The organism is Streptomyces sp. NPDC028991 (assembly GCF_055564775.1).
On sequence record NZ_JBVHVP010000010.1, the window covers coordinates 168,971 to 224,864 of the forward strand.

The 55,894-nt window shown below is 70.5% G+C and carries 53 protein-coding genes, 2 tRNA genes, 1 pseudogene and 1 riboswitch (2 of these 57 cut by a window edge); of the genes and pseudogenes, 23 read left to right on the top strand and 33 right to left on the bottom strand.

The genetic code is table 11. The annotated features are described in order from the left end of the window. Positions 1-627: the 3' portion of a glucosamine-6-phosphate deaminase gene (nagB, locus tag ACZ4V1_RS21335; protein WP_468338368.1), read on the top strand. It extends 159 nt beyond the left edge of the window; 627 of the gene's 786 nt are visible here — the last part of the coding sequence; its start codon lies off the left edge, out of view; it ends in the stop codon at positions 625-627. Between the two features lie 329 nt (positions 628-956). On the opposite strand, the gene ACZ4V1_RS21340 is transcribed toward nagB, so the two are convergent. The 4 genes from ACZ4V1_RS21340 to ACZ4V1_RS21355 all read right to left on the bottom strand — a co-directional run bounded on the left by ACZ4V1_RS21340 (position 957) and on the right by ACZ4V1_RS21355 (position 5,658). Then, entirely contained in the window at positions 957-2,447 is a 1,491-nt protein-coding gene (locus ACZ4V1_RS21340) for a glycoside hydrolase family 3 protein (protein ID WP_468338371.1), read from the bottom strand. Positions 2,448-2,455: 8 nt separating this feature from the next. After that, complete coding sequence (locus tag ACZ4V1_RS21345; protein WP_468338374.1) at positions 2,456-3,286, bottom strand: carbohydrate ABC transporter permease; 831 nt, start codon at positions 3,284-3,286, stop codon at positions 2,456-2,458. Further along, positions 3,283-4,269 carry a carbohydrate ABC transporter permease gene (locus tag ACZ4V1_RS21350; protein WP_468338377.1) on the bottom strand — a complete coding sequence of 329 codons (987 nt, stop codon included), beginning with the start codon at positions 4,267-4,269 and terminating at the stop codon, positions 3,283-3,285. The genes ACZ4V1_RS21345 and ACZ4V1_RS21350 overlap by 4 nt, the downstream gene beginning before the upstream one ends. A 108-nt stretch (positions 4,270-4,377) precedes the next feature. Continuing rightward, entirely contained in the window at positions 4,378-5,658 is a 1,281-nt protein-coding gene (locus ACZ4V1_RS21355) for an extracellular solute-binding protein (protein WP_468338380.1), read from the bottom strand. A gap of 453 nt (positions 5,659-6,111) precedes the next feature. Here ACZ4V1_RS21355 and ACZ4V1_RS21360 point away from each other — a divergent pair, with 453 nt between their 5' ends. The 7 genes from ACZ4V1_RS21360 (at position 6,112) to ACZ4V1_RS21390 (ending at position 14,466) form a co-directional block, all read left to right on the top strand. Next, entirely contained in the window at positions 6,112-6,876 is a 765-nt protein-coding gene (locus ACZ4V1_RS21360) for a GntR family transcriptional regulator (protein WP_468338383.1), read from the top strand. Between the two features lie 158 nt (positions 6,877-7,034). Beyond that, a complete protein-coding gene (locus ACZ4V1_RS21365; protein ID WP_468338386.1) occupies positions 7,035-7,292 on the top strand; it encodes a DUF3311 domain-containing protein in 258 nt (85 codons plus the stop codon). Beyond that, the gene (gene mctP / locus ACZ4V1_RS21370) at positions 7,289-8,899 is read left to right on the top strand and encodes a monocarboxylate uptake permease MctP (RefSeq protein WP_468338389.1); all 1,611 of its coding nucleotides are present in this window, start codon (positions 7,289-7,291) and stop codon (positions 8,897-8,899) included. The genes ACZ4V1_RS21365 and mctP overlap by 4 nt, the downstream gene beginning before the upstream one ends. Before the next feature lie 72 nt (positions 8,900-8,971). After that, complete coding sequence (locus ACZ4V1_RS21375) at positions 8,972-9,478, top strand: GNAT family N-acetyltransferase (protein WP_468338392.1); 507 nt, start codon at positions 8,972-8,974, stop codon at positions 9,476-9,478. A gap of 74 nt (positions 9,479-9,552) precedes the next feature. Next, positions 9,553-9,702: riboswitch (cobalamin riboswitch) on the top strand. 122 nt (positions 9,703-9,824) lie between these two features. Then, positions 9,825-12,215, top strand: coding sequence for a ribonucleoside-diphosphate reductase subunit alpha (locus ACZ4V1_RS21380; RefSeq protein WP_468338395.1), 2,391 nt, complete (start codon positions 9,825-9,827; stop codon positions 12,213-12,215). Next, positions 12,215-13,228: a ribonucleotide-diphosphate reductase subunit beta gene (locus ACZ4V1_RS21385; RefSeq protein WP_468338398.1), complete on the top strand. Its 1,014-nt coding sequence runs from the start codon at positions 12,215-12,217 to the stop codon at positions 13,226-13,228. The genes ACZ4V1_RS21380 and ACZ4V1_RS21385 overlap by 1 nt, the downstream gene beginning before the upstream one ends. Positions 13,229-13,497: 269 nt before the next feature. Further along, entirely contained in the window at positions 13,498-14,466 is a 969-nt protein-coding gene (locus ACZ4V1_RS21390) for a GlxA family transcriptional regulator (RefSeq protein WP_468338401.1), read from the top strand. A gap of 18 nt (positions 14,467-14,484) precedes the next feature. Here ACZ4V1_RS21390 and ACZ4V1_RS21395 read toward each other — a convergent pair whose 3' ends face one another. The 10 genes from ACZ4V1_RS21395 to ACZ4V1_RS21440 all read right to left on the bottom strand — a co-directional run bounded on the left by ACZ4V1_RS21395 (position 14,485) and on the right by ACZ4V1_RS21440 (position 24,740). Then, positions 14,485-15,861: a bifunctional albaflavenone monooxygenase/terpene synthase gene (locus tag ACZ4V1_RS21395; RefSeq protein WP_468338404.1), complete on the bottom strand. Its 1,377-nt coding sequence runs from the start codon at positions 15,859-15,861 to the stop codon at positions 14,485-14,487. Continuing rightward, positions 15,858-16,949: an epi-isozizaene synthase gene (gene cyc1 / locus ACZ4V1_RS21400; RefSeq protein ID WP_468338407.1), complete on the bottom strand. Its 1,092-nt coding sequence runs from the start codon at positions 16,947-16,949 to the stop codon at positions 15,858-15,860. Before cyc1 ends, ACZ4V1_RS21395 begins: the two co-directional genes overlap by 4 nt. 250 nt (positions 16,950-17,199) lie before the next feature. Continuing rightward, positions 17,200-17,850, bottom strand: a complete 651-nt coding sequence (gene def / locus ACZ4V1_RS21405) for a peptide deformylase (RefSeq protein ID WP_468338409.1) — start codon at positions 17,848-17,850, stop codon at positions 17,200-17,202. A gap of 103 nt (positions 17,851-17,953) precedes the next feature. Continuing rightward, positions 17,954-18,934: a tetratricopeptide repeat protein gene (locus ACZ4V1_RS21410; protein WP_055417933.1), complete on the bottom strand. Its 981-nt coding sequence runs from the start codon at positions 18,932-18,934 to the stop codon at positions 17,954-17,956. A gap of 114 nt (positions 18,935-19,048) precedes the next feature. Then, on the bottom strand, positions 19,049-20,275 hold the full coding sequence (locus tag ACZ4V1_RS21415) for an HD-GYP domain-containing protein (RefSeq protein WP_468338413.1): 1,227 nt from the start codon (positions 20,273-20,275) through the stop codon (positions 19,049-19,051). Positions 20,276-20,574: 299 nt separating this feature from the next. Beyond that, on the bottom strand, positions 20,575-21,900 hold the full coding sequence (locus ACZ4V1_RS21420) for an HD-GYP domain-containing protein (RefSeq protein ID WP_468338416.1): 1,326 nt from the start codon (positions 21,898-21,900) through the stop codon (positions 20,575-20,577). A gap of 99 nt (positions 21,901-21,999) precedes the next feature. Beyond that, positions 22,000-22,311: a mycothiol system anti-sigma-R factor gene (rsrA, locus tag ACZ4V1_RS21425; RefSeq protein ID WP_468338419.1), complete on the bottom strand. Its 312-nt coding sequence runs from the start codon at positions 22,309-22,311 to the stop codon at positions 22,000-22,002. Further along, on the bottom strand, positions 22,308-22,991 hold the full coding sequence (gene sigR / locus ACZ4V1_RS21430; RefSeq protein ID WP_468338545.1) for an RNA polymerase sigma factor SigR: 684 nt from the start codon (positions 22,989-22,991) through the stop codon (positions 22,308-22,310). Before sigR ends, rsrA begins: the two co-directional genes overlap by 4 nt. Before the next feature lie 275 nt (positions 22,992-23,266). After that, the gene (locus ACZ4V1_RS21435; RefSeq protein ID WP_468338422.1) at positions 23,267-23,902 is read right to left on the bottom strand and encodes an alpha/beta hydrolase family protein; all 636 of its coding nucleotides are present in this window, start codon (positions 23,900-23,902) and stop codon (positions 23,267-23,269) included. A gap of 22 nt (positions 23,903-23,924) precedes the next feature. Continuing rightward, the gene (locus ACZ4V1_RS21440; RefSeq protein ID WP_468338425.1) at positions 23,925-24,740 is read right to left on the bottom strand and encodes an SOS response-associated peptidase; all 816 of its coding nucleotides are present in this window, start codon (positions 24,738-24,740) and stop codon (positions 23,925-23,927) included. Positions 24,741-24,842: 102 nt separating this feature from the next. Between ACZ4V1_RS21440 and ACZ4V1_RS21445 the strand changes: the two genes are divergently transcribed. The 4 genes from ACZ4V1_RS21445 to ACZ4V1_RS21460 all read left to right on the top strand — a co-directional run bounded on the left by ACZ4V1_RS21445 (position 24,843) and on the right by ACZ4V1_RS21460 (position 28,491). Continuing rightward, entirely contained in the window at positions 24,843-25,565 is a 723-nt protein-coding gene (locus ACZ4V1_RS21445) for a M50 family metallopeptidase (protein ID WP_468338428.1), read from the top strand. 138 nt (positions 25,566-25,703) lie between these two features. Then, positions 25,704-27,020 (top strand): 3-phosphoshikimate 1-carboxyvinyltransferase, encoded by a 1,317-nt coding sequence (gene aroA, locus ACZ4V1_RS21450; protein WP_468338431.1) that lies wholly within the window; start codon positions 25,704-25,706, stop codon positions 27,018-27,020. Positions 27,021-27,032: 12 nt separating this feature from the next. After that, positions 27,033-28,046: a ribosome small subunit-dependent GTPase A gene (rsgA, locus tag ACZ4V1_RS21455; RefSeq protein ID WP_468338434.1), complete on the top strand. Its 1,014-nt coding sequence runs from the start codon at positions 27,033-27,035 to the stop codon at positions 28,044-28,046. A gap of 121 nt (positions 28,047-28,167) precedes the next feature. Then, positions 28,168-28,491, top strand: coding sequence for a DMT family transporter (locus ACZ4V1_RS21460; protein WP_055417941.1), 324 nt, complete (start codon positions 28,168-28,170; stop codon positions 28,489-28,491). A gap of 182 nt (positions 28,492-28,673) precedes the next feature. Here the strand turns inward: ACZ4V1_RS21460 and ACZ4V1_RS21465 are convergent, their stop codons facing one another. Further along, the gene (locus ACZ4V1_RS21465) at positions 28,674-29,288 is read right to left on the bottom strand and encodes a TetR/AcrR family transcriptional regulator (protein ID WP_468338438.1); all 615 of its coding nucleotides are present in this window, start codon (positions 29,286-29,288) and stop codon (positions 28,674-28,676) included. Between the two features lie 375 nt (positions 29,289-29,663). On the opposite strand from ACZ4V1_RS21465, the gene hisN reads away from it, so the two are divergent. Continuing rightward, a complete protein-coding gene (hisN, locus tag ACZ4V1_RS21470) occupies positions 29,664-30,464 on the top strand; it encodes a histidinol-phosphatase (RefSeq protein ID WP_468338441.1) in 801 nt (266 codons plus the stop codon). Between the two features lie 142 nt (positions 30,465-30,606). After that, a complete protein-coding gene (locus ACZ4V1_RS21475; protein WP_468338444.1) occupies positions 30,607-31,014 on the top strand; it encodes a CBS domain-containing protein in 408 nt (135 codons plus the stop codon). Between the two features lie 129 nt (positions 31,015-31,143). On the opposite strand, the gene ACZ4V1_RS21480 is transcribed toward ACZ4V1_RS21475, so the two are convergent. Then, complete coding sequence (locus tag ACZ4V1_RS21480; protein ID WP_468338446.1) at positions 31,144-32,595, bottom strand: catalase; 1,452 nt, start codon at positions 32,593-32,595, stop codon at positions 31,144-31,146. 144 nt (positions 32,596-32,739) lie between these two features. On the opposite strand from ACZ4V1_RS21480, the gene ACZ4V1_RS21485 reads away from it, so the two are divergent. From ACZ4V1_RS21485 to ACZ4V1_RS21495, 3 genes and pseudogenes are all read left to right on the top strand, one after another. Then, positions 32,740-33,156, top strand: a complete 417-nt coding sequence (locus ACZ4V1_RS21485) for a Fur family transcriptional regulator (protein ID WP_468338449.1) — start codon at positions 32,740-32,742, stop codon at positions 33,154-33,156. Positions 33,157-33,297: 141 nt separating this feature from the next. Continuing rightward, positions 33,298-33,507 (top strand): annotated as a pseudogene (locus tag ACZ4V1_RS21490) (transposase); the annotation flags it as partial. Next, entirely contained in the window at positions 33,481-34,062 is a 582-nt protein-coding gene (locus ACZ4V1_RS21495; protein ID WP_468338548.1) for a transposase, read from the top strand. The pseudogene ACZ4V1_RS21490 and the gene ACZ4V1_RS21495, both read left to right, overlap by 27 nt. Before the next feature lie 71 nt (positions 34,063-34,133). Here the strand turns inward: ACZ4V1_RS21495 and ACZ4V1_RS21500 are convergent, their stop codons facing one another. Beyond that, positions 34,134-34,622 (bottom strand): anthrone oxygenase family protein, encoded by a 489-nt coding sequence (locus tag ACZ4V1_RS21500; protein WP_468338452.1) that lies wholly within the window; start codon positions 34,620-34,622, stop codon positions 34,134-34,136. Between the two features lie 5 nt (positions 34,623-34,627). Next, positions 34,628-35,041 carry a nuclear transport factor 2 family protein gene (locus ACZ4V1_RS21505; RefSeq protein ID WP_468338455.1) on the bottom strand — a complete coding sequence of 138 codons (414 nt, stop codon included), beginning with the start codon at positions 35,039-35,041 and terminating at the stop codon, positions 34,628-34,630. A gap of 176 nt (positions 35,042-35,217) precedes the next feature. Here ACZ4V1_RS21505 and ACZ4V1_RS21510 point away from each other — a divergent pair, with 176 nt between their 5' ends. Continuing rightward, positions 35,218-35,748 (top strand): TetR/AcrR family transcriptional regulator, encoded by a 531-nt coding sequence (locus ACZ4V1_RS21510; protein ID WP_468338458.1) that lies wholly within the window; start codon positions 35,218-35,220, stop codon positions 35,746-35,748. Positions 35,749-35,942: 194 nt separating this feature from the next. Here ACZ4V1_RS21510 and ACZ4V1_RS21515 read toward each other — a convergent pair. The 4 genes from ACZ4V1_RS21515 to ACZ4V1_RS21530 all read right to left on the bottom strand — a co-directional run bounded on the left by ACZ4V1_RS21515 (position 35,943) and on the right by ACZ4V1_RS21530 (position 41,330). Beyond that, positions 35,943-36,016, bottom strand: a tRNA-Met gene (locus ACZ4V1_RS21515). A gap of 107 nt (positions 36,017-36,123) precedes the next feature. Beyond that, entirely contained in the window at positions 36,124-37,944 is a 1,821-nt protein-coding gene (locus ACZ4V1_RS21520) for a tetratricopeptide repeat protein (RefSeq protein ID WP_468338461.1), read from the bottom strand. Between the two features lie 239 nt (positions 37,945-38,183). After that, a tRNA-Met gene (locus tag ACZ4V1_RS21525) sits at positions 38,184-38,257 on the bottom strand. A gap of 88 nt (positions 38,258-38,345) precedes the next feature. Next, complete coding sequence (locus ACZ4V1_RS21530; RefSeq protein WP_468338551.1) at positions 38,346-41,330, bottom strand: UPF0182 family membrane protein; 2,985 nt, start codon at positions 41,328-41,330, stop codon at positions 38,346-38,348. A 164-nt stretch (positions 41,331-41,494) separates the two neighbouring features. Between ACZ4V1_RS21530 and ACZ4V1_RS21535 the strand changes: the two genes are divergently transcribed. Continuing rightward, positions 41,495-42,037, top strand: a complete 543-nt coding sequence (locus tag ACZ4V1_RS21535; protein ID WP_468338463.1) for a PPA1309 family protein — start codon at positions 41,495-41,497, stop codon at positions 42,035-42,037. A 30-nt stretch (positions 42,038-42,067) separates the two neighbouring features. Here ACZ4V1_RS21535 and ACZ4V1_RS21540 read toward each other — a convergent pair whose 3' ends face one another. The 3 genes from ACZ4V1_RS21540 to ACZ4V1_RS21550 all read right to left on the bottom strand — a co-directional run bounded on the left by ACZ4V1_RS21540 (position 42,068) and on the right by ACZ4V1_RS21550 (position 45,249). Then, on the bottom strand, positions 42,068-43,162 hold the full coding sequence (locus ACZ4V1_RS21540; protein ID WP_468338466.1) for a YlbL family protein: 1,095 nt from the start codon (positions 43,160-43,162) through the stop codon (positions 42,068-42,070). A gap of 362 nt (positions 43,163-43,524) precedes the next feature. Continuing rightward, positions 43,525-43,986: a molybdenum cofactor biosynthesis protein MoaE gene (locus tag ACZ4V1_RS21545; RefSeq protein WP_468338469.1), complete on the bottom strand. Its 462-nt coding sequence runs from the start codon at positions 43,984-43,986 to the stop codon at positions 43,525-43,527. A 141-nt stretch (positions 43,987-44,127) separates the two neighbouring features. Further along, complete coding sequence (locus ACZ4V1_RS21550; protein ID WP_468338472.1) at positions 44,128-45,249, bottom strand: SDR family oxidoreductase; 1,122 nt, start codon at positions 45,247-45,249, stop codon at positions 44,128-44,130. 192 nt (positions 45,250-45,441) lie between these two features. On the opposite strand from ACZ4V1_RS21550, the gene ACZ4V1_RS21555 reads away from it, so the two are divergent. Both ACZ4V1_RS21555 and ACZ4V1_RS21560 read left to right on the top strand, forming a co-directional pair. Continuing rightward, complete coding sequence (locus ACZ4V1_RS21555; protein WP_468338475.1) at positions 45,442-46,884, top strand: zinc-dependent metalloprotease; 1,443 nt, start codon at positions 45,442-45,444, stop codon at positions 46,882-46,884. Then, positions 46,881-47,408: an NUDIX hydrolase gene (locus ACZ4V1_RS21560; RefSeq protein ID WP_468338478.1), complete on the top strand. Its 528-nt coding sequence runs from the start codon at positions 46,881-46,883 to the stop codon at positions 47,406-47,408. The genes ACZ4V1_RS21555 and ACZ4V1_RS21560 overlap by 4 nt, the downstream gene beginning before the upstream one ends. Positions 47,409-47,473: 65 nt before the next feature. On the opposite strand, the gene ACZ4V1_RS21565 is transcribed toward ACZ4V1_RS21560, so the two are convergent. The 4 genes from ACZ4V1_RS21565 to ACZ4V1_RS21580 all read right to left on the bottom strand — a co-directional run bounded on the left by ACZ4V1_RS21565 (position 47,474) and on the right by ACZ4V1_RS21580 (position 51,433). Then, positions 47,474-48,229 carry an AIM24 family protein gene (locus ACZ4V1_RS21565; protein WP_468338481.1) on the bottom strand — a complete coding sequence of 252 codons (756 nt, stop codon included), beginning with the start codon at positions 48,227-48,229 and terminating at the stop codon, positions 47,474-47,476. Positions 48,230-48,246: 17 nt separating this feature from the next. Beyond that, a complete protein-coding gene (locus ACZ4V1_RS21570; RefSeq protein ID WP_468338484.1) occupies positions 48,247-48,927 on the bottom strand; it encodes an AIM24 family protein in 681 nt (226 codons plus the stop codon). 13 nt (positions 48,928-48,940) lie between these two features. Next, positions 48,941-50,665, bottom strand: a complete 1,725-nt coding sequence (locus ACZ4V1_RS21575; RefSeq protein WP_468338486.1) for a TerD family protein — start codon at positions 50,663-50,665, stop codon at positions 48,941-48,943. 171 nt (positions 50,666-50,836) lie between these two features. Next, the gene (locus tag ACZ4V1_RS21580) at positions 50,837-51,433 is read right to left on the bottom strand and encodes a M48 metallopeptidase family protein (protein ID WP_468338488.1); all 597 of its coding nucleotides are present in this window, start codon (positions 51,431-51,433) and stop codon (positions 50,837-50,839) included. 300 nt (positions 51,434-51,733) lie between these two features. Here ACZ4V1_RS21580 and ACZ4V1_RS21585 point away from each other — a divergent pair, with 300 nt between their 5' ends. Both ACZ4V1_RS21585 and ACZ4V1_RS21590 read left to right on the top strand, forming a co-directional pair. Further along, positions 51,734-52,948 carry a TOMM precursor leader peptide-binding protein gene (locus ACZ4V1_RS21585; RefSeq protein WP_468338490.1) on the top strand — a complete coding sequence of 405 codons (1,215 nt, stop codon included), beginning with the start codon at positions 51,734-51,736 and terminating at the stop codon, positions 52,946-52,948. After that, positions 52,941-54,335 carry an ABC1 kinase family protein gene (locus tag ACZ4V1_RS21590; protein ID WP_468338492.1) on the top strand — a complete coding sequence of 465 codons (1,395 nt, stop codon included), beginning with the start codon at positions 52,941-52,943 and terminating at the stop codon, positions 54,333-54,335. The genes ACZ4V1_RS21585 and ACZ4V1_RS21590 overlap by 8 nt, the downstream gene beginning before the upstream one ends. Before the next feature lie 109 nt (positions 54,336-54,444). Here the strand turns inward: ACZ4V1_RS21590 and ACZ4V1_RS21595 are convergent, their stop codons facing one another. The 4 genes from ACZ4V1_RS21595 to ACZ4V1_RS21610 all read right to left on the bottom strand — a co-directional run. Next, entirely contained in the window at positions 54,445-54,768 is a 324-nt protein-coding gene (locus ACZ4V1_RS21595; protein ID WP_468338494.1) for a hypothetical protein, read from the bottom strand. Next, complete coding sequence (locus ACZ4V1_RS21600) at positions 54,765-55,133, bottom strand: WhiB family transcriptional regulator (RefSeq protein WP_055417960.1); 369 nt, start codon at positions 55,131-55,133, stop codon at positions 54,765-54,767. The genes ACZ4V1_RS21595 and ACZ4V1_RS21600 overlap by 4 nt, the downstream gene beginning before the upstream one ends. 174 nt (positions 55,134-55,307) lie before the next feature. Further along, complete coding sequence (locus ACZ4V1_RS21605; protein WP_468338496.1) at positions 55,308-55,628, bottom strand: hypothetical protein; 321 nt, start codon at positions 55,626-55,628, stop codon at positions 55,308-55,310. A gap of 164 nt (positions 55,629-55,792) precedes the next feature. Then, positions 55,793-55,894: the 3' portion of an ATP-dependent DNA helicase UvrD2 gene (locus tag ACZ4V1_RS21610; RefSeq protein WP_468338498.1), read on the bottom strand. Its footprint extends 2,100 nt past the window's final position; only the last 102 of its 2,202 coding nucleotides appear in the window; its start codon lies off the right edge, out of view; the stop codon is at positions 55,793-55,795.

Here is a 55,894-nt window from a genome sequence, read left to right on the forward strand (position 1 = left end):
GGCGCCGTGGACACCGCGCGGGCGCGGATCGCCCAGCTCGACGAGTACGTGGGGCTCCCCGCCGAGCACCCGGAGTCGTACCGCTCGGTGCTGCGGCGCGAGGTGCTCGAACCACTGGGGATCGGCATGGACGCGTTCATGGGTCCCGACGGCACCGCCGCGGACGTGCAGGGGGCGTGCGAGGCGTACGACAAGGCGCTGGGCGGAGCCGGCGGGGTCGACCTCCAGTTGCTGGGGATCGGCACCGACGGGCACATCGGCTTCAACGAGCCGTGCTCCTCGCTTGCCTCACGCACCCGGATCAAGACGCTCACCGAGCAGACCCGCGTCGACAACGCGCGCTTCTTCGACGGCGACATCGAGCAGGTGCCGCACCATGTGATCACGCAGGGCATCGGCACCATCCTGGAAGCCCGGCACGTGGTGCTGCTCGCCACCGGCGAGGGCAAGGCGGACGCCGTCGCGGCCAGCGTCGAGGGCCCGGTCGCGGCCGTGTGCCCGGCTTCCGCGCTCCAACTGCACCCGCACGCCACGGTCGTCGTCGACGAGGCCGCCGCCGCCAAGCTGAAGCTCGCCGACTACTTCCGGCACACGTACGCCCACAAGCCCGACTGGCAGGGAATCTGATCCCGTCCGGCCCCGACCCGCCGGACACGGACAGCCGCACACGAAAGGCGCCGATCCCCTCACGGGGGCTCGGCGCCTTCTCCGTACCCGGTGGGCGGAGCACAGTGCCGCACGGCCGGTCGCACGGCCTGACGGCCGTCGCCGGCGTGCCGCCCGGCGTACCCACTCATGCGCCACCGCGTACGACAAGGCGCCGGCCCCCGCCAAGAGGACCGGCGCCCTGTCGTACCGCCGGACGCCCGGCGCGAGCCCGACGGACGCCCCGCCTGAGTCAGGCACGAGCCCGTCCGAACCCGCCTGGAGCCCGACGGAGGGAGTCGTTCCCGTCGTTACATTCCCGCGATCGCTTCCGCCGCCGCCACGCCGCAGACCCGGGCCGCGCCATGGGTGGCCAGGTGGAGGGCGCCTCGGGGCTCGGCGCGGGGGACGCCCATCTCGACCACGATCGTGTCGGGGCGGGCCGCCAGCAGGGTGTCGAGGGCCGCCGCCATCCAGGGGTGGCGGTGCTCGTCACGGACGACGGCCACGATGCGGCGCGAACCGGCCGCGGCCAGTACGTCGTCCCCGGCGTCCGGGCCGGTGAAGCTGCCGGTCTCCGTGCCGGGCAGCAGCCGGAAGAGCTCGGCGGCGATGCCCCACGGGGTCTCGTCGCCGACCGCGATGTTCGCGACGGGGGTGAGGGCGGCGACGTACGGCGGTTCGGTGAGGGGGGCGAAGTCGTCCGCCGCGGTGACGCGCAGGGCGCGGCGGGCCGCGCGCAGACCCACGTCACCGTCCGCGGACTCACCCGCCCGGTTGCCGGCCCGGTGCGCCGCGGTCCAGCGGGCCAGGGCGCGGACGCGTTCCGCCGCGTCGGCCAGGCGGTCCTCGGGCAGCTCGCCCGCGCGGACGGCCTCGACCAGCGCGTCGCACAGCCGCCGCACGGTGTCCTCGTCGGACAGCCCGCCGCCCACGCAGATCGCGTCGGCACCGGCCGCGATGGCCAGGACGCTGCCCCGTTCGATGCCGTACGTGCCCGCGATGGCCCGCATCTCCATGCCGTCGGTGACGATCAGCCCGTCGTAGCCCAGCTCGCCGCGGAGGAGGTCGGTCAGGATGCGGCGGGACAACGTTGCCGGACGGTCCGGGTCCAGGGCCGGGACCAGGATGTGGGCGCTCATCACCGCGCGGCTGCCGGCGGCGATGGCCGCACGGAACGGGATGAGGTCGCGCTCGGCCAGCACGTCGGCGCCCACGTCGATGCGCGGCATGGCGTGGTGGGAGTCGACGCCGGTGTCCCCGTGGCCCGGGAAGTGCTTGGTGCAGGCGGCGACGCCCGCCGACTGCATGCCGGTGACGTAGGCGGCGGTGTGCCGGGCGACCAGGTCGGTACCGGCGCCGAAGGAGCGCACGCCGATGACCGGGTTGTCGGGGTTGGAGTTGACGTCGGCGGACGGGGCCCAGTTGAAGTCGATGCCGCAGGCCGCGAGGCGGCGGCCCAGTTCCGCGGCCACCTCCCGGGTGAGCCCGGCGTCGTCCACCGCGCCGAGGGCGAGGTTGCCGGGGAAGGAGGAGCCGGTGCGCACCTCCAGGCGGGTGACGTCGCCGCTCTCCTCGTCGATGGCGACGAGGACGTCCTCGCGTTCGGCGCGCAGCTGTGCGGTCAGCGCGGTCACCTGCTCGGCCGAGGCGATGTTGCGCCCGAACAGGCCGACGGAGGCCAGGCCCTCGCCGAGGCGGCGCAGCAGCCAGTCGGGGGCGGTGGTGCCCGCGAATCCGGGCTGGAGGACGGTGAGCGCGTCGCGGGTAAGGGTGTCGGTGGCCCTGGCGATGGTCGTCATCGGTGGCGTTATCCCTTCACGGCGCCGGAGGTGAGGCCGCTGACGGCCTTGCGCTGCAGGTAGACGAAGAGGATCAGGATCGGGATGGCGAAGAGGGAGGAGGCGGCCATGGTCGCCCCCCAGTCGTCGCCGAAGACGGTCTGGAAACTGGTCAGCCACACCGGCAGCGTCTGGGCCTCGGCGTCCTTGTTCAGGACCAGGACCAGGGCGAACTCGTTCCAGGCGGTGATGAAGCCGAACAGCGAGGTCGACATCAGACCCGGCGCGAGCAGCGGCAGGATGACCCGGCGGAACGCCTGGCTGCGGGTGCAGCCGTCGACCATCGCCGACTCCTCCAGTTCCTTCGGCACGGCGGCGACGAAGCCGCGCAGCGTCAGGATGGTGAAGGGCAGGATCATCATCATGTAGAAGAGCGTGAGCGGCACGAGGCTGTTCAGCATCGACGCGTCGCGCACGATCATGTACATCGCGATGATCATGACTTCCCAGGGCGCCATCTGGGCGAGCATGAAGCCGATGACGAAGCCGCGCCGCCCCTTGAACCGCATCCGCGCCAGGGCGAAGGAGCCGGCCAGCGCGATGATCAGCGAGAAGAGGACGGCGAGGACGGTGACGGTCAGCGAGTTGGTGACGAACGTCCAGAAGTGGTCGGCGTTGGTCGCCGTCTTGAAGTGTTCGAAGGTGAAGTCGGTCGGGAACCAGACCGGGTCCTCCGTGATGATGTCGCCGGTCGGCTTGAAGGCCGTGGAGAACATCCAGTACACGGGGAAGACGAAGCCGATGAACAGGACGACGGCCGTGGCGTTGGGCCACAGGCGGCCGAAGAGCGAGCGCTTCACAGCTCGTCCTCCCCTTGCTTGAGCACGATCCTGAGGTAGTAGGCGGTCAGACCGAGCATGATCAGGATGGTCAGCACGGCGATGGCCGCGCCCATGCCGTAGTGCTGGTTGCCGACACCCTCGACGTAGGCGTAGACGGGCAGGATCTCGGTGAGCCGGTCCGGTCCGCCCTGGTTGAAGGTGTAGACCTGCACGAACGCCTTGAAGACCCAGATGATCTCCAGGAAGGTCGTCGCGTAGAGGAACGGCCGCAGGAACGGCATGGTGACCGCGGTGAAGCTCCGCCAGGCGCCGGCGCCGTCGAGGGACGCGGCCTCGTAGAGCTCCTTGGGGATGGTGGTGGTCGCCGCGTAGAGGTTGATCGCGACGAACGGGATGGATCCCCAGACGATCAGCAGGGTGACCACGAAGAAGGTCGACATCTGGCTGCTGGTCCAGCTGTAGTCGGCCATGGAGTGCCAGCCGAGCTTGTCCAGGACCCAGTTGACGACGCCGAAGCGCTGGGCGAACAGCCACTTGTAGACGGTGGTGGCAGCCACGATCGGCATGGCCCAGGCCAGCACCAGTCCGAGCAGCAGGGTGAACCTCATCCGCTTGCCGAGGCGCGCGAGCAGCAGGCCGACCAGGGTGCCCAGGACCATGATCAGGGTGACGTTGACCGCCGCGAACAGGATCGAGCGGAGGGTGACCCGCCAGAAGTGCTCGCTGGTGAGGGTCTCCCTGTAGTTGTCGACGCCGTTCCACTCGGTGACGTGCTGGATCAGCTGCGTCATGTTGAGGTTCTGGAAGGACAGCAGGAGGTCCTTCAGCAGCGGCCAGCCGAGCAGCAGCACGGTGGCCACGCCGGCGGGCAGCAGCAACAGGTACGGGACGAGCGCGCCGGCGCGCGACGCGGCTCTCGTTCTCGGCCTGCCGGTTCCGCCGTCGCCCGCCTTGCGGACGTCCGCCGGGCCGGAGGGCGGCCGTTCGGTCTGCACGGTCATGCTCGCGATCTCTCTTCTCGGCCTACGAGAGGGCCTGCGTACGTCGGCTCGCGTACGGTCGCCGGGGCGGGAGCCGTCTCCGGCAACCCCGCCCCGGCCCACCAGGTGTTACTGCTGCTGCGACAGGCGCTTGTTGAACTCTTCCTCGACCTGCTCGGCCGCCTCGGCCGGGGACTTCCCCTTCAGCACGGCGGTCATGTAGGTCTTGATCGGGTTGGGCGCGTTCTCGACCGCGGCCCACTCCGGGATCAGCGGCGTGGTGCCACCGGAGGAGACGGCCGGCGCGCCTGCCTCGGCGGCGGGGATGCCCTCCAGGTTGCCCAGCAACGACTCCTTGTTCGGGGTGACGCCGTTGGCCTTGGCCAGCTGGCCCTCGAACTTGTCGGACAGCGCGAGCTTCAGGAACTCCTTGGCGAGCTCCTGCTTCTTGCTGCCCGCGGCGACGGCGAGGTTGGAGCCGCCGAGGAAGACGCCCTCGGGCTTCGCGGCCGTCTCGCCCGGGATGGTGAAGTAGCCGACGTCCTTCTCGATCTTCGGGTTGGCCTTGATCGCGGTGGCGGCTTCCCAGCCCATGCCGACGAAGGCGCCGACGTCGCCCTTGGCGAAGACATCACCCTGCTGCGGGGTGGCCTCGTCCTTGTCCTTCGGCGCCTTGGACAGGGCCTGGAACTTCTTGTAGGTCTCCATCGCGGCGGCGATCTTCGGGTCGTCCAGGTTGGAGACGTACTTGTCGCCGTCCTTCTTGACCAGTTCCGCGCCCTCGCCGATCGCCAGGCCGACGAAGTGGTACCAGTTCTGGCCCGGCAGGTAGATCGGCTCGGCGTCGGTCTTCTCGCCGATCGTCTTGAGGGCGTCGTAGAACTCGTCGCGGGTCTTGGGCGTCTCCTTGATGCCCGCGTCCGCCCAGACCTTCTTGTTGTAGACGACCACGCGGTTGACCACGAACCACGGCGCCGCGTACTGCTTGCCCTCGAAGACGGAGGACTCGTTGATGGACTCGGTCCAGTCCTTGCCGATCTCGGCCTTGAGGTCGGTGAGGTCCGCGAGGCCGCCGGTCTTGGCGTACGCCGGGGTCTGGGTGTTGCCGACCTCGAAGACGTCCGGGGGGTTCTCCTCGGAGAGCGCGGTGGTCAGCTTCTGCTGGATACCGTTCCACGTCTGGATCTCGAAATTGACCTTGGCCTTGGTCTTCGCCTCGAACTCCTTGGCGAGCTCCGCCTGCCAGTCGTCCGGCGAGGACCCGTCCATCACCCACACGGTGAGCGTCTCGCCGGCGTAACCGTCCGCCCCGGCCTTCTTGCCGTCGTCGTCGCCGCTGTCGCCCCCGCACGCCGCGATCGAGACCATCATGCCCGCGATACCGATCGCGGCTATCAGCTTGCGCTTCACGCCACCCTCCTCAGGGATGCCACAAAACCCCCCTGCCTCCCCGCGGTTGCTCGTCGACGCGGACCGCCCATGGGGCCGGGACCTGGACCAATGGTGTAGACCAGTACGGGGAGCTTGGCCCAGACCAATAGGGCTGTCAAGGGTGTTCAAGCACGCTCTTCGCGTCCGTGATGCGACCGAGATATGCAGGGACCTTTCATTGCGCAAGCGGCAGATCGGGCGGACCGGGACCGGGTGTACCACCACCCGCCGAATGACGTGCCGGTACCGTTCCGAACGCACGTACCAGCGACGCCTGACGGCGCTGTGGACTAGACCAACAACGGCCCCGCAGGTATACAGAAGGGATCACGGAGCGTGCGGGGCCAGCCCGGCACGAAGCCGTGCCACGATGTGAGCCGTGGCCGACAGGGATATCGGTCGCTTCGGCACCCGGAGCCGGGAAGGCAGAGCATGAGCACCGACGTCAGCAGTGCGGAGAACGAGGGTGGGGCGACCGTCCGTACCGCGCGTGTGCCCAAGTACTACCGTCTGAAGAAGCATCTGCTCGACATGACCCGGACACAGGCGCCGGGCACGCCGGTCCCGCCGGAGCGCACGCTGGCCGCGGAGTTCGACACCTCGCGCACGACCGTGCGCCAGGCCCTTCAGGAACTGGTCGTCGAGGGCCGCCTGGAGCGCATCCAGGGCAAGGGCACCTTCGTCGCCAAGCCCAAGGTGTCGCAGGCCCTGCAACTCACCTCGTACACCGAGGACATGCGGGCACAGGGCCTCGAGCCCACCTCGCAGCTGCTGGACATCGGCTACATCACCGCCGACGACCGGCTCGCCGGGCTGCTGGACATCACGGCCGGCGGACGGGTGCTGCGCATCGAGCGGCTGCGCATGGCCAACGGAGAGCCGATGGCCATCGAGACCACCCACCTCAGCGCCAAGCGCTTCCCGGCGCTGCGCCGCTCCCTGGTGAAGTACACGTCCCTCTACACCGCGCTCGCCGAGGTGTACGACGTCCACCTCGCCGAGGCCGAGGAGACCATCGAGACCTCCCTGGCCACCCCGCGCGAGGCCGGCCTGCTCGGCACCGACGTCGGCCTGCCCATGCTGATGCTCTCCCGGCACTCCCGGGACCGGACGGGTCAGCCGGTGGAGTGGGTGCGCTCGGTGTACCGGGGCGACCGCTACAAGTTCGTGGCCCGCCTGAAGCGCCCCCAGGACTGACGCCGACCGTAGGGCGTACCAGGCAAATCCCTCCGCGCGTGACCGCGAAGTTGCAGTTGAGGACCGATATACGGACAAGGGCTTCCGCTTTCTCGACACCGTCACCTACATTTCGTGCGCACTGCACGAGGTGATCAGCGAGGGGACGGAGCCACCGCATGTCACAAGCCCCAGAAGTGAGCAGAGGGCCGGTGGTGACGCCGGTGCGCGTCGTCATCGGCCTCTGCCTGGCAGCACCGTTCGTCGCCATGCTGTGGGTCGGTTCGTACGCGAAGACAGACCCGGCCTTCATCGGCATACCGTTCTTCTACTGGTACCAGATGGCGTGGGTGCTCATCTCCACCGCGCTCACGGTGATCGCGTACAAGCTGTGGCAGCGTGACCAGCGCGCCCGCCGGGAAGGCGGGGCCAAGTGAACGACGGCGTGAACGGCGTCGCACTCGCCGTCTTCATCTTCTTCTTCGTCCTCGTCACCGCGATGGGCTTCCTGGCCGCCCGCTGGCGCCGGGCCGCGAACGACCAGAGCCTCGACGAGTGGGGCCTCGGCGGCCGCTCGTTCGGCACCTGGGTCACCTGGTTCCTGCTGGGCGGCGACCTGTACACGGCGTACACCTTCGTGGCCGTCCCCGCCGCGATCTACGCGGCGGGCGCGGCCGGCTTCTTCGCGGTGCCGTACACCATTCTGGTCTACCCGCTGATCTTCACCTTCCTGCCGCGGCTGTGGTCGGTCTCCCACAAGCACGGGTACGTGACGACCTCGGACTTCGTGCGCGGCCGCTTCGGCTCGAAGGGACTGTCGCTGGCGGTCGCCGTCACCGGCATCCTGGCGACGATGCCCTACATCGCACTCCAGCTGGTCGGCATCCAGGCCGTGCTGGACGTCATGGGAGTCGGCGGCGGCAAGGACACCAACTGGTTCATCAAGGACCTGCCCCTGCTCATCGCCTTCGGTGTGCTGGCCGCGTACACCTACTCGTCGGGGCTGCGCGCGCCCGCGCTGATCGCGTTCGTGAAGGACACGCTGATCTACATCGTGATCGCGGTGGCGATCATCTACATCCCGATCAAGCTGGGCGGCTTCGACGACATCTTCGCCTCGGCGAGCGACAAGTTCACCGAGTCCGGCAAGGGCGGGCTGGTGCCCGACCACGGCGGCCAGTGGACGTACGCCACCCTGGCGCTCGGCTCGGCGCTCGCGCTCTTCATGTACCCGCACTCGATCACCGCGACGCTGTCCTCGCGCAGCCGGAACGTGATCCGCCGCAACACCACCATCCTGCCGCTGTACTCGCTGATGCTCGGCCTGCTCGCGCTGCTGGGCTTCATGGCGATCGCGGCCGGGGTCAACGTGGAGAACGGGCAGCTGGCGATCCCGCAGCTGTTCGAGAACATGTTCCCGGACTGGTTCGCCGGCGTGGCGTTCGCGGCGATCGGCATCGGCGCCCTGGTCCCGGCGGCGATCATGTCGATCGCGGCCGCGAACCTCTTCACCCGCAACATCTACAAGGACTTCATCAGGCCGGACGCCACCCCGGCCCAGGAGACCAAGGTCTCCAAGCTGGTGTCCCTGATGGTGAAGGTGGGCGCGCTGGTCTTCGTCCTCGGCATGGACAAGACGGTCGCGATCAACTTCCAGCTGCTCGGCGGCATCTGGATCCTGCAGACCTTCCCGGCCCTGGTCGGCGGCCTGTTCACCCGCTGGTTCCACCGCTGGGCGCTGCTCGGCGGCTGGGCGGTCGGCATGATCTACGGCACGGTCGCCGCGTACGGTGTCGCCTCGCCGACGCAGAAGCACTTCGGCGGCTCCTCGAAGGAGATCCCGGGCATCGGCGAGATCGGCTACATCGGCCTCACCGCCTTCGTGCTGAACATCCTGGTCACCGTGGTCCTGACCTTCGTCATGCGGGCGGTCAAGGCCCCCGACGGCGTCGACGAGACGAAGCCGGGCGACTACACGGCGGACGCGGGCGACCCGGGCGTCGAGGTGGAGCTGCCGCCGGCCACGGCGGGCACCTCGCACTGACCCCTGGCAAGCGGCGGGCCGTCGGAGAAATCCGGCGGCCCGTTGTCGTACCCGTCGGGCACACTCGGCCGCATGGACTTCGTGATCCGGCAGGCGGCAACGGACGAGTACGACGCCCTCGGTGAGATCACCGCGCAGGCCTATCTGCGGGACGGCCTCCTCGACTTCGGGGAGAGCGACGCGTACCTCGGCGAGCTGAGGAACGTGGCCAAGCGTGCGGCGGGCGCCGAGGTGCTGGTCGCCGCGGCGGACGGCCGGGTGCTCGGCGGCGTGACCTTCGTGCCGTCCGGTGGCCCCATGGCCGACATCGCCCGGCCCGGCGAGGCCGAGATACGGATGCTCGCCGTCGCCCGCGAGGCACGCGGACGCGGGGTGGGCGAGGCCCTCGTACGGACCTGCGTCGACCGTGCCCGGGCCGTCGAGGGCTGTGCGCGCGTCGTGCTGTCGACCCAGCGCACCATGCGCACCGCCCACCGCCTCTACGAACGGCTGGGCTTCGTCCGCACCCCCGGCCGCGACTGGAACCCGCTGCCGGAGCTCGACGACATCACCCTGCTCACCTATGAGCTGACGCTCTGAAACCAGCGCGGCCCCTTCAGGAGCCCACCGCGACACAACATGTGGGGGTGCTCACCGAGCACGGCACAAGATGTATGCTCATGCTCGCTGTCGCCGCAGGGGAATCCGGTGCGAATCCGGAACTGTCCCGCAACGGTGTACTTGTGCGTGTTCGCGTGTCCGTCGTATCTGCGTGAGCGCGCACTGGCTTCAGTCCGAGGACCTGCCGACAGTGCGCCCGTACCGTCCCGGTCCGGGTGCCTGACGTCCGGGCCTCGTGGAGTGGGCCGGTGGACGCGACGCCGCGTGCGCTCGTGAGCTGCCCCGCCCTCCCCCAGGCCCCGTGCCGAGCGAGGGAGTGCCCCACGTGACCATCGCGCCAGCCGACCCGGTTTCAGCGGCCCCGGTGACGAGTTCAGCGGCCCCGGTGTCCGCCGAGGAGCCCGACGGGCCCGGTGCCGCGTTGCTGCGGACCCTGACCGAGCTGACCGCCGATCTCCCCGACGCCGACCCGGGCCGGGTCGCCGCCGCCGCGCTGCGCGGCCGGTCCGCCCGTGCGGACGGGTCGGAGCTGCGGGAGCTCGCCACGGAGGCGGCGGCCGGGCTCATCTCGGAGGACCCGGTCTACTCCAGGCTGGCCGCCCGGCTGCTGACCATCGCCATCCGCGCCGAGGCCGCCTCGCAGGGCGTCACCTCCTTCACCGAGTCGGTCGCCACCGGCCACCGCGAGGGCCTGATCGCCGACCGCACCGCCGAGTTCGCCCGGCTGCACGCGGACCGGCTGGACGCGCTGGTCAACCCGGCCGCCGACGACCGCTTCGGCTACTTCGGGCTGCGCACCCTGTACAGCCGCTACCTGCTCCGGCACCCGATCACCCGCAAGGTCGTCGAGACGCCCCAGCACTTCATGCTGCGGGTGGCCGCCGGCCTCGCCGAGGACGACACCACGCGTTCGGTCGACGAGGTGGCCGCGCTCTACGGGCTGATGAGCCGCCTCGACTACCTCCCCTCCTCCCCCACCCTGTTCAACTCCGGCACCCGGCACGCCCAGATGTCGTCCTGCTACCTCCTGGACTCGCCCAGGGACGAGCTGGACTCCCTCTACGACCGCCTCCACCAGGTCGCCCGCCTCTCCAAGCACGCGGGCGGCATCGGCATCGCCTACTCCCGCGTCCGCGCCCGGGGTTCGCTGATCCGCGGCACCAACGGGCACTCCAACGGCATCGTCCCGTTCCTGAAGACGCTGGACGCCTCGGTCGCCGCCGTGAACCAGGGCGGCCGGCGCAAGGGCGCGGCGGCGGTCTACCTGGAGACCTGGCACGCGGACATCGAGGAGTTCCTGGAGCTGCGGGACAACACCGGTGAGGACGCCCGCCGCACGCACAATCTCAACCTGGCGCACTGGATCCCCGACGAGTTCATGCGCCGGGTGGACGCCGACGGGCAGTGGTCGCTGTTCTCGCCCGTGGACGTGCCCGAGCTGACCGACCTGTGGGGCGCGGAGTTCGACGCGGCCTACCGCGAGGCGGAGGAGGCCGGCCTCGCCCGCAAGACCCTGCCCGCCCGTGAGCTGTACGGCCGCATGATGCGCACCCTCGCGCAGACCGGCAACGGCTGGATGACCTTCAAGGACACCGCCAACCGCACCGCCAACCAGACGGCGGAGCCCGGTCACGTCGTCCACTCCTCCAACCTCTGCACCGAGATCCTGGAGGTCACCGACGACGGGGAGACGGCGGTCTGCAACCTGGGCTCGGTGAACCTGAGCGCCTTCGTGGACCCGGCCTCCCAGGACATCGACTGGGAGCGTCTGGACGACACCGTCCGCACGGCCGTCACCTTCCTGGACCGGGTCGTCGACATCAACTTCTACCCGACCGAGCAGGCGGGCCGCTCCAACGCCCGCTGGCGCCCGGTCGGCCTCGGCGCGATGGGCCTCCAGGACGTCTTCTTCCAGCTGCGTCTGCCCTTCGACTCGCCGGAGGCCAAGGCCCTCTCCACCCGCATCGCCGAGCGGATCATGCTCGCCGCGTACGAGACCTCCGCCCACCTCGCGGAACGGAACGGCCCGCTGCCGGCCTGGGAGAAGACCCGTACGGCCCGGGGTGTGCTGCACCCCGACCACTACGGTGTCGAGCCCGCCTGGCCGGAGCGCTGGGCGGCGCTTCGCGAGCGCATGGCCACGACCGGGCTGCGCAACTCCCTGCTCCTGGCCATCGCGCCGACCGCCACCATCGCCTCCATCGCGGGCGCCTACGAGTGCATCGAGCCGCAGGTCTCCAACCTGTTCAAGCGCGAGACGCTGTCCGGTGAGTTCCTCCAGGTCAACTCGTACCTGGTGAAGGACCTCAAGCGGCTCGGCGTGTGGGACGCCCGTACCCGCGAGGCGCTGCGCGAGGCGGGCGGCTCGGTACAGGGGTTCTCCTGGATCCCCGAGGACGTCCGCGCGCTGTACCGCACCGCCTGGGAGATCCCGCAGCGCGGCCTGATCGACATGGCCGCCGCCCGCACCCCGTACCTCGACCAGGCCCAGTCCCTGAACCTCTTCCTGGAGACGCCGACCATCGGGAAACTCTCCTCGATGTACGCGTACGCCTGGAAGCGGGGCCTGAAGACCACGTACTACCTGCGCTCGCGCCCGGCGACCCGTATCGCCCGCGCGGCAGCCCGGGCCACCGTCCCCGCGCAGGCCACCCCGGACCCCGATGCGGTCGCCTGCTCCCTGGAAAACCCCGAGTCCTGCGAGGCCTGCCAGTAATGACCGAGAACACCAAGAACCTGCTCGACCCTGGCTTCGAGCTGACCCTCCGCCCCATGCGCTACCCCGACTTCTACGAGCGCTACCGGGACGCCATCAAGAACACCTGGCACGTGGAGGAGGTCGACCTCCACTCGGACGTCGCCGACCTGGCGAAGCTCAGCCCCATGGAGCAGCACCTGATCGGCCGGCTGGTGGCCTTCTTCGCCACCGGCGACTCGATCGTCGCGAACAACCTGGTGCTGACCCTCTACAAGCACATCAACTCGCCCGAGGCCCGGCTGTACCTGTCCCGCCAGCTCTTCGAGGAGGCCGTCCACGTCCAGTTCTATCTGACGCTGCTGGACACCTACCTGCCCGACCCGGAGGACCGCGCCGCCGCCTTCGCGGCCGTGGAGAGCATCCCGTCCATCCGCGAGAAGGCGGAGTTCTGCTTCAAGTGGATGGACTCGGTGGAGTCGATCGACCGCCTGGAGACCAAGGCCGACCGCCGCCGCTTCCTGCTCAATCTCATCTGCTTCGCCGCGTGCATCGAGGGCCTGTTCTTCTACGGCGCCTTCGCCTACGTCTACTGGTTCCGGAGCCGGGGTCTGCTGCACGGCCTGGCCACCGGCACCAACTGGGTGTTCCGGGACGAGACGATGCACATGTCCTTCGCCTTCGACGTCGTCGACACCGTGCGCAAGGAGGAGCCGGAGCTGTTCGACGACGCCCTCCAGCAGGAGGTCACCGGCATGCTGAGGGAGGCCGTCGAGGCCGAGCTGCAGTTCGCGCGCGACCTGTGCGGTGACGGCCTCCCGGGCATGAACACCGACTCGATGCGGCAGTACCTGGAGTGCGTGGCCGATCAGCGCCTGACGCGTCTCGGCTTCGCCCCGGTGTACGGCTCCGAGAACCCCTTCTCCTTCATGGAGCTCCAGGGCGTTCAGGAGCTGACCAACTTCTTCGAGCGGCGCCCCTCGGCGTACCAGGTGGCGGTGGAGGGCACCGTCGACCTGTCCGAGGACTTCTGAGTCCTCGGAGCCTGCCGAGTCTCCTTGCCCGTCCCCGCCCCCTCCTGGGCCTCCCTGAGCTGACGGTCGATGCGCCGGTCGCGCACGATGCCGATCACCGACGGGAGGACCATGAGGAACAGGAGTCCGAAGGTCACGAGCATTCCGATCAGGGCTTCTATCTGGTTTCCGGTCATGTCACCACTGTCGCGCCCCAGACTCCTTACCGGGAGTGGCAGGACTGCCGTAGGGCCTCGATTTCCTGCCACTTCCCAGGCACAATGGCGGGCATGCTGCAGAACGTGGCCGCCGTCCTGCTGGACGGCGCGCATCCCTTCGAACTCGGCGTGGTCTGCGAGGTCTTCGGCATCGACCGGAGCGACGAGGGACTGCCGGGGTACGACTTCGCGGTGGTCTCCGCCGAGGGCCCGGAGCTGAGCACCCATGTCGGCGGGCTCTCCGTCTCCACGCCGTACGGGCTCGACCGGCTGGAGGAGGCCGACCTGATCACCGTGCCGGCGGGGAGCGACTACGTCCGCCGGGAGTACCCGCCCGAGCTGCTGGAGGCCCTGCGGCGGGCGGTGGACCGGGGCGCGCGCGTGCTCAGCGTGTGCTCCGGGGTGTTCGTGCTGGCGGCCGCCGGGCTGCTGGACGGGCGGCGGTGCGCGGTGCACTGGCACCATGCGGCCGAGCTGGCCCGGCAGTACCCCCGGGTGGCCGTCTCGCCCGACGTGCTCTACGTCGACGAGGATCCGGTGTTCACCAGCGCCGGCACGGCCGCCGGCATCGACGCCTGTCTGCACATCGTCCGCAAGGAACAGGGCACGGACGTCGCCAACAGGATCGCCCGGCGCATGGTCGTACCGCCGCACCGGGACGGCGGTCAGGCGCAGTACATCGAACGGCCGCTGCCGCGCTCCTCCTGCGACACCGTCGGCGAGGTGCTGGCCTGGATGGAACAGCACCTCGACGAGGAGGTCACCGTCGAGCAGCTCGCTGCGCGGGCGCACATGTCCCCGCGCACCTTCGCCCGCCGCTTCCAGCAGGAGACGGGTACGACTCCCTACCGCTGGATCCTGCGCCAGCGCGTACTGCTGGCCCAGCGTCTGCTGGAGGCGACGGACGAGACGATGGACGCGATCGCGTGGCGCACCGGCTTCGGTACGGCGGCGGCCCTGAGGCACCAGTTCGCCAGGGCCCTGGGCACCACTCCGCACGCCTACCGGCGCACCTTCCGGGGCCCGGAGGCCGCCGCCTGAGCCCCGGCACCGCGCCGCTCACCGCGTGACGGGCCTGACCAGCAGGTCGTGCGGACGGAGCGTGATGCCCACGCGGACCGCGTCGTTCGAACCCGCCACCTGCTCGAACCGGTACTTGGTGGCGAGCGCCGCCGTGATCAGCGTGAGCTGCGCCATGGAGAAATGATCACTGGGGCACTTGCGATTGCCCACACTGAACGGCTTCATGGCGTACTTCGGCACGTCCGCCGCACGGTCCGGAAGCCAACGGTCCGGGTCGAACTTCAGGTTGTCCCCGTACGACTTCGGATCGCGTTGGATTGCGAACGGACTGTAGATGATGTCCGACCCGGCCGGAATGCGATAGCCACCGAGTTCGGTCTCGACCACCGCGCGCCGCGTCAATACCCATACGGCGGGACGCAAACGCATGGCCTCCACGATGACATTGCCGGTGTGCGTGAGCTTGCGGACGTCCTGGAATGCCACGGGACGGCCGCCGGTGACCGCTTCGACTTCGTCGCGTATGCGGTCGGCATGTTCCGGGTGTTCGGCAAGTGCCTGCAGCAACCACATGATCGTGGAGGCGATGGTTTCACTGCCTGGGGTGAGTATGGCGACGACCTGGTCGTGGATCTCCTGTTCCCCGATGGGGTCACCGTTGTCGTCCTTTGCCTCCAGCAATGCTGTCAGCAAATCGTCCGGCTTTTGACCGGATGTGCGTCGCTCGGCGATGATCTCGTCCACCAGGAGGTGCAAATCGGCCAGCGCGTTGTTGAATTCGCGGTTGGCCGGCAGCGGCAGCCGGTAGAGCGGTCCGAGCGGGACCACCATGCGCCGGTACATGCCCCGGAAGACGGTGGCGAGCGCGACACACAGCCGCTCGGCCCGCTCGTCCATGTACTGGCCGCGCAGCAGGCAGCGGGCCGCGACGCGCACGGCGACGCGGAAGGACTCCGAGGTGGCGTCGACGGTCCGCCCGGGCTGCCAGCGCTCGGTGAGCGCGTGCGCCTCCTCCTCCATGATCGGCCCGTAGGCGGGGATGGCGTCGAGCTTGAACGCCGGCTGGATGGTGCGTCGCTGCCGTCGGTGGAGCGGACCGTTGGCCGTCGCCACGCCCTCCTTGCCGAGCAGGCCCTCCAGCGACTCCCACAGCGGACCCGCTATGTGGTATTCGGGACTCAGCGCCAGGGCACCGGTGAGCTCCGGGGTGGTGACCGCGTAGACGGTCTTCGGACCGAGCTTGATGCGCACGATGTCGCCGTGGTCGCGCAGCTGGGACATGAAGGCGAGCGGATCGCGGGCCAGCCTCCAGCCGTGGCCGAGGAGCGGGACACCGCCGCCCGCGACGGGCGGCTCGCGCAGCGCTTGTGCCGCTTCGGTCCTGACTTCGGGGTTGGCGGACTCGACGGTCATTTCTCACCTGCCGCTTCGTTGTTGACGTACGGGGGCGTGGACCGGTCGTCCCAGCTGTCGACCATGTAACGGCCGGACTCGTGGTGGAACCAGTAGACGGAACTGAACCAGTTCCGCATATTGCCGACGTTGGCCCGTACGGCGCCACTCAGTTCCTTTCCGCGTACGGTCCCGTCGTCGAGCTCGTCGGCGAACCGTAACGCGTCCCGTTCCACGGCGAGGAATTCGATAATGCATTCCTCGACGCGCCGCCGGACTTCTCCGATGGCTTCCTCCAGGGTCAGCCCGTGATGGGTGATGAGGCTTATTCCGAGGTTGTGGACCTCGTCGCCCGCTATTTCCTTGGGCAGTGAGCAGAGGTCGTTGTACCAGGCGGCGAATTCCTGGCTGAGCAGTGCCGCCCGGCGATACGCCGGGTGCTTCCGAACGGTGTCCGGCAGTTCGCACCCCGCGCTCGGCTCCAGCAGGTCGGTCCAGATCCAGTGCGCGAAGGTGAGCCGGCGCAGTTCGAGGTACTCCTCGACGCCGGGCACGATTCCGCGGGTGCGGTTGTGGAATTCCCTGTCGTACGCCTCGATCACCGCGTGGAAGTGCCGGGCGAACCGGGCGTTCCACGTCGCCGGCGGCGGCAGGAAGGCGTAGAGCCGCCGCACACTGTCCGCGAACCCCGCGACCAGCGTGTCCTCGTGGTGCAGGTGGTCCTGCGGTGAGTCGAGTGCCGCGTGCAGCCGGTCCCGCAGTCGCCGCCAGGCGCCCGGACGGCCGTGGACGATGTCCCGGTCGTGCCGGTCGTCCCAGACGAAGAACCACGCGCTGTAGTCCGCTATCGCCTGCATGACCTCGTCGGAGGAGCCCAGGTAGTACCCCGCCATGAGGTCCGTGTAGCACAGGCCGTCGGCATATTCCTCGACCTTGTCCGCCGGCATGAGCCGTTTTTCGAGCAGCCAGGTGCGGGTCTTCTCCTGGAGCTTCGGCCAATACGGGTGCAGTTGCCGGGGAAATGCCGCCTCGATCACCGGAAGGCGGAGCGATGGCGGTACTGCGATCGCGGTCGGTGTCGCTGTGGTGCCGTGTGAGAAAGCATGCACGAACAAACCCCTCTCAGCCGCCGGTGGCGCACCCCTCTCGCTGAGCGGGGCGTGCGCCGCTGCGTATCCCCGCGCTTCCCATTCAGCACCACAACTGACCGTTCTGGGAACGGATTTGCTTCATTCACTACCCCACAGTGCCGGAATTCTCCTGGTGTGTGGCAGCTTTCGGCACACGAACGGCGCCCGCTCGGAGTGAGCCCCGAACGGGCGCCGTGCGCAAGGTAGCCGTGTGGCCGGTGATGCGGTGTCAGTCGTTCGCGACCACGGGGTAGCGCGGCTCGTTCTCGGCCATCTGCCGCAGTGCCTCCTTGCGTTCACGCTTGGAGAGCCGGTCGATGTACAGGTACCCGTACAAGTGGTCCGTCTCATGCTGCAAGCACCGTGCGAAGTAGCCGGTGCCCCGCACCCGGATCGGGTTGCCCTTCTCGTCCTGCCCGGTCACCTCGGCGTAGTCGGGGCGGGCGAGCGGCGCGTACGCGGTCGGCACGGACAGGCAGCCCTCGTTGCTGTCGTCCAGGCTGCGCCGGTCGGCGGGCAGTTCGACGAGGACCGGGTTGCAGACCACACCGACGTGGCGGACGCCCTCGTCGTCGGGGCAGTCGTAGACGAAGACCTTCTTGCCGACGCCGATCTGGTTGGCGGCGAGGCCCACGCCCTCGGCGGTGCGCTGGCTGGCGAACATGTCGGCGACCAGCTGCTGGAACTCCTCGCCGAAGTCGGTGACGTCCTCGCACTCCTTGTGCAGCACCGGGTTGCCGACCACCGTGATCGGACGCGAGGTGCCGCGCTCACGCCAGGCCGCCTCGCGCTCCTCGCCGTCCTCGGTGTCGACGACGAACCCCTCGTCGTCCACGGGGAGCACGCCCGCGTGCTGCTGATCGGTGTCCTGCTGGGCCATGACCGACGTATGCCTTCCTCGAACAACTAAGGGGTGATGCGACTAGGGGGTGAACCGCTGGCGACCGCTGCCGCGGAGGCCCTGGTAAAGACTACGGGGCCGCTCAGCAGACCTCTTCCAGGTCCCGCCAGTCCCGGGAATCGGGACTGTCGGCGACCCACCCGTCCAGCAACCCCTTCACCAGCGCGGCCGGCGCGGCCACCCCGCACTCGCGCTCCGGCACCCACAGCTGCCCGTCGGTGCGGTGGCCGAGCGGCCCCGGGTGTCCCGGTTCGCTGTGGTCGTGGGGGTCGAGGTGCTCGCCCTCGCCCTCGTCGGACGGCATCCGTGACTCCGAGCACATCCGGCACAGCAGCCGGACCGACGACGACCAGTCCTCGGCGGCGAACCCGGCGTCGGCCGCGAGCTGCTCCAGGGCGTCCCGGTCGGACTCGGTGGCGGCCTCCAGGAGGACCACCCAGGTGGGCACGGGCGACGGCGCCCACAGCTCGATCTCGTCGAAGACGGGATAGGCGTGCCCGGCGGTGGTGGTGCGTTCCCCGTGCGGCACCCCGTCGTGCAGGACGACCTCGCCCCAGCGGCGGCCGGAGGACGGCAGCGGGATGGACAGCACCTCGATGCGGGCGGGGTCCAGCCGCCGTCCCCACACGACCTCGGCCTCCCCCTCCGGGGACAGCCGTACGGCCGCGCTGCCGAGGTCCATGCCGAGCGGCTCACCGGCGTCCGTCGCGTCCCCGGGGGTGCGCAGCCCGTAGGCCTGCCAGGCCCGGCGGGCCAGCGGCCAGTCCTGAAGGGCGGTCGCGGCGATGCCGACGTTCCACCAGTCGGGGGCACCGATGTCCCGGTCGAGCAGCGCGACCGCCCTGAGGCCCGCCGCCCTGGCCTGCTCCCAGTCGTGCCGGAACTTGTGCAGCAGGGCGAGATTGAACCACGACTCCGACAGCCAGGGTTCCAGGTCGGCGGCGCGCGTCAGCAGCGCGCCCGCGTCCTCGTAGCGACCGTCGCCGATCAGCGTGAACGCGCGGTCGGTGGCCTGCCGCCAGGAGGCGGAGGGCCGGTGCCGTCCCTTGCCGAAGATCCTCACGATTCCCGCCTGCCAGTTCCGTTCTGTGGGCTGGCTGTGCCTTCCCGCGCCCCCGGACACCTTCTCCTTCGCATCCAACCACGTACGGCTGGAGGGGCGCTCATTACCCATGGGTTACCCAGCCGCGGGCGAGGTAAGGCTGCCGCGTGAAAGCACCCGGGCCAGGGCTTCCACCACTTCGGGAGCGTAGTCGCCCGCGGTGGCCAGGCGCAGCTCCTCCAGCGCCGTGAGGCCGCCGCCGGGTCCGGCGTCCCGCGCCTTCTCCTCGTAGGCGTTCACGGCCCGTACGATCCGGGCGGCGACCGGCTGCTCCCGGCAGGGGTCGGCCTGCCGCTCCACCACCACCGCGACGGCCGCGTCGACCCCGGTCTGGCGGACGACGGCCCCGCCGAGCAGCGCGATCCGCCGCTGTTCCGCGGCCGGCAGACCGGCGGTGGCCCCGGCCGGTACGGGGTCGACCAGGCTCAGCTGCCCGATGTCGTGCATGAGGGCCGCGTACTCCAGCACGGTCAGCTCGGCCCCGGACAGCCCCAGGTCCCGCCCGACGGCGCCGCTGAGTTCCGCGACGCGGCGGGCGTGCCCGGCCGGGGTGTACCCGGCGATCTCGGTGGCGCGGGCCAGCGAGGCGATGGTCTGCCGGTAGGTGGCCCGGACGGCCGCGTACCGCCGGTAGGACAGCTGGGTGAGCAGCAGCGGCACGCAGAAGACGGGGAGCGCCCACAGTCCCGCGACGCCCACCGCGAGCGCCATCACCGCCCCCGTCGCGCACACCGCGGACGTGATTCCGACCATGCCGCGCAGTTCCTCGCGCAGCAGTGGGCCGAAGGGCCACCCGGTGCGCGCGTGCGCGGGCGCGGCGGCGAGCACGGCGTCGCACAGCGCGGTCAGGGCGAGCAGCGCCGTCAGCAGCAGCGCGTAGGCGGGGCCGCCCCAGTCACGGAAGACGCCCTGGTTGAACAACGGCTGGAAGCACACGGCGGCGAAGGCCACGGTGAGCACGCGCCGCGCCAGATGGTCCAGCACCGGCCCGCCGCCGCGCGCGACGTGGGGCACGCTGCCGAGCAGCGAGGCGGCGAGCACGACGGTGACGGTCTGGGCGACGCCGTGGTGCGTGGGCTGCCCGGCGACATCTCCGAGCAGCGCGTACGCCAGCGCCCCGGCGGCCCCGAGCGGCGCGGCCTCCCGGGCCTCGGCCCCGGACCGCCGCGTGAGCTCACCGAGGGCGACGAGGACACCGAAGGCGAGCGCGACGGGCCGCTCGGCCGGCCCCGACCACAGCACGGAGGCGAGACAGAGGAGTGCGAGGAGCCCGGCGCAGACGGGGACCAGGAAGAGGACCACCGGAGACCGGGTGGCCGACGGCGTCCCCGGCTGGGGCGGCGGCCAGGACTCCGGCGCGGTCGGGGACGGAGCTCCGGGCCCGGAGCCGGGCCTGCGTCGCGGCTCGGACCGGGGCTGCGGCTGGGGCTCGCCCCCGGACCGAGGCCGGGGCCCGGCCCCGGACCGAGGCTGGTGGGGTGGCTCGGACGGAGACTGGGGTGACGACTCGAACCGAGACTGAGGGGACGGCTCGAACCGAGACTGAGGGGACGACTCGGACCGAGGCTGCGGCGGTGGGTCGGGCCGAGGCTGGTGGGGCGTCATGACGCCCCCTCTCCGACGCTGTCCCGCGCGTCCTCGACCCGGCCCGGGACCGTACCGGCGGGCAGGGCCGGTGTGCCGTCCGCCGTCACCGCCGGGCACCAGCCATGGCGCCCCAGGGACCGGACCAGTGCGTGGACCATCCGTGGGTCGAACTGCGCCCCGGCACACCGCTGGAGCTCCTCCACCGCCGCCGCGACGGGACGGGCCCTGCGGTAGGAGCGGGTGGACGTCATCGCGTCGAAGGCGTCGGCGACGGCCACCACCCGGGCCGATTCCGGGATCCGGTCGCCGACCAGCCCGTAGGGGTAGCCGCTGCCGTCGAGTCGTTCGTGGTGGTGGAGGACGGCGGCCCGGGCCTCGCCCAGGAAGCGGATGCCGCGCACCATCTCGTGCCCGTACTCGGGATGCAGTTCGATCACCCGGCGCTCCTCGGGCGTCAGCGGCCCGTCCTTGCGCAGCAGCCGGGTGGGCACCCCGAGCTTGCCGACGTCGTGCAGGATGCCGGCGAAGCGGAGCGTCTCGACGCGCTCGTCGTCCATGCCCAGCTCGCGGGCGATCATCATCGATGCCTGGCCGACCCGCTCGCTGTGCCCGCGCGTGTAGCCGTCCTTGATGTCGACGGCCTGGACCAGCGCGCGGATGGTCGCCTGGTGCGCGGCCCGCTCGCGGTGGTACTGGGCGAACGCCCACCACGCCACGCACATCGGCAGCAGCACGAGCAGCGCGGCGACGGGACCGTACGGGCTGCGCCACAGGACGGCCATCATCAGCCCGGCGAGCCCGTGCACCGCGATCGGCGCGAGCGACCGGGAGAGCAGCCCCCGCCACGCCCGCCCCACCGGCACGCGGTCGGCGAGCGCCAGGATGCCGCCGTCCAGCAGGGTCAGTACCAGGCAGAACGCCAGTACCGCGGCCCCGGCCGGTACGAGCGCGTACGGGAAGTCGGGGGCGACGACCGCGTCACGCCCGCCGAACTCCCAGTGGACCCGGGCGGCGGCCCACACGGCGAGGGTGAGCTGCGCGGCCCGCCAGAGGCGCCGCAGGACGAAGGGCCGCTGCGCCACCGGGGACAGCAGAGCCCCGGGCAGCGCCACGAGCGCGGCGGCGGGCGGCGGCAAGAGGAAGGCCCCGGCGAGCAGCACGGGATAGCAGGTCCCGACGAGACGGGACCGGGCGACCAGTTCGGAGCCCGCGTACAGCCCGGCGAGGAGCAGCACGGCCCACCAGGGCGTGGGTAACCGGGACAGCGGGCGCAGGCAGAGCAGGGCGAGGAGGACGACTCCGGCGACGTACGCGTGCGCCCGCGCCGGTACCGCGTCCATGAGCCCCTCCCCCGGCCACGCCTGTCAGGCTCCGGAGCCTAGGGCGGCGGCGGGGGGAACGCGGGCAGATAACCCGTGGATTAGCACGTACGGGTGATGTCAGGACTCCTGCGGGGCCGGCGGCGCGGCCGTGACGTCGTGCTCGGGCACGGACTGACCGGAGCGGATCAGGTCGATCCGGCCCATGACCTTGGAACGCAGGTCACCCGGCACGTCGTCGTGTCCGCAGCACCGCTTGACCAGCTTCTTCACGGCCTGCTCCAGCCCGTACTTCTCCAGGCAGGGCGAGCACTCCTCGAAGTGGTGCTCGAACTTCACGCAGTCCGAGTCCGGCATCTCCTTGTCGAGGAACTCGTAGAGATGATCGAGGATTTCGCTGCAATCCGTCTCGTGCGGCTCTCCGCAGCTCATGACGCCGAGCCTTTCGCTTCGTTCGACTCTCCGACGCCGGCCGGGACCAGACCGCGGTCACGGGCGTAGTCCTCCAGCATGCCGCGCAGCTGACGGCGTCCACGGTGCAGCCGGGACATCACCGTACCGATGGGTGTCCCCATGATGTCGGCGATCTCCTTGTAGGCAAAGCCCTCGACGTCCGCCAGATAGACGGCGATGCGGAACTCCTCGGGGATCGCCTGGAGCGCCCGCTTCACGTCCGAGTCGGGCAGGTGGTCGAGCGCCTGCGACTCCGCGGAGCGCAGACCCGTCGACATGTGCGACTCGGCGCGCGCGAGCTGCCAGTCCTCGATCTCCTCGGCCGCGCTGCGCTGGGGTTCGCGCTGCTTCTTGCGGTACGAGTTGATGAAGGTGTTGGTGAGGATGCGGTACAGCCACGCCTTGAGGTTGGTGCCCTCGCGGAACTGGTGGAACGACGCGTACGCCTTGGCGTAGGTCTCCTGCACCAGGTCCTCGGCGTCGGCCGGATTACGCGTCATGCGCAGCGCGGCCGAGTACATCTGGTCGAGGAACTCGAGCGCGTCCCGCTCGAAGCGCGCACTGCGCTCCGCGGTCGTTTCCACGCCCGTCCCCCGGCCCTCGGGCTGCTCCGCCTGGCCGTGTTCGGTCCCTGCGTCGGTCCCAGTGACCGGACCCACCTCCTCCAGTGATGTCACGGAGCCGAGTGCGGCCCCGCTCGAATCGGAGGATAGACGACCTGCGGTCGGGGATGCTTGCCGATTCGGTCCGCCCGCCGCCCGAACAGGGGCGGTCTTCGCCGCGTGCAGCACCGTCCAGTCCAAGTCGGCGCGGCCACGACTGGGGCAGAAGGCTGAACCCATGCGGCGGACTTCCTCTCCTACGGCGTCGGTGCTGACTCTCAGCAACGTATGTCCGCCACAACAGTGGGCGCACGCCGGTCATTCCCGGGCGTTCACCCGAGTGAGCCGACCCACTTCGCGACACCCTCGGTGATCAGTTCCAGGGCCCGTCCCTGTGTGATCTCCGCCCGCTTGGGCACGGCGAAGCCGTGATCGCCGTACGGCACCTCGATCAGCTCGTACGTCCCCTCGGCGGCCCCGGGAAACTCCTCCGGCCTGCCGAACGGGTCGTTGCCGCCCTGGACGACGAGGGTGGGCACGCCGGCCCCGAGCAGTTCGCCGGCGCGGGACTTCTCCGGCTTGCCCGGTGGGTGCAGCGGGAAGCTCAGGGCGAGGACGGCGTGGGCGCCCAGTTCGGCGGCGGTACGGCAGGCGACGCGGGCGCCGGCGCTCCGGCCGCCCGAGATCACCGGCAGCCCCGGCGCGGCGAGCGCGGGCCAGATGCCCCGCCAGCCGGCGTCCAGGGTCTTCGGCGCGGGGGCCAGCTTCTTGCCGGCCACCCGCCAGGGCTGCTCGACGAGGGCGACGCTGACGCCGTGGGCGGGCAGTGCGGTCGCCAGCGCCCGCAGGTCACGCGCCTCGATGCCGCCGCCCGCGCCGTGGCTCACGGCGAGCACGAGGCGGGGCCTCCTCGCCGGGTGCCAGGTGACGCGAGCGGTGCCCGCGTCGGTCTCGACGACCTCTGTCACATCCTTTGTCGCATCCGTCACATCAGAAGAGTGTGCCCTCTTCCGGCGCCTCCAGCTCCTTCAGCAGCTCCGGGCCGTTGTTGCGGACGCTGCTCACGGCCGTGGAGACGGGGAACGCCCGCATCAGTCCGGCGGGCGGGGGCGCCAGCAGCGAGGTCAGCTCGTCCGGGTCGGTGCGCGCGGGGTCGAGCCAGTCGTCCCAGCGGTCCGGCGTCAGCATCAGCGGCATCCGCGGATGGATGTCGGCCAGGGCGTGCGGCCCGTCGGCCGGGGCGACGGCGAGCGGCGCGGTCTCCGCCTCCGTGGTGATCACCGAGCACGTCACCCACCAGGACCGCGGATGGTCGTCCGGCAGCGTCTTGTCCCGCCAGAACTCGTACAGGCCGGCCATGGCGAACACGGATCCGTCGGCGGGGGTCACGAAGTAGGGCTGCTTGCGCGGCCGCTTCCCGCGCCCCTCGACCTCCAGGTCGCGCTCCTGCTTGCCGGTGACCCACTCGTAGTAGCCGTCGGCGGGAAGGATGCAGCGCCGGGTGGCGAAGGCGCGACGGTAGGACGGCTTCTCGTGGACGGTCTCCGCGCGCGCGTTGATCATCCGGGCGCCGCCCTCGGGGGTCTTGGACCAGGAGGGGACGAGCCCCCACTTGAGCTTGCGCAGCTGGCGAACCGGCTTCGGGTCCTCGACGTCTTTCAGGGGGCGGTCCAGGACCGCGTAGACCTCCTTGGTGGGGGCCACGTTGTAGTCGGGCTCCAGTGTCTCCTCCGGCTCCCACTTCTCGATCTCGAAGATTCCCGCGAGGTCCTCGGGTCGACGACTCGCCGCATACCGTCCGCACATACGTGCCACACTGCCAGGCCCACCCGCCTCCCGACCACCACCTCTCGACGAGGCGCTGCGCGCCCCCCTCCCGACAGCACTGACGAGGAGCCCTCACCGAACATGGACCACCTCGCAACGGCCTCGCTCACCTCCCTCTGGGACGAGGTCTCCGGCACCCAGCCCGATCCCGACCTGTGGGTGGTGATCGCGACGCTGGCCGCCGCGGTCGCCGTCGTCGTGCCGCCCGGGCTGTGGCGGATAGCACGCAACGCGATCACCATCGCCCACGAAGGCGGCCACGGGCTCGTGGCGCTGGTCACCGGACGCACGCTCACCGGTATCACCCTCCACTCGGACACCAGCGGCCTGACCGTCAGCCGCGGAAAGCCGCACGGGCTGGGGATGATCCTGACCGCGGTCTCCGGCTACACCGCTCCCCCGCTGCTCGGCCTCGGGGGCGCCGCGCTGCTGTCCGCGGGGCGCATCACCCTGCTGCTGTGGCTGGCGACGGCGCTGCTCGTCGCCCTGCTCGTGATGGTGCGCAACGCGTACGGGATGCTGACGGTGGTGCTCACCGGCGCCACGTTCGTCCTGGTGTCCTGGCTGGCCGGCCCGCAGGTGCAGGCGGCGTTCGCCTACGCGGTGGTGTGGTTCCTGCTGCTCGGCGGAGTGCGACCGGCCTTCGAACTCCAGGCCAAGCGGGCTCGGGGCGGCGCCGGGGACTCGGACGCGGACCAGTTGGCGCGGCTGACCCACGCACCGGCGGGGGTGTGGTTCTTCCTGTTCCACGCGGTGTCGCTGTGCTCGCTGATCGGCGGAGGGCGCTGGCTGTTGGGGGTGTGAACCGGGCGTCTCCGGTCCGCACGCTCTCGCATATATGCGCGGCAATTGCACAGCCGAATCGCGCTGTCCCACTTTCGGTCAGGTTTCGCCGCTTTTGATCAAGATCTCCAGCCGTCCTGAGCCATTAAAGTGGGGCCCATGACCGTGAAACCCGCGCACACCGCCCTCTGGCCCGCCCCGCACGCGAGCGGAGCCGTCGACGCGACCGTCCACGTGCCCGGGTCCAAGTCGGTCACCAACCGCGCCCTGGTGCTGGCCGCCCTCGCCTCCGAGCCCGGCTGGCTGCGCCGCCCGCTGCGCTCCCGCGACACCCTGCTGATGGCCGGCGCCCTGCGCGCGATGGGCGTCGAGATCGAGGAGGGAGTCGGCCCGGACGGCACCGGCGAGTTCTGGCGCGTCATCCCGGCCGGCCTGCGCGGCCCGGCCACGGTCGACGTCGGCAACGCCGGCACGGTCATGCGCTTCCTGCCGCCGGTCGCCACGCTCGCCGACGGTGCCATCCGCTTCGACGGCGACCCCCGCTCGTACGAGCGTCCGCTGCACGGCGTGATCGACGCCCTCCGTGTCCTGGGCGCCCGCGTCGACGACGACGGGCGCGGCGCACTGCCGATGACCGTGCACGGCGGCGGCGCCCTGGAGGGCGGCCCGGTCGAGATCGACGCGTCGTCGTCCTCGCAGTTCGTCAGCGCACTGCTGCTGTCCGGACCGCGCTTCAACCAGGGCGTCGAGGTCCGCCACACCGGCTCGGCGCTGCCGTCCATGCCGCACATCCGCATGACCGTCGACATGCTGCGCTCGGTCGGCGCCCAGGTGGACACCCCCGAGTCCGGCGGCGAACCGAACGTCTGGCGGGTCACGCCGGGCGCGCTGCTCGGACGCGATCTGACGATCGAGCCGGACCTGTCCAACGCCCAGCCGTTCCTTGCGGCGGCGCTCGTGACCGGCGGCAAGGTCGTCGTCCCCGACTGGCCGTCCCGCACCACCCAGCCCGGTGACCGGCTCCGCGAGATCTTCACCGAGATGGGCGGTTCGTGTGAACTGACGGACTACGGTCTCGTCTTCACCGGATCGGGTGCCGTGCACGGCATCGACGTCGACCTCGGCGAGGTCGGCGAGCTGACTCCGGGCATCGCGGCCGTCGCCGCCCTCGCGGACTCCCCCTCGACCCTGCGCGGGGTGGCGCACCTGCGCCTGCACGAGACGGACCGCCTGGCCGCGCTCACCAAGGAGATCAACGAACTCGGCGGCGACGTCACCGAGACCGCCGACGGCCTGCACATCCGCCCGCGTCGCCTGCACGGCGGGATCTTCCACACCTACGAGGACCACCGCATGGCCACCGCCGGCGCGGTCATCGGGCTCGCGGTGGAGGGTGTACAGATCGAGAACGTGGCGACGACGGCCAAGACCCTGCCCGAATTCCCCGACCTGTGGACCGGGTTGCTCGGGGCGTAGGGACGGTTCGCCATGCGCCGCTACGGCAAGCACACCGACGAGGACGACATCCGCTCCCGCCCCAACCGCAAGGGCAACCGGCCGCGCACCCACACCCGGCCCAAACACGAGGACGCCGCCGAGGGCCTGGTCCTCACCGTGGACCGAGGCCGGCTGACCTGTCTCGTCGAGGACCGGATCGTCCTGGCGATGAAGGCCCGCGAACTGGGCCGCAAGGCGGCGATCGTCGGTGACCGGGTGGCGCTGGTCGGCGACCTCACCGGCAAGAAGGACACACTCGCGCGCATCGTCCGCATCGAGGAGCGCACCTCCGTCCTGCGCCGTACGGCGGACGACGACGACCCCTACGAGCGCGTGGTCGTCGCCAACGCCGACCAACTCGCCATCGTCACCGCCCTCGCCGATCCCGAGCCGCGCCCCCGGCTGATCGACCGCTGCCTGGTCGCGGCCTTCGACGGCGGCCTCACTCCGCTGCTCGTCATGACCAAGTCGGACCTCGCACCGCCGGACGAACTCCTGGAGCTGTACGGCGCGTTGGACATCCCCTACGTCGTCACCAGCCGCGAGGAGCTGGAGAACGGCGCCGCGGCCGGCCTCGTGCGGGAACATCTGGACGGCAAGATCACGGCCTTCGTCGGCCATTCCGGCGTCGGCAAGACGACACTCGTCAACACGCTGGTGCCTCAGGACCGCCGTCGCGTGACGGGCCACGTCAACGCGGTGACGGGACGCGGCCGGCACACGACGACCTCGGCGCTCGCCCTGCCGCTGTCCTCGAAGGCGGGCGGCTGGGTCGTCGACACCCCGGGCGTACGGTCGTTCGGGCTGGCGCACGTCGACCCGTCCCGGGTGATCAACGCCTTCCCCGACCTGGTACCCGGCGCCGAGGGCTGCCCGCGCGCGTGCAGTCACGACGAGCCCGACTGCGCGCTGGACGCGTGGGTCGCCGAGGGACACGCCGACCCGGCGCGGCTGTACTCGCTGCGCCGGCTGCTGTCGTCGCGGGAGCGGACGGAAGGCGACTGACCTTCGCGTTGTTTGCCGTGCCGCGGTACCGGTAAGTGCATAATCGCACCAAGCCGGAAGCAAGCCCGAGCAAAGCCGGACGCAGCGGTCACGGTACGACGGGACTACGGGAGGACAAGACATGGCGTGGCTGCTGGTCATAGTGGCCGGGGTGCTCGAAACCGGCTTCGCCGTCTGCCTGAAGCTGTCGCACGGCTTCACCCGGCTCTGGCCCACCGTTGCCTTCTGCGTCTTCGCGCTGGGCAGTTTCGGCCTGCTGACGATGTCCCTGAAGAAGCTCGACGTCGGTCCGGCCTACGCGGTGTGGACCGGCATCGGCGCGGCGGGCACCGCCATCTACGGCATGGTCTTCCTCGGCGACCTGGTCTCGACCCTGAAGATCGTCTCGATCAGCCTCGTCATCATCGGCGTGATCGGACTCCAGCTGTCCGGCTCGGCGCACTGAGGCGTCCGCCGCCAGGGCCTGTCCGGCGGAGCAGGTCACAGGAAAGGCGACGGCGCCTCATAGGCGACAACGCCGCAGACGGGCGGGCCGGCCCCCGCGTCCGTGTCCGCATCCGCATCCGCATCCGCATCCGCATCCGCATCCGCATCCGCATCCGCATCATGATCCGCCGGACAGCACACCTAGGCCGTCAACCGGCGCGGCAGAGCGGTGCGTACGAGCTCGGCCACCCCGCCGGCCTCGGGCGGCGCCACGACACAGGACAGTGCCAGACGCACGGCCAGCTCGCAGGAGCGGGCCAGCTCGGCGGCGTTCGGCGGGGGGAGCGTGCCGGCACCGTTCAGGGCGGCCACGGCACGGTCGCGTACGAGGGCGACGAAATCTCCGGGCGAGGGCAGCGGACCGTCGGCGCGGCGCTGGGCCGGCACGGCGGAGGGGGACGGCACCGCCGTCAGGGCCGGGGCGGGCAGCCGCTCGCTCCAGCAGCCGGTGAGCATGGCCCGCACCAGCGCGTTCTCGCGGGCGGCGGACGTGGTCCACTCGGCGGTGGCGGTGAGCCGTTCGCGAGGGTCGCCCAGGCCACCGGCAAGCGCACGCTCCACGCCGGCCAGATACCCGTCCGCCTCCCTGCGGACCAGCGCCCGGGCGAGGCCCTCCTTGCTGCCGAACTCGTTGTACAGCGTCTGCCGGGACACGCCGGCCGCCGCGGCCACGTCCACCATCCGCACAGCGGACCACGGCCGACGCGCCAACGCCGTGTAGGCGGCATCGAGCAGGGACTCCCGGGCTGCAGGCACCAGCGCCTCCCTCGGGCCGAGCGACTTGGTGCCCAGATTTGACGGGTATGGGGGCACTGTCAAGAGCCCTCGCGCCGCATGCCGCGACAGCCGCGGACCGCCGTGCTTCCCCGTGCGCGGACGGCCTGGGAGGCGCCCCCAGCGGCGGCACGGGTGGGCGGCGGGGACGCCACCGGCTCGAGCGGAGCCGAGAGTGGGGAGGCACCTCGCCACGCCGGGCCGCGAGACCCGCCCGCGTTCGGCATCGACGGGCCCGCATCCCGCCAACACCGGGCCGCCCACCCGCCCGTCGCCCCCACCCCCGCCCCCGAATTCCGCTCCACCCCGCCAAACCCCTGGTAGCCCCGCCCCACCCCCGGCGGATACCGTGACCGCATGCCCGACTACCTCGACGACCTCCGCCTCGCCCACGTCCTCGCGGACGCCGCCGACGCCGCGACGATGGAACGCTTCAAGGCCCTCGATCTGAAAGTCGAGACCAAGCCGGACATGACACCGGTGAGCGAGGCGGACAAGGCCGCCGAGGAACTCATCCGCGGCCACCTCGCCCGCGCCCGCCCCCGCGACGCGGTCCTCGGCGAGGAGTACGGCGTCGAGGGCACCGGCCCCCGCCGCTGGATCATCGACCCGATCGACGGCACCAAGAACTACGTCCGCGGCGTTCCGGTCTGGGCCACCCTCATCTCCCTCATGGAGGCGGGCGAGGGCGGCTACCAGCCCGTCGTCGGCCTCGCCTCCGCCCCGGCCCTCGGCCGCCGCTGGTGGGCGGTGAAGGACCACGGTGCCTTCACCGGGCGCAGCCTGACCTCGGCCTCCCGGCTGCGGGTCTCCCAGGTCTCCGCTCTCTCCGACGCCTCCTTCGCGTACTCCTCGCTTCAAGGCTGGGAGGAGCAGGGCCGGCTGGACGGCTTCCTCGACCTGACCCGCGAGGTGTGGCGCACGCGCGCGTACGGCGACTTCTGGCCGTACATGATGGTCGCCGAGGGGTCGGTCGACATCTGCGCCGAACCGGAGCTCTCCCTCTGGGACATGGCCGCGAACGCGATCATCGTCACGGAGGCCGGTGGCACCTTCACGGGCCTCGACGGCCGCCCCGGCCCGAATAGCGGCAACGCGGCGGCGTCCAACGGCCGGCTTCACGACGAATTGCTCGGGTATCTCAACCAGCGCTACTGAGCGCCCTCCTGGCGCTCGTCGCCCACCCCGTCCGCCCTCTTGTTGACCCGTGCTTTGCCTGCCACTCTGAGAGTCCCCCCACTTGTGAACTTGTGAATCCATGAACTAACTCATGGATCACCGGCAGGAGGTGGCTCCACCCATGCTCGTCCGCGAAGCCATGAGCACGGTCGTCCTCACCATCGGCCCCGCCCACACCCTCCGCCAGGCCGCCGCCCTGATGGCCGCGCGTCACGTCGGCGCGGCCGTGGTGTACGACCCCGACGCCGGCGGCATCGGCATCCTCACCGAACGCGACGTCCTCGTCTCCGTGGGCCTGGGCCAGGACCCGGACACCGAACGGGCCCACGCCCACACCACCACCGACGTCGTGTTCGCCGCGCCGTCCTGGACTGTGGAGGAGGCGGCCGGAGCGATGGCGCACGGCGGCTTCCGCCATCTCATCGTCCTCGACCGCGGCGAGCCCGCGGGCATCGTCTCGGTCCGCGACATCATCCGCTGCTGGGCACCGGAGCGCTCGCGGCCCGAGGCGCCGGCGGTGATCGCCTGACGGCAGCTCGCTTCGCCGGATTGCCGCCGGGTGCGTCGCCCGGCGGCTTCCGCCGACACGACGAACGGGCCGGGTCCCCGTCCCCGGGGCTCCGGCCCGCCGCTACGACAAGCGGTCCAGTGCTGGAAGTCAGCCGCGCAGGGCCTGGACCGCGGCCTCCAGCCGCTTGCCGAAGTCGCCGTCGGCCTGACGGAAGTTGTTGATCGCGCGCTCGATGATGTCGTCGCGCGAGACACCGGAGAGGGCGCCGGCGAGGTTGTCGATCAACCGCTCCTTCTCCTCGTCCGTCATCAGCCGGTAGAGGTTGCCCGCCTGGACGAAGTCGTTGTCCTCGGCGTGCGACGGGGCCTCGGTCTCGCCGGTGAGACCGGAGACCGCGACCGGCTGCCACAGCGGCTTGTCGGTCTGGAACGGGCCGCCGAAGCTGTTCGGCTCGTAGTTCTTCGCACCCTTGTGGCGGCCGTCGTACAGGTAGCCGTCGCGGGAGTTGGTGCGCGCCTCGGTGGCGTGCGGACGGTTCACCGGCAGGTGGTCGGCGTTGATGCCGACGCGGTAGCGGTGTGCGTCGCCGTAGCCGAACAGGCGGCCCTGGAGCATCTTGTCCGGGGACGGGCCGATGCCGGGCACGAAGTGCGCCGGAGAGAAGATCGACTGCTCGACCTCGGCGAAGATGTTCTCCGGGTTGCGGTTGAGCTCCAGCTTGCCGAACTCGATGACCGGGTAGTCCGCGTGCGGCCACACCTTGGTCAGGTCGAACGGGTTGAAGCGGTACTTCGCGGCCTCGGCGACGGGCATGATCTGCACACCGACGGTCCAGGACGGGAAGTCACCGCGCTCGATGGCCTGCCGCAGGTCGCGCTGGTGGGAGTCGGGGTCCTCGCCGGCGAGCTTGTCGGCCTCGGCCTGCGTGAGGCACTTGATGCCCTGGTCGGTCTTGAAGTGGTACTTGACCCAGAAGGCCTCGCCGGCCTCGTTGTTCCACTGGAAGGTGTGCGAGCCGAAGCCGTCCATGTGGCGGTACGACGCCGGGATGCCGCGGTCACCGAACAGCCAGGTCACCTGGTGCGTCGACTCGGGCGACAGGCTCCAGAAGTCCCAGACGTTGTCCATCTCCGTCGAACCCGTGTAGGGGTCGCGCTTCTGGGTGTGGATGAAGTCGGGGAACTTGATGGCGTCCTTGATGAAGAACACCGGGGTGTTGTTGCCGACGAGGTCGTAGTTGCCCTCTTCGGTGTAGAACTTCAGCGCGAAGCCGCGCGGGTCGCGGACGGCGTCCGCCGCACCCAGGTTGCCCGCCACGGTCGAGAAGCGGAGGAAGGTCTCCGTCTGCTTGCCGACCTCGGAGAGGAACTTCGCCCGCGTGTACTTGGTGACATCGGCGGTGACCGTGAAGGTGCCGTAGGCGCCGGCGCCGCGGGCGTGCACGACACGCTCCGGAATGCGCTCACGGTTGAAGTGGGCCAGCTTCTCCAGCAGGAGCTGGTCCTGAACGAGCACGGGGCCGCCGACGCCCGCGGTCTCACTGTTCTGATTGTCGGCTACCGGAGCCCCGGCCTCCGTAGTGAGCGGTCCCTGAGTCACGTACGCCTCCTGCGCCAATCCTGCAAAACCTGTCCCTTGGCTAATGCCGTTACCGATCCTACAATGGACATTGTCTAAGTCAAGTAAGACTCCAAAGTCACACACGTTCGGGACCTGGTCCCCCTTGCTGTTAGGCTGGTGTGTATGAGTGACCTACTGGAACGGCTGCGTGGACGCGGCTGGCGCATGACCGCGCAGCGGCGCGTCGTGGCCGAGGTCCTCGACGGCGAACACGTCCACCTGACGGCCGACGAGGTGCATGCCAGGGCCGTGGACAAGCTCCCCGAGATCTCTCGGGCGACCGTCTACAACACCCTGGGCGAGCTCGTGTCGCTCGGTGAGGTGCTGGAAGTCGCGACGGACAAGCGCGCCAAGCGCTACGACCCGAACGCGCACCAGCCGCACCACCACTTGGTCTGCGCCCATTGCGGCGCGATCCGCGACGTTCACCCGATCGGCAACCCGCTGGCCGACCTCCCCGACTCGGAGCGTTTCGGCTTCACCGTCTCGGACGTCGAGGTGACCTACCGCGGCACCTGCCCGAACTGCGCGACGGCGTAAGCCCTCCCACTCACATCGAAGCCCCCGGCACCGACAGGGACACTGTTGGCGAATCCCGGGCTGAACGTGACGTCGGTCCTCATGACCCGTTGTGGTCGTGAAGGCCGACGTTGTGTTTGGGGAGGGTGTCGGTGTCGTTGCTTCGCAGGGCTGTATCCGAGCAGAGGGAAGTCGGCGTGGTCGCCGGGCAGGCTGGCGCTCGTCTCAGTCACGCAGTTCGCCGAGGGCCTCTCGGACCGGCAGGCCGCGGACGCGGTGCGCGGACGTTTGGACTGGAAGTACCTGCTGGGGACGGGGCTGGCCGATCCAGGGTTCGACCACTCGGTGCTCACCGAGTTCAGGGACCGGGTTCAGGGACCGGCTGATCGCTGGAGATGCCGGGATCGAGCTCTTGGACCGGGTCCTTCGTCCCTACGGCTGCTCGGCCGCGTCCAGACTCTTCGGCAGGTGACCTGCCCCAACGGCGCGACCAGCAGCCATTGGACCGAAGACCGCTCCCAGGAGGGGACATCCGTGGTCCGGGCACGCTTCCCGACGGCTGCCTGCCGTCCCTGCAAGAGCCGAGATCAGTGCACCCGCTCCAACAGCAAGTGGGACATGGGCCGTCGGATCACCCTTCGCCCGCAAGCGGAGTATGAGGCGATCCAGCAGGCACGAGCCCAAGAAGACACTCAGGAGTGGAAGGAACAGTACGCACGCCGGGCTGGTGTCGAAGGCACCATCTCCCCACGCGTCCGATGCTTCGGCCTGCGGCGATGCCGGTATCACGGCCTGGCCAAAGCCCGGCTACCGCACCAGCTCACGGCCGCCGCGATGAACTTCCACCGCATCGATGCGTGGTGGACCGAAACCCCACGAGCCCGCACACGAACATCTCACCTGGCAGCCCTACGGCCCACCGACTAGCCAGGCCCTTCTGGTCACGTCTGTTTCTTTGAGGTCCAGACACACCTACCGTGAGGGATCTGAAAGTCTCACTACGGGCGGCGGACACCTGTCGACTGGCCTGCGTCAACGCCGCGCAGGGAGAGAAGGATCAGCAGCGCGAAGGATGCGAATGCGGCGCCTGTGCGTGCGTAGTTGAACGCCTCCCAGCGAGCCAGGATTTCGGCGTGATCGGCGGGTGCCGAGGTGGCCGCCCACTGCTTGATGCGGCCGTTGATGGGGACGTTGCCGAGGCGGGTGATCAGGAAGGACGCCAGGGCAAGGAGTCCCGCCCCTCCGGCCAGCCGCCGCGAGGCGCCCCGCGTCATGGCGGCAAGCGCGAGGGCGCTGAGCGCCGACGCGCCCATGGTGCCTTGCATGGTGATGCCGTTCATCTGCATTAACTGGGTGTGGAAGGACAGCCTCATATCGAGGGGTACGGCGTTGAAGGTGGGGACGAGGTTGGCCGCTCCGTAGCCGAATGCGCCGGCGAGGGCACCGGTGGACAGCAGGGCGAGGCCCTGGACGAGTCGGACGCGCATGCGGATCACTCCCCCGTCTTGGGTTCGGTGGGGGCGACGGCTCGCGTGAGCTGCTCAGCTCGTCGCAATAGGCCGTCGGGGGTGAACTCCGCGAACATGTGGACTCGTGTGGAAACCGGTCCGCCCTTGCGCATCCGGGCGTGAATCGTGAAGCGGGTCGCGATTCGGCCTCCGTCCGTGAACGCCTCGTGCACCTCGAACCGGAACTCGCGCAGGTTCTTGCGCACCGGGCGGAGGTGAGCGACGAGGCGGTCCCAGTCGAGTGGTACGCCGTCGGCGACTTGAACGACGTCACGGGTGTAGTACCTGGACATCAGGTCAGAGGCGTCTTCCGAGCCATGGACCACGGCGTTGGTAAAGCTCGTGAAGAAGTCGGCGACGAACTGCTCGGGAGGCTTCGTGTGGAGAGGGTTCACCATGCTCCTGCCATGCGTGCGGGGCTACGCCCCCGCAACGATCTCTTACATGCATGTAAGATATAGTGAGGCGTTCATATCTGACAAGGGTGTAAGAGTTGACTGCTTTCGAGACCCCGGGCGACTCACCGCGGGTTCGGCCCCGCCGTCGCGCCGACGCCGAGCGCAGCAGGGCCGCAGTGCTGGACGCCGCGGTCCGACTGCTGGCTGAGCGACCCGACGCCGGTATGGCCGCCATCGCCGCCGCGGCCGACGTCACCCGCCAGACCGTGTACGCGCACTTCGGGACCCGCGACGCGCTGCTGGACGCTGTCGCCGACCGGATCACGGACCAGGCCATGGCCGCGATGGACGAGGCGGAAGAGAAGAGTGGTTCCGCCCTGGACGCGCTACTGCGGCTGCAGGACATCGGCTGGCGGCTGTTCGAACGTAACCCGGTGCTCCTCCGGCTCGGAAGCACCCGCACCCGCGCCGGCGTCGATGCCGACCTGGCCCGGCATGAGCCCGTCGCAGCCCGGCTCGCCCGGCTGATCGAGAAGGGTCAGGCGTCAGGCGAGTTCGACCCCGCACCGCCAGCCACCTGGCTGGCGGCCGCAGTCACCGCTCTCGGCCACGCGGCAGGCGACGAAGTCAGGGCGGACCGCATGTCAGTGGAAGAAGCGGCAACATCGCTACGGACCGCCACACTCGCCCTCCTGAAGTCAGGCTGAGGAACTCGGCACCCTGGGCGGCTTCGTCCGCCCAGGGTGCGAAGGGCTTGTGGCGGCCGGACACGGATTCGCCAACAGTGTCCCGACAGGTGCCGGGGGCTTCGATGTTGGGGGGAAGGCGGCGGAACGCCCAGCGAAGGCGGCGCACGCACCGAGGGCCGGAACCCTTTCGGATTCCGGCCCTCGGCCTTCAGTAGCGGGGACAGGATTTGAACCTGCGACCTCTGGGTTATGAGCCCAGCGAGCTACCGAGCTGCTCCACCCCGCGTCGATGAATGGAACATTACGTCAAGCCCACGACCGGAAGCAAATCGATTCCCCCCACCCCCGGCCGCACCACCCCCGGCCCCCGAAGGAGACGGCCCCGGCGCGGCGTCAAGCCGACAGTTCCTGCCGCAACGCGTCCCGCAGCCGAGCCGCCCGCTCCCCCACCTCGCCCGGCCCCAGCGACACCGCCCGGTCCGCCCACCGCTGCCCCTCGGCCAGCTCCCCCCGCCGCGCGCAGACCAGCGCCAGCCGCAGCGCCGCCCTGCCGTGTCCGGCGTCGGCCGCCCGGCGCCACCACACGACGGCCTCCGGGTCGCTCCCCTCCCGGGCCAGCAGCAGCCCCAGGTTGAAGGCGCCGTTGCGGGACCCGGCCTCGGCAGCCTCCCGGTACCACCGAGCCGCCTCCACCACGTCGCCCCGCGCCGCGGCCAGCATCCCGACCCGCACCTGGGCCCGCCGGTGCCCCTGGGAGGCCGCCCGCTCGTACCACTCCTCGCACTCGGACTTCTCCTGTGCGGTCTCCCCGAGCTCGTGCGCGGGCGCGGGCGGCCTGCGCGCGTCGAGCACCGCCGCCAGCCGGTACGCGGCCTCCGCGCTGCCGCCCCCTGCCGCGCAGCGCAGGAACCGCTCGGCGTCGCGCTCGTCCCCGTCGCGCAGGCGTGCCATCCCGACCTGCAGCGCCGCCTCGGTGTGCCCGGAGGCAGCGGCCCGCTCGTACCAGCGCAGTGCCGTCCGGTCCTCACCCCGTCCCGCGTGCAGGATCCCGAGGTTGAAGGCGGCGTCGACGCTTCCCGCCTCGGCGGCCTTGGAGAACCACGGCTCGGCACCGGTCTCGTCCCCGCTGCGCAGCAGCAGGATGGCCAGCGCGTTGGAGGCCTCCCGGTGTCCGGCGTACGCGGCCCGCCGGTACCACTGCTCGGCCTGCGTGGTGCGCCCCTGTTCGGCGCAGAGCAGCCCGAGGTTGTACGCCCCGTTGTCGTCCCCGGCGTCCATCGCGGCCCGGTACCAGCGTTCGGCGGTCTGGGTCTCGCCGCGCTCGGCGTGCAACGCGCCCAGCGCGTTGGCCGCGTTGCCGTCGCCGTCCTGCGCGGCCCGCAGCCACCACACGGCGGCGCTCTCCGTGTCCCCGGCGTCGCGCAGCAGAAAGCCGAGCGCGCAGGCCGCGCGGGCCTCGCCGTCCTTGGCGGACGTCAGGTACCAGCGGCCGGCCTCCTTGAGCTCGCCCCGCTTCTCCAGGATCGTTCCGAGACGCAGTGCGGCCCGCCGGTGGCCGCGCGCGGCGGCCTGCCGGTACCACTGCTCGGCCTCCTCGGCCGCCGGCCCATCCGCCGCTCCGCCGTCGCCGTCACGGTCCTGCCCGGCACGCCGGTCCAGCGTCCGCGCGAGGCGGTACGCGGCCTCCCGGTGCCCGCGGTCCGCCGCGGCCCGCATCCACCGCTCGGCACCGGCGTCGTCGCCGCGGTGCTCCAGCAGGTCGGCGAGGGCGTAGGCGCCCAGTACATGGCCCTGTTCGGCGGACTGGCACAGCCAGTACTCGGCGGCGGGCTCGTCGCCGCGCTCACGGAAGTGCCGCCCCAGTGCGTGGCCGGCCGCCGCGGACCCGGCGACGGCGGCGATCCGCCACCATCCGGCGGCCTCGTCGGCGTATCCCCGCTGGTGCAGCAGGACGCCCAGGTTGTTGGCGGCGGCCCGGTCACCGGCCGCGGTGGCGGCGCGCAGGTGGGACTCGGCTCCGTCGAAGTCGCCGCGACGCAGCAGCATCGCGCCGAGGACGCTCATCGCCTCGACGTCACCGGCATCGACGGCGAGCCGCAGGCGCACTTCCTCGGCGGCCTCGTCGGCGGCCTCCTGAGCCTCGTCCGCGGCTTCCTCCCGACCGGACGGCTGCGCAAAACGCCCTGTCCCGAACAGATTTGCCATGTCCCCCATAACGTCCATCGTCGCACCACCTGCAACCTGGGTACATCCGGTATACCGCAGCCAGTGAGGTCACTTCAGCGTTTTGTCGACATGCCCACAGGGAGACAAGTCAAACACAGATCTCCCCAACTCCCCTTGGCGGCGCGGCCGTAGCCACCACCGGCACATGCGTTCGCACATCACAAAGGCCCGGATTCCCTTGGGAATCCGGGCCTTCATGGTCGTTCGCACGTAGCTCACGACTTCAGTAGCGGGGACAGGATTTGAACCTGCGACCTCTGGGTTATGAGCCCAGCGAGCTACCGAGCTGCTCCACCCCGCGCCGTTGTGTTCACAACCCTAGCACGGCGCGGGATGGGCTTTGACCAGCTCTGATGCTCAGCTCCAACGCTCGGCTCGAAGCAACGGCGTCAGCCGCTGTCCGGGCCTGATCCGGAGCCTCCGGTCGGGGTCGGACTCGGACTGGCCTTGCCGTCCTCGCCCTTGTCCCCGTTCTTGTCGTCCCCGTTCTTGCCGCCGCCCTCGTCGGCCTTGGCCTGTGCGTCCTCGGCGCGCTGAAGAGCCTCCTCCAGATCCTTCTGCGCCTTGGCGTACGCGGCGAGGTCCTTCTGTTCCAGCGCCTTCTGGCCGGCGTCGAAGGCCTTCTGCGCATCGCTGAGCGCTTCCCGGACCGTCGGGTTGGTGGAGGTCGGCGGCGGCTCGGTGGTCTCCTCGCCCTCGTCCGCCGGTGGCTGGGCCGAGCCTTCCTCCGCCTCTCCGAAGACCTTGGCGAGGGCCTCGTCGAGCGTGTTCTCGAAGGCGGTGTTGCCCCCGTAGCTCACCAGGACCTTGCGCAGCAGCGGGTACTTGAGATCACCACCACGCACGTAGACCGGCTCGACGTACAGCAGTCCTCCGTCGAGGGGCACCGTCAGCAGGTTGCCGTACTCGACCTCGGAGTCCCCACCTCTCAGCAGCCTGATGGTCTCGGCGATGTCCTGCTCGGAGTTCAACTGGCTCTGGACCTGTTTCGGTCCGTTGACGGTCGTACTCGTCGGCAGTTTCAGGATTCTGATCTTTCCGTAGCCGTCCGTCCCGGCCTCGGCGTCCACCGCCATGAACGCGCTGATGTTGTCGCGTCCGTTGGGAGTGAACGTCGTCGTCAGCGAGAACGCCTGCTGTTCCTGGTCCGGCATCTTCATGCTCAGGTAGTACGGAGGCACCGCGTCGCCCGACTTGTTGGTCGGGTCGTCCGGCACCTGCCACACCTCGCTGCCGCTGAGGAACGTGTTGGCGTCCTTCACGTGGTAGCGCGTGAGCAGCTCGCGCTGGACCTTGAACAGGTCCTGCGGGTAGCGCAGATGCGCCATCAGCGCGTCGGAGATCTCGCTCTTGTCCTGCACCGTGTTCGGGAACGCCTTCATCCAGGTCTTGAGGACCGGGTCCTTGGTGTCCCACTGGTAGAGCTTGACGTCACCGCTGTACGCGTCGACGGTCGCCTTCACGGAGTTGCGGATGTAGTTGACCTGGTTCTGCTGGGCCACCACCGCGCGCTGGTCGTTGGCCGCGGTGAGCGAGTCGGCGGTGGTGTCACCGAGCGTCGTACGCGACGCGTACGGATAGCCGTTCGTCGTCGTGTAGGCGTCGACGATCCACTGGATACGGCCGTCCACGACCGCCGGGTAGGCGTCGCCGTCGATGGTCAGCCAGGGCGCGACCGCCTCGACGCGCTCCTTGGGCGTGCGGTTGTACAGGATCCGCGAGCCCTCGCCGATCGCACCGGAGTAGATGATCTGCGGCTCGCTGAACGCTGCCGCGTACGCCGCCCGGTTGACCGGGTTGGACAGGTCGACCCCGCCGTCGCCCTTGTAGCTGAACGTCTTCTCCCCGTTGTCGTCGGAGTAGTCGATCTCCTTCTGGGGACCGCCGACGATCGAGTACGTTTCGGTCTTCTCGCCGTAATAGATCCGCTGTTCGTACGTCCCGAGGTCGCCCTTGGACGGCAGGTCGGACTCGATGAAGACCGGGCGGCCCTCGGAGTCGACCTCGGTGCCCTTGGCCGCGACGACGCCGTAGCCGTGGGTGTAGCGGAAGTGGTTGTTGATCCAGTTCTTCTTCGGGATGCCGGCCAGGTTCAGCTCGCGCAGACCGATGACCGTGTCCTGGTCCTTGCCGTCCTTGGCGTACCGGTCGACGTCCAGGTTGTTCGGGAACGCGTAGTAGTTCCTCATCTGCTGGAGCTGCTGGAACGTCGGCGAGATGACGTTCGGGTCCATGATCCGGATGGACGCGGCGGCGTCCACGTCGTCACGGAGCTTGGTCTTGTCCTTGGTCTGGCTCACGCCCGCGTAGTCGGCGACCTGGGTGCCCTCGATGCCGTAGGCGTCGCGCGTCGCCTTGAGGTTCTTCTCGACGTACGGTGCCTCCTTGGCCTGCTCGTTCGGCTGGACCTGGAACTTCTGGACCAGTGCCGGGTACAGGCCGCCGATGAGGATCGCGGAGAGCACCATCAGGCCGAAGCCGATCACGGGCAGCTGCCAGGTGCGACGCCACAGGGTGGCGAAGAACAGCAGCGCGCAGATGACGGCGATGCAGAACAGGATCGTCTTGGCCGGCAGGTAGGCGTTCGCGTCGACGTACCGCAGGCCCGTCCAGCTGTCGGTGGCCTTGAAGTCGCTGGACTTCACCGCCAGTCCGTACCGGTCGAGCCAGTAGGCGACCGCCTTGAGGGCGACGAAGACACCGATGAGCACCGACAGGTGCCCGGTGGCCGCGGCCGTGGCCCGCGCACCCGGGCTGGTGACGCGGAGCCCGCCGTACAGGTAGTGGGTGAGCGCGGCGGCGATCACCGAGATGATCACGGCTGCGAAGCCGAAGCCGAGCAGGAACCGGTACCAGGGCAGGTCGAAGGCGTAGAAGGAGACGTCCAGCTTGAACTGGGGGTCCTTCTGTCCGAAGGACACGCCGTTGACCCACATGAGCCAGGTCCGCCACTGGCCGGAAGCGGAGGCGCCGGCGATCAGGCCGACCAGGGCCGTGATGCCGAGCAGCAGCCACTTCTTGTACGGGGCGATGCCCATCCGGTACCGGTCGAGGTTCTGCTGTTCCATCGACATGGCGCTCAGCGGCGGTCGCAGCCGGTGGGCCAGCCAGATGTTGAAGCCGACGGCGAGTGCCATCAGCAGACCGAACACGAAGAAGAGTCCGATCTTGGTCCACAGGGTGGTCGTGAACACCGACGAGTAGTGGACCGACCGATACCAGAGCCAGTCCGTCCAGAAGCCCGCGAACATGGTGAACGCCATGCCGAGCACGGCGAGGACACCAAGTGTCATCAGCAGGGTTCGGACACGCCGGGACGGGCGGCCCACTCTGATCCGCGGCCCCGTCGGGGGGCCTCCGCCGCGGTCCGGCATCTGGAAAGCCAAGGTGCGCACCTCGAAGTTCGCTGTTGATCCGTCAGGCCCCCGGGTTCGCGGGCCCCCCGTGCGCCCCCGTGTTCGTGGGCCCACACCTATGCAACTTACTCATCGTTTACTCGGTTCCCGATTCGGGCCAGTAACGAGGCAGGATTGTGACCATGTCCAACACCCCCATGGCAGCGAGCCCCCTCACCCGGGCCGTACTCGAGATCGACGAGTACGTCTCCGGCCTCGGCTGGGACCAGCCCGCACGCCTCTTTGCACTTGTCGACACCGCACGGCTCAAGGCCGACCAACCCTCGCTCGCGGACCGGCTCGGTCTGCGGGACGAGCCGGAGAGCTCCGGCCTGACCCCGATCGAGCAGGACGAGATTCCAACGGACCAGCCGCTCGACGAGTTCCTCGGCACCATCGCCTGGCCGGACGCGGTGGTCGGCTGCGCGCTCGCCGTGGAGCGCCTGATGCTGCCGCCGTCGGCCGAGGCCCAGGTCCCCGAGGGCCTGAACGAGACGAAGCTGGCGCAGTGGGTGGCGGAGCACCCGGACCGCCAGGAGGTCCGCATGACGGTCGCGGTCATGCGGGACGGCGCCCGCGACTCGGCCCTGCGGCTGCGGGAGAAGGACGCCGCCACGGAGGTGCTGACGGGCTCCGGCCTGGTGCCGGGGCTGGCCCAGGCGCTGACGGCGACCTTCGAGGAGTAGCCCCGCGGCTCTACGCGCCTGCCCGGTCCGTCATCCGGCCGGGCACTTCGGCAGGTCGGAGGTCTTCCCCGAGCGGATGTCCTTCAGCGCGCCGAGGGCGTCGTCGATGGTGTCCACCTTCACGAGGGTGAGCCCGTCGGGGATGTCCTCGGCGGCGGCCGCGCAGTTGTCGGCGGGCGTCAGGAAGTACTGGGCGCCCTTGTCGCGTGCGCCGATGGTCTTCATCCCGATGCCGCCGATCGGGCCGACCTTGCCGTTGTCGTCGATCGTCCCGGTGCCGGCGACGAACTTGCCGCCGGTCAGGTCGCCCGGCGTGAGCTTGTCGTAGATGCCGAGGGCGAACATCAGTCCGGCGCTCGGGCCGCCGACGTCGGCCAGCTTGATGTCGATGGCGAACGGGAACGTGTGATCGGTCCCGGCGGAGATCCCGACGATGGCGCGCTTCTCACCGGCGTCGTCGAAGGTCTCGGTGGTGATCGTGACCTTCTGCGTCTTGGTGGGCGTCCGGTCCTCCTTCTCCGCGGCGGCCTGCTCCTTGGCGGGCACGATCGTGAAGACGACGTCCTGTCCGGGCTTGTGCTTGGTCACCAGCTCGGCCACGTCCGTGGGCTTTTCGACGGCCGTGCCGTCCACCGCTTTGATCACGTCTCCGGCGTGCAGTCTGCCCTCGGACGGTGAGTCCTTGACGACCGTGGAGACGACCACCCAGGACTTCACCGGGATGTCGAGCGCCTTGAGGGCGGCGACCTTGGCGCTCTCCTGGGACTGGCTGAACTCCTCGGCGTTCTCCTGGGTGGCCTCTTCCTCGGTCTTGCCGTCCGGGTAGAGGGTCTCGTGCGGCACCACGCGGTTGTCGTGCGCCAGCCAGCCGTAGACCGCTTCCACGAGGTTCATCTTGTACTCGGCGCTGGTGACCCGGACGGTGGTCATGTTCAGATGGCCACTCGCCTCATAGGTCTTGCGCCCGTCGATCTGCAGCACCGGCTCGCCATCGTGATCCCCGAGGGTGTTCACCGTCGGCCCCGGGGACATCTCCGAGTAGGGCACGGGGATGAACACACCCGCGCACAGGAGCGCGATCAGCATCAGGGTGGAGGCGAGCATCGTCGCAGTGCGGCGTGGCATGGCACGACAGTACGGGACAGGGCTGTCAGAACACCGTCAGGGCTGCGCCGTCCGGTCAGGCTCCGGTGCGGGGCTTCTCCATGGCCTCTCGGAAGCGGGCGTACCCGTCCAGCTCGGGCCCGTCGCTCCGTGTCCTACGGGTCCGGTTCGCCCAACTGCCCCACAGACCCGCGCCGACAGCCGCCACAAGCGGAATCAGCAACCAGGCAAGCGCCGCCATGCCGACCTCCCAACCCATGAGCGTCCGCGACTGACTGATCAGCAGATTAACCATCCGCAGTGACAACGCTCACGCCGGGGGGTCGGTTACGCAACCCGAGCGACGGGGGTGACTCAGGAGCGGCCAGGGCCGTCCGTCGCCTTCAGCAGGCCCCCACCCACTCCTCGGTCCCGTCGGAGAAGGACTGGTGCTTCCAGATCGGCACCTCGTGCTTCAGGTCGTCGATCAGCCTCCGGCAGGCGTCGAAGGCCTCGCCCCGGTGCGGGCAGGACACGGCGACGACCACGGCGAGATCCCCGACCTCCAGGTCACCCACGCGGTGTACCGCCGCGAGCGCCCGTACGGGGTACTCCGCGACGACCTTCTCGGCGATGCGCCGCATCTCGGCCTCGGCGCTGGGGTGGCACGAGTACCCGAGCCGATCGACGTCGGTCCCTCCGTCGTGGTTCCGCACCGTCCCCACGAACAGCGCGGTGCCGCCCGCCGCGTCGTCCCCGACGGCCCGGAAGACCTCGTCCACGGACAGGGGCGTCTCCCGGATGCCGATCAGCTTGACGGGGTCCGGCGCGGCCAGCTCGCCGGGGTGGTCGTTGGTGGTTGCCATACGCCCATCGTGCCCCACGGCACGGACGGCGCGGAACAGCGCCATCACCCGGCACGCGCGCGTACCGCCTTGGAGCCTCCTACAGGGCCGCGCGGCCGACCGGCACCGGGCCAGGAGACCGGCGGCGGTCCGGCACCCGCCTCAGATCCGCCGCCGGGCCTTCCGGGCCCGGCGCACCACCGCGGCCGCGCCCAGCAGCGCCACCGTCGCGCCCGCGGCTCCCGCCGCCGTCGCGTCCTTGCGCCCGAGGCGCCGTCCGGCGACCGTGTGCCGCCCGGAGACCTCCTCCAGCAGCTCCCCGAGCACCTCCTCGTTGGTGTACTTCGGCCGCCAGCCCGCGTCGTGCAGCCGGCTGCCGCTCACCACCCAGGGGTACATCGTGTACGCCAGGTCCCCGGCCGGTGAGGGCGTCAGTCCGATCCGGTGCAGCCGGGCCGCCGCGCCGAGCGCGACCGCCGACGGCAGCTCCATCCGCCGGATCCCGCTGAGCTCCTCGACCTCCTCCTGCTCCAGCCACCCGTCGCAGCCGACGGCGAGTTCCCCGTCCGCCTTCTCGAGCACGGCGTACTCCAGGGCGCTGCACAGGTCGTCGACGTGGCAGAACTGCCAGGCCGGCCGCGACCCGGCCACGACGAGCAGTCGCGGTGACTCGAAATACCTGGTCAGCGCGGTGTCCATGCCTCCGACCAGCACCGCCGGCCGGACGACGGTCACATTGAGGCCGGGATGCGCCCGAGGCGCGCGACGCGCGAGCCGCTCGATCTCCAGCAGGTCCCCGACCCCGGTGGCCTCGGCCGTGGCGCGCAGCTCGGCGTCCTCGGACAGCGGCAGCTCGTTGTCCGGGAGGGCGCCGTAGACCATCGCGGAGGTACACAGCACGACCCGGTGCACGCCGGCCGCCGCTGCCGCGGTCAGGACGGTCTGCGTCCCCCGGACGTTGTAGGCCGTCCGTGCGGCGGCGTCGGTCTCCAGATCGAGGTCGAGCGCCAGGTGGACGACCACGTCCGCGCCGCGCAGTTTCTCGGCGATGGCCGGGTCCCGCACGTCCAGGATCTGCCACTGTGCCGCCGCGCACTCACCGCGTCGTTCGTCGATGGCGACGACCTGTCTGACCTCGTCGGACGCGGCGAGCCGCTCGGTGAGCAGCGCCCCGACGCCGGACGCGGCACCGGTGACCGCGACGACGGGTCCGCGCGCGCCGGGGCGGGAGGAACTGGTTGACTGGTTTCGCGCTGCGCGAACCTGCGGATCTGGGGAACTCACCGGGCGTCTCCAGCGGTTGTCTTCAGTACGGACGCGGGCGACGCGTACGTACCAGGTGGCATCCATCCTGCCGCAGGCCGTCAGTCGGCGAAGCACCGAGGCCCGAACCGCCCCGGGTGTCTACGCTGGGTGGTGAAGTCGGGCAGCCGTGCCGCCGGAAAGAACCGGCGGCCCTACCAGCCGAGGAACCCCGTGAGTGACACCCCATTCGGATTCGGCCTTCCGCCGGAGGAGCCGGACGACGGCGACGAGGGCAAGAAGAAGGACCAGCAGGGCGGCGGTGGTCAGGGACCGGCCAACCCGTTCGGATTCGGGCCCGGAGCCGGCGGCCTTGGCGGCCCCGGCGCGGACAACCCGTTCGCCGCCATGTTCGGTTCCATGAACCCCAACGACCTGGGCGCCGCGTTCCAGCAGCTCGGCCAGATGCTCTCCTACGAGGGCGGCCCGGTGAACTGGGACATGGCCAAGCAGATCGCCCGCCAGACGGTCTCCCAGGGCACGCCGGACGGCACGAAGGACGCCAGCGTCGGCCCCGCCGAGCGCAATGCCGTCCAGGAGGCCGTCCGCCTGGCCGACCTGTGGCTGGACGACGCGACCGCCCTGCCCTCCGGCGCGGGTACCGCGGTGGCCTGGAGCCGCGCGGAGTGGGTCGAGGCGACCCTGCCCGCCTGGCGCGAGCTCGTCGACCCGGTCGCCGAGCGCGTCGGCACCGCCATGGGCGACGTGCTGCCCGAGGAGATGCAGGCCATGGCCGGCCCGCTGATCGGCATGATGCGCTCCATGGGTGGCGCCATGTTCGGCACGCAGATCGGGCAGGCCGTCGGCGTGCTGGCCGGCGAGGTCGTCGGCTCGACCGACGTGGGCCTGCCGCTCGGCCCGGCCGGCAAGGCCGCGCTGCTGCCGGTGAACGTCGAGGCGTTCGGCAACGACCTCGGTGTGCCGCAGGAGGAGGTGCGGCTGTATCTCGCCCTGCGCGAGGCCGCCCACCAGCGCCTCTTCGCACACGTGCCGTGGCTGCGCTCGCACCTGTTCGGTGCGGTCGAGGGCTACGCCCGCGGGATCAAGGTCGACACGGCCAAGCTGGAGGACGTGGTCGGCCAGTTCGACCCGCAGAACCCCGAGCAGTTGCAGGAGGCTCTCCAGCAGGGCATGTTCCAGCCGGAGGACACCCCGGAGCAGAAGGCCGCCCTGGCCCGGCTGGAGACGGCTCTGGCGCTCGTCGAGGGATGGGTGGACGCGGTGGTGCACGCCGCCGCCAAGCCGCGCCTGTCCTCCGCCGACGCGCTGCGCGAGACGCTGCGCCGCCGTCGCGCCTCGGGCGGACCGGCGGAGCAGACGTTCGCCACGCTGATCGGCCTGGAGCTGCGTCCGCGCCGCCTGCGCGACGCCTCCCGTCTGTGGGCGTCCCTGACGGACGCGCGCGGTGTCGACGGCCGGGACGGCCTGTGGGCCCACCCGGACATGCTGCCGACCGCGACCGATCTGGACGACCCGGACGGTTTCGTGCACCGGGAGCAGCTCGACTTCTCCGAGCTGGACAAGATGCTCGGCGAGGCGGCCGGCAAGCCCGACCTGAGGAAGAAGGACGGGAAGGGCCAGGAGGAGGCCGACGGCAAGGGCGACGACACCGAGTGAGCCTCCACGACGACGCGGTCCTGGTCCTGAAGGACTACGCGGGCCAGGACGCGGGCCAGGACACCCTGCGGGACGTCTACCTGGACCACCTCGCGACGCACCCGGACGGCATGTGGAAGGCCTGCGGGGACGGGCACATCACGGCGAGTGCCCTGGTGATCGACCCGTCCGGCGGGCGGGTCCTGCTGACCCTTCACAGGAAGCTGCGCATGTGGCTGCAGATGGGCGGCCACTGCGAGCCGGTCGACGAGACGCTGGCGCGGGCCGCCCTGCGCGAGGGGAGCGAGGAGTCGGGCATCGCCGGCCTGACCCTGGTCCCCGGCGGCCCGGTGCGGCTGGACCGCCACCACACGCCCTGCGCCTGGCACCTGGACGTCCAGTACGCCGCGGTGGCCCCGGAAGGGGCCGTGGAATCGATCAGCGACGAGTCCCTCGACCTGCGCTGGTTCCGGTACGCCGAGGTCGCGGACGTGGCCGACGAATCGGTCGTACGCCTGCTGGAAGCGGCCCGCGCCCGGCTCTGAACCGGGTAAGGGGTGACCGCCTTTGCGATCACCCCTTACAACCCACGCGAAACGGCGCCGCGCGCTCAGCTCCAGACGTTGCCCTGGTTCTGACCTCGGGCACCCTGCTGGCCCATGCCGTACTGCGCGGCGATCCCCTGCCCGAGCTGGGCGTTCTGCGGGGGCAGCAGTTCACTGGGCTGGACGAGCGCGAAGCCGCTGCCCATGAAGCTGAGCTCCCAGCCCTCGCCGGTGCTGCCGCGGCGCCGCCACACCCCGGAGGAGTGCGTCTGGGCCTGCATCTGCACGCGCAGGCCGGTGGACCAGGCGACGATCGCGTCGGCGTCGCAGTTGACGTACTTGTCGGGCGTCACCTGCATCAGCAGCGGGGCGCCCGAGGTCATCAGGGCGACCTTGCCCCGGCCGGTGATGTTGAGCTGGTATTTCCCCGAGCCGGAGATGCCGTAGAGGCTGTCGACCGCGATGACCTCGTGGTGCAGGGACGACTCCATCGCCAGCACATAGCTGCTGTCGACGGTGAGACCGTCCTGATCGACGTCCATCACGTGGATGTACTGGGCGAGGTTGGCGAAGAAGACCGTGCCCTGCCCGTGGCAGCGCATCAGGTCCAGGCCCTCGCCGGTGTGCGCACGCGTGCGTGACTGGTTGTTGCTCTGGTACTCGGCGTCGAACTCGACGAGTCCCTGGTAGGCGACCATCGTGCCCTTGCGGGCGAGCACGTCGTCGTGGCCCTCCAGGGCAACGCGCAGCATGTGCTTGTTCTGCAGGCTCCAGGCTTCCTGGGTCTGCTGGTCGTTGTAGGCGAAAAGCGGGCTCTGCATGGTGTTCTGGCTCCCCCTCAGCTCCGGACCCGGAGGCGGTCGGTGCTGTCCTCGCTGGGCTGGACGACGACGATGCCCTGACCGGAGAAGGCCATCTGGTAGGCCTCGCCGCTGCCGCGGCCGATCAGCGACTGCGCCTTGAAGCTGCGCTTGCCCTTCACCTTGAGGTTCGGGGACCAGGCGACGAGGGCGTCGGGGTCGACGTACGTCTCGTCCTCGCCGCCGCCGCAGTCGACGACGATCGGCTTGCCCCGGGAGGTGAGCGCCACCCAGCCCTGACCGGAGATCTTGGTGTTCCACAGGCCCTGACCGGCGAACTTCGCCAGACCCTTGACCCGTTCCACGCCCCACGTCAGGTGGGCGTCGAAGGCGAGCAGGTTGGTGGCGTTGACGGAGATCCCGTCGCCGTTGAGGTTGATGACGACGACGTTCGCTCCGTAGTCGGCGAGGTAGAGCAGTCCGTCGCCGGAGCACTTCATCAGGGGTGCGCCCTCGCCGGTCATCCAGTCCTTGGCGATCTGGCGGACGGCGGGCGGATTGGGTTCGTACTGGACGAAGCCCTCGTAGGCGACCATCGAGCCCACGCGCGCGAGGAGGTCGTTCCCGGTCTGCATGGCGACCTTCAGCATGTGGTTGCCGTGGTTCTCCATGCGTGCGGTGACCGGTGCGGGAGCGTAGCCCGCGAGCGGCTGGTTCATGTCGGGCTCTCCCTCAGATCTCGTACGGCTGGACGACGACGAAGTTGCCGGGTGCCGCCCGGAACTGCAGGTTGACGCTCTCGCCCGTGTCGCCCGCGTAGGAGTTGCGGCGCATCCGCACCTGGCTGGAGACGACCACCTGGGCGGCTGCCGACCAGGCGACCACGGCGTTGCAGTCGGCGAACGTCGTGGGCGTGACCGGCAGCACCACGGGCACGCCGTGCGTCTTGACGACGATCGTGCCGGTGCCCTGGAACTGCATCGTGAACAACGCCCCACCGGGGATGCCGTGCCCCTCGATGCGGCGGACCTCGTACTGAAGGCTCTCGTCGAAGGCGAGGACGTTCTCCGCGGAGACGCACACGGCGTCGCCCTGGAGCTCGATGGGGTGCAGCATCGCGCTGTTGTCGGCGAGGAACACCTGCCCCTTGCCGGTACAGCGCATCAGCTGCATCTCCTGGCCGGTGGCGTTGCCCACGACCCGGCCGGCGAATCCGGCACCCTTGTAGCTGAAGTCGACCTTGCCCTGGTAGAGCACCATGCTGCCCTGCCGGGCGAGTACGGGCCGGCCTTCCGCCCCGAGGTCGACGCGGACCAGCTTCTTGTTCTGCTGGGTCCAGCGCTGTCCGGTCGCCGTCTCCTTGAACTGCTGGAGCGCCGCCATCACCCCGGCGCCCTGCGGCGCGCTCTGGGGCATGCCCTGCGGGGCTCCGTGGGGGGCCTGCTGGCCGTAGCCGGGAGGCGGGGCGGGCTGCCCGTATCCCTGGGGCGGGGCGGCGGGCCGGCCGTAGCCCGGCGGCGGGGGCGGGGGAGCCTGGGGCTGGCCGTATCCGGGGGGCGGCGGGGCGGTCTGGCCGGGGACCTGACCGTACGGCGGCCGGCCGGGCTGGCCGTACGGAGCGGGCGCCGGTGCCGGGGGTGGCACCGGGGGGCCACCGGGCTGCGTGTTCATGGGCGCGACGACGGTCTGCGCGGCGTGCACGTCGGGCCCGGGCGCCGGGGCGGGGACCGCGGGCGGCGTGGCGCCGGGCGGCGGGGCAAACCCCTGCGGGGCCGGGTGCGCGGGCTGCGGGGCGGGGGCAGCGGCGGGCTCAGGGGCGGCGGCGGGCGCGCCGAACGCCGGCGGTGCCGAGGCCTGGGCAGGCGGTGCGAAGCCCGGGGCGGCGCCGGTCTGCGGCTGCTGCGCCTGCTGCGGCGCGGGCGCCTCCTCCTCGGCGACCTCGCCGCCGAAGTTCTTCAGCAGCGCGTCCAGGCCGCCGTCGAAGCCCTGCCCGACGGCGGCGAAACGCCACACGTCCTTCAGATAGAAGTCGCCCAGCATCACCGCGCGCTCGGTGGAGAACTCCGAGCCGCTGAACGGATAACGGGCCACCTCCTCGCCGCCCGCGACGATCCGGATGTATCCGGGGCCGACCTGCGACATCTGTCCGGCGCCGTCGATCGTCGCCGTGAAGGACAGCTTCTGGACCTGCGGCGGAATCCGGTCGAGGGTGACACGGAAGGACTCCGTGTCACCCGCCTGCGCACCCAGGAGCTGGATGGACTCCTCGGGGGTCTTCGGTTGGTTGAAGAACACGAAGTACCGGTCGTCCGACAGCCGCTCGTCGGCGTCGAGACCGAAGCAGCTGATGTCGAAGCTCAGTCCGGGGCCGGAGATCTGCACGCCTACGTACAGATCCGTGCCCGCGGTGAGGTCACTGATCCTGGCCTTGTGGCCGCGTTGGAATTCCCTGGCCATGCGTTACGACCGTCCCCCATCCGAATGTGAGTGCGTCGCGCCAGGCTAACGGCAATTCCGGACACCGGAGGAAGTCGGTACGAAGCCGGTACAGAACCCGTGCGCCGCCGTGTCGAACATCCCGCGGGGCACGCTCGGGGTGGCGCTCGGGGGGCACTCCGAGGGGGCGCGCTATTCGCTGCGGGCGCCGGGAACGTGCGGCAGCCGGTCGGCGGCCACCACGCCCTCGAGGTAGCCGCGGGCCCGCTCGGTCCTCGGATACGCCTCCAGCAGCCGCCAGAACCCGGGACCGTGGCCGGGGACGAGCAGGTGCGCCAGTTCGTGGAGAAGGACGTAGTCGACGACGTACTCGGGCATGCCCTGGAGACGGTGCGACAGCCGGATGCTTCTCTCGGCCGGGGTGCACGAGCCCCAGCGCGTGTTCTGGTTGGTGACCCAGCGGACCGAGGCGGGCCGGGCGCGGCCGTCGAAGTACTGGCCCGACAGCCGCTCCGCGCGCTCGGCCAGCTCCGCGTCTCCGAGTACACGCCGGCTCTCCTGGGCGGCCAGCTTGTCCAGCATGACACTCACCCAGCGTTGCTCCTCCGCCTCGGACATCCGGGCGGGGATCAGCACGACGGTGCGATCGCCCTCGCGGTACGCGGAGACCGTCCGGCGTCGCCGGGTGCTCCTGCGGACCTCGATCGCGCTCGCCCCCGAGCCGTTCGACGGCGGATTCGTCGGTGTGCGCTGGGGTGTCCCGGCGCGGTGCAGTGGGTCGGCGGACACGCCTCGACGTTACCCGCTGCGCACGGGGAAGTCCCGGCTCCGGGCTGGTTCGGTGCCGATCCGCCACCCGTCTTCCGAGGTGTTCCGGGTGTACGACTGATTTGTACGACGAATACCCACTACCTGTGGACAACTTTCGACGCCCGGCCGCCCATCCGGGCATGCTGGCACTCGCCGGCGGATTCGCGACCGACCGCACGAACCGGTACGCGACCGATCACCGCCGGGCACACGGGAATGTCCGAAGACTTGCGAGGACGGCACAAGTCTTGGATCTCGAAGGCTTACGGGGGGTCTGGCATGCATCCGATGGTGAAGCCCGCGCTCAGGCGCGGCTGGCGCGATCTGAACACCGTGCAGTTCGGGATGACGCCGGCGCACGCGCTGACGCTCGGCCCGGTGGACACGGCGACGGGCAGCTTCCTCGACCTGCTCAACGGCACCCGCGGGCCGGCGCTCCTGCGCGAGGAGGGGCGGCGCATGGGCCTGCCGGACGGGCACGTCGACCGAGTGGTGGAGCGGCTGGCCAGGGCCGGACTCCTCGACGACTCCCGGGGCGGCGGGCCGGACGCCGACGCCCTGCGGGAGAAGAAGGAGCTCCTCGACCGGCTTCGCCCCGATCTCGCCTCGCTGTCCCTGACCACTTCCGAACCGGGGGACGCCATGAGACACCTGGCCGCCCGGCGGGCCCTGCGGGTGCGGGTGAGGGGTGCGGGGCGGGTGGGTGCCGTGCTCGCCGGTCTGTTGTCGGGCGCGGGCGTCGGCGAGATCGACGTGCTGGACGGCGGCCGCGTCGAGCCGTGGGACGTCGCCCCGGGCGGGCTCCCCGCCGAGTCCGTCGGCGACCGCCGCGACGAGACGGCCCGCCGCGCGGTCCGCCGGGCGGCCCCCGGCCGCGCGGCGCGCCGCCGTCCCACGACGCCGCCCGAGACGGGCGCCCCGGGATTCTCCCTGGTGGTCGTCGCGCCGCGTGACGATGTCGCGGTGCACACGCCCGACCCCGCCGTCGCGGAACCTCTCATGGCCTCCGGTACGCCCCACCTGTACGCCGGCGTCGTGGAGGGGACCGGCGTCGTCGGCCCCCTGGTCCTGCCCGGCGAGACGGGTTGCGCCGGCTGTCTGTACGCGGACCGCACCGACCGCGACCCGGCCTGGCCCCGTCTGGTGGCGCAGTGGCGCTCCGGCCGACAGCTCCAGGTACGCCCCTGCGACCTCACCCTCGCCACGACCGTCGCCGGGCTCGCGGCGGCCCACGCGCTCGCCTTCCTGGACGGCCGGACGCCCTCGAGCGCCGGTGCGCGCTGGGAGGTTTCGCTGCCTGGTCTGCGGTGGCACACCCGGCCCGTCCGGGCGCATCCCGCCTGCCCGTGCGGAGCCGCCGGAAAAGGTAAGCAGGAACACACCCCCGAGTACGGGGAACGGCGCGCGACAATGGCTGGGCAAGGGCCGTCGGCGGAAGTACGCCATGAGGCAGAACCGGCGCGGCCGGCTGGGACTTGGAGGGCGCATGTCTGATCTTCCGCGCAAGGCGGTCACCCGCACCGCCAAGCTCGCCGCGCTCCCGCTCGGCTTCGCCGGGCGGGCGACCTGGGGGCTCGGCAAGCGAATCGTGGGCGAGTCCGCGGAGATCGTCGGCCAGCAACTGCAGCAACGCACCGCGGACCAGCTGTTCAAGGTGCTGGGCGAGCTCAAGGGCGGGGCGATGAAGTTCGGACAGGCCCTGTCCGTCTTCGAGTCGGCGCTGCCTGAGGAGGTCGCAGGCCCCTATCGGGCGGCACTGACGAAGTTGCAGGAAGCGGCGCCGCCGATGCCGACCCGCACGGTGCACTCCGTGCTCGCGGAGCGGCTCGGCGAGGACTGGCACGACCTGTTCCTCGAGTTCGAGGACAAGCCCGCCGCGGCCGCCTCGATCGGCCAGGTGCACCGGGCGGTGTGGCACGACGGCCGCGAGGTGGCCGTCAAGGTGCAGTACCCGGGCGCCGGCGAGGCTCTGCTGTCCGACCTGAACCAGCTCAGCCGCTTCGCCCGGCTGCTCGGCCCGCTGGTCCCCGGCATGGACATCAAGCCGCTGATCACGGAGCTGAAGGACCGGGTATCGGAGGAGCTGGACTACGACCTGGAGGCGCAGGCCCAGCGGGCTCACGCCGAGGAGTTCGCGGACGATCCGGACATCGTGGTGCCGGACGTGGTCCACCAGTGCGAGCAGGTGCTGGTCACCGAGTGGATCGACGGCATCCCACTGTCGGAGATCATCACGGACGGCACAGCGGAGCAGCGCGACCGGGCCGGTCAGCTCCTGGCCCACTTCCTCTTCTCGGGTCCGGCACGCACCGGCCTTCTGCACGCCGACCCGCACCCCGGCAACTTCCGTCTGCTGCCCGGCGGGCCGGACGGCGAGGACGACTGGCGCCTCGGCGTCCTGGACTTCGGCACGGTCGACCGCCTCCCGGGCGGCCTGCCCGAGCCCATCGGGCAGGCCCTGCGCATGACGCTGGACGGCGAGGCGGACGCCGTCTACGAGATGCTCTGCGCCGAGGGTTTCGTCAAGGAGACGATAGAGCTGGACCCCGACGCCGTCCTCGACTACCTCCTGCCGATCATCGAACCGGCCCGGGTCGACGAGTTCACCTTCACCCGTGGCTGGATGCGAAGCCAGGCGGCCCGGATCGGCGACCCCCGCTCTCCCGCGTACCAGCTGGCCAAGCAGCTCAACCTGCCGCCGGCCTACCTGCTGATTCACCGAGTGACCCTGAGCACCATCGGTGTGCTGTGCCAGCTGGGAGCCACGGTGCGCCTGCGCGATGAGTTGGAGGAGTGGCTGGTGGGATTCGTCTCGGAGGAAGAGGGCGAGTACGAGGCGGCGGACGAGTACGAGGTGGAGGAGACGGCGGCGGAAGCCTGAGCCGCCGGAGCTGAACGCGCCGTGGGGGCCGGTCCGTTCGGACGGACCGGCCCCCACGGGGAGAGCTTCGCCTCCCGGGCCGGGAGGCCACCGCTACCGGTGTGCTCGGTTACTGCATGACCGCCATCGCGAGCGCCCGGCGGGCGCGCCGCGAAGCGCGCTCGGCCCGGCGCTGCATCCGGCGAGCGGTCGCCAGGCGCAGGGCCCGGCGTTCCCGCTCCGCCTCACGCAGGCGGTCGTGCATATGCGCACGAGCCAGGGCTTCTGGGATGAGTTGCATCTCACGGGTCCTGTTCTGACGCGAGTCCTTCGCGTCGCTGGTGGTGAAGTCTTCAGGCGCGGAGCCTGCGATGTCGTGGGTGGACGGCTTCATCGGGGCCTGCTTCTTGGGGTCGTACGTGAGGGGACGGTCGATCGTTCCTGCGGTGTTCATGCCGAGACCGGGTTCTTGCGCGGGCGGCCACGGGGCCGCTTCCGGGCTACGACGACACCCTGCACGAACAGCTCGCCACCCCAGACGCCCCAGGGCTCACGCCGCTCCTTGGCCCCGGCGAGGCAGGCCTCGATCAGCGGGCAGGTGCGGCAGAGGGACTTGGCGTACTCGACGTCCGCCGGCGACTCGGCGAAGAAGACCTCCGGGTCGTAGGAGCGGCAGGGGACGGGCACGCCGAGGTTCTCGATGGCGTCGTCGAGCGCGGTGAGCGCGGTGAGCGGGGTCAAGGTGGAGTCCTCCGTGGGGACGGGCTTGGGGATCGTGTCGGAAGGCGGTACGGACGGGGCGTGCGCTTCGAGTTGCACGGGTGGTCTTCCTCGTCTGGTCGTTCCGGCCGGTCGGCCGGGTGGCGGCTTGGTACCGGGTTCTTTTCTTGTCCCGAGGCCCCTTCGTGCTGCCGTCCCCGTTCGAGGACAAACAGAAGGGCCGCGGATCCCGGGTGGGGTTCCGCGGCCCTGAAGGCGCCGGCCTGATCGCGATCAGGCTGGATGACTCCAGGGTTCTGGCCCACGGAAGGCCCACATCAGGTGGTGCTGCGTCGTCTGCTTCCGGAATCCGGCACCGGTCGCGGTAAAGGCATAGGCCTGCGCCTGTGCCGTTACTGCTGCTTCCAGTGCCTTGGTCGGTCGCTCATTGCGCTCACGGACGGGAAGGCCCGCGGGGGCAACGGAGGCGGAGGCCGGACGCGCGGCACGAATGCCGGACAGACCGGTGCCCCGGTTGGAAACGCCGAGCATGCACAGGGAGACGGCCGAGCGATCGGTCAGTTTGGCGGTGGAGCTGAAGTTGATGCTGATCACTGGACTCGCCTCCTCTCGGCGTCTCGGGGGACTGGGACGAACCAGTCCGCGGAAATGCAAGTACAACACGGATTCAGGGCCTCCGGGAAGGCCGCTGCTCCCGTGACCAAGAACCTATGGGGATTCCCGGGGCATGCGCAAACTATTTTTTCGACGAGTTCATATCAGCCGTCCTCGTCAAGCCCCTCACCGCTCTGGCCTGCGCAGATGGCCAGGACGTCGGCTCCGTAGCGGTTGAGCTTGCGCGCTCCGACGCCCGGGATGCG

What these genes read in the sequence shown, in the direction of transcription:
- ACZ4V1_RS21340 (WP_468338371.1), bottom strand. Translation starts at nt 2,447, where the DNA reads ATGACGACCATCGCCAGGGCCACCGACACCCTTACCCGCGACGCGCTC.
- ACZ4V1_RS21350 (WP_468338377.1), bottom strand. Translation starts at nt 4,269, where the DNA reads ATGACCGTGCAGACCGAACGGCCGCCCTCCGGCCCGGCGGACGTCCGC.
- ACZ4V1_RS21360 (WP_468338383.1), top strand. Translation starts at nt 6,112, where the DNA reads ATGAGCACCGACGTCAGCAGTGCGGAGAACGAGGGTGGGGCGACCGTC.
- ACZ4V1_RS21365 (WP_468338386.1), top strand. Translation starts at nt 7,035, where the DNA reads ATGTCACAAGCCCCAGAAGTGAGCAGAGGGCCGGTGGTGACGCCGGTG.
- ACZ4V1_RS21375 (WP_468338392.1), top strand. Translation starts at nt 8,972, where the DNA reads ATGGACTTCGTGATCCGGCAGGCGGCAACGGACGAGTACGACGCCCTC.
- ACZ4V1_RS21385 (WP_468338398.1), top strand. Translation starts at nt 12,215, where the DNA reads ATGACCGAGAACACCAAGAACCTGCTCGACCCTGGCTTCGAGCTGACC.
- ACZ4V1_RS21390 (WP_468338401.1), top strand. Translation starts at nt 13,498, where the DNA reads ATGCTGCAGAACGTGGCCGCCGTCCTGCTGGACGGCGCGCATCCCTTC.
- ACZ4V1_RS21395 (WP_468338404.1), bottom strand. Translation starts at nt 15,861, where the DNA reads ATGACCGTCGAGTCCGCCAACCCCGAAGTCAGGACCGAAGCGGCACAA.
- def (WP_468338409.1), bottom strand. Translation starts at nt 17,850, where the DNA reads ATGGCCCAGCAGGACACCGATCAGCAGCACGCGGGCGTGCTCCCCGTG.
- ACZ4V1_RS21420 (WP_468338416.1), bottom strand. Translation starts at nt 21,900, where the DNA reads ATGGACGCGGTACCGGCGCGGGCGCACGCGTACGTCGCCGGAGTCGTC.
- rsrA (WP_468338419.1), bottom strand. Translation starts at nt 22,311, where the DNA reads ATGAGCTGCGGAGAGCCGCACGAGACGGATTGCAGCGAAATCCTCGAT.
- ACZ4V1_RS21440 (WP_468338425.1), bottom strand. Translation starts at nt 24,740, where the DNA reads ATGTGCGGACGGTATGCGGCGAGTCGTCGACCCGAGGACCTCGCGGGA.
- ACZ4V1_RS21445 (WP_468338428.1), top strand. Translation starts at nt 24,843, where the DNA reads ATGGACCACCTCGCAACGGCCTCGCTCACCTCCCTCTGGGACGAGGTC.
- aroA (WP_468338431.1), top strand. Translation starts at nt 25,704, where the DNA reads ATGACCGTGAAACCCGCGCACACCGCCCTCTGGCCCGCCCCGCACGCG.
- rsgA (WP_468338434.1), top strand. Translation starts at nt 27,033, where the DNA reads ATGCGCCGCTACGGCAAGCACACCGACGAGGACGACATCCGCTCCCGC.
- ACZ4V1_RS21460 (WP_055417941.1), top strand. Translation starts at nt 28,168, where the DNA reads ATGGCGTGGCTGCTGGTCATAGTGGCCGGGGTGCTCGAAACCGGCTTC.
- hisN (WP_468338441.1), top strand. Translation starts at nt 29,664, where the DNA reads ATGCCCGACTACCTCGACGACCTCCGCCTCGCCCACGTCCTCGCGGAC.
- ACZ4V1_RS21475 (WP_468338444.1), top strand. Translation starts at nt 30,607, where the DNA reads ATGCTCGTCCGCGAAGCCATGAGCACGGTCGTCCTCACCATCGGCCCC.
- ACZ4V1_RS21485 (WP_468338449.1), top strand. Translation starts at nt 32,740, where the DNA reads ATGAGTGACCTACTGGAACGGCTGCGTGGACGCGGCTGGCGCATGACC.
- ACZ4V1_RS21500 (WP_468338452.1), bottom strand. Translation starts at nt 34,622, where the DNA reads ATGCGCGTCCGACTCGTCCAGGGCCTCGCCCTGCTGTCCACCGGTGCC.
- ACZ4V1_RS21505 (WP_468338455.1), bottom strand. Translation starts at nt 35,041, where the DNA reads ATGGTGAACCCTCTCCACACGAAGCCTCCCGAGCAGTTCGTCGCCGAC.
- ACZ4V1_RS21520 (WP_468338461.1), bottom strand. Translation starts at nt 37,944, where the DNA reads ATGGGGGACATGGCAAATCTGTTCGGGACAGGGCGTTTTGCGCAGCCG.
- ACZ4V1_RS21530 (WP_468338551.1), bottom strand. Translation starts at nt 41,330, where the DNA reads ATGCCGGACCGCGGCGGAGGCCCCCCGACGGGGCCGCGGATCAGAGTG.
- ACZ4V1_RS21535 (WP_468338463.1), top strand. Translation starts at nt 41,495, where the DNA reads ATGTCCAACACCCCCATGGCAGCGAGCCCCCTCACCCGGGCCGTACTC.
- ACZ4V1_RS21540 (WP_468338466.1), bottom strand. Translation starts at nt 43,162, where the DNA reads ATGCCACGCCGCACTGCGACGATGCTCGCCTCCACCCTGATGCTGATC.
- ACZ4V1_RS21545 (WP_468338469.1), bottom strand. Translation starts at nt 43,986, where the DNA reads ATGGCAACCACCAACGACCACCCCGGCGAGCTGGCCGCGCCGGACCCC.
- ACZ4V1_RS21565 (WP_468338481.1), bottom strand. Translation starts at nt 48,229, where the DNA reads ATGCAGAGCCCGCTTTTCGCCTACAACGACCAGCAGACCCAGGAAGCC.
- ACZ4V1_RS21570 (WP_468338484.1), bottom strand. Translation starts at nt 48,927, where the DNA reads ATGAACCAGCCGCTCGCGGGCTACGCTCCCGCACCGGTCACCGCACGC.
- ACZ4V1_RS21575 (WP_468338486.1), bottom strand. Translation starts at nt 50,665, where the DNA reads ATGGCCAGGGAATTCCAACGCGGCCACAAGGCCAGGATCAGTGACCTC.
- ACZ4V1_RS21585 (WP_468338490.1), top strand. Translation starts at nt 51,734, where the DNA reads ATGCATCCGATGGTGAAGCCCGCGCTCAGGCGCGGCTGGCGCGATCTG.
- ACZ4V1_RS21590 (WP_468338492.1), top strand. Translation starts at nt 52,941, where the DNA reads ATGTCTGATCTTCCGCGCAAGGCGGTCACCCGCACCGCCAAGCTCGCC.
- ACZ4V1_RS21595 (WP_468338494.1), bottom strand. Translation starts at nt 54,768, where the DNA reads ATGAACACCGCAGGAACGATCGACCGTCCCCTCACGTACGACCCCAAG.